Consider the following 43719-nt stretch of genomic DNA (forward strand, 5'->3'; position numbering starts at 1 on the left):
AATGTCGAATGTGCAGACGCCATCGCGGGCAAGCCCGGCTCCCACAGTGATCTGCGCCGAACACAAATGCTGCGCCCACCACAAAAACCCTGTGGGAGCTAGCCTGCTGGCGATGACAATCTGCCTGCCACATCAATGTCGAATCCGCAGACGCCATCGCGGGCAGCCCGGCTCCCACAGTGATCTGCGCCGAACACAAATGCTGCGCCCACCACAAAAACCCTGTGGGAGCTAGCCTGCTGGCGATGACAATCTGCCTGTCACACCAATGTCGAATGTGCAGACGCCATCGCGGGCAAGCCCGGCTCCCACAGTGATCTGCGCCGAACACAAATGCTGCGCCCACCACAAAAACCCTGTGGGAGCTAGCCTGCTGGCGATGACAATCTGCCTGTCACATCAATGTCGAATGTGCAGACGCCATCGCGGGCAAGCCCGGCTCCCACAGAGATATCTGCCGTACACAAATGCTGCGCCCACCACAAAAAACCTGTGGGAGCGGCGGTGCGACGATTCGACTTGCCCGCTATGGCAATCTCCCTGTCACACCAATGTCGAATGTGCAGACGCCATCGCGGGCAAGCCCCACCGGGTCCCCGGAAAATCAGGTGGACAGGTTTTGCGCCAGCAACGGCAGCAGCTGTTCGCACGACGCTTCGATCTTCAGGCCTAGCAGCTCATCGGCCCGCGTCTTGCCCAGATTGATCGCAATCAACGGTTTGCCCTGATCCACCACTGCCCGGCACAAGCGAAACGCCGAATACGCCATCAACGACGACCCCACCACCAGTAATCCAGCGGCTTTCTCAACCGTCGCCATGGCCCTGGCGGCCGTTCCCTGTGCGACGTTCTCGCCAAAGAACACCACGTCGGGTTTCATCCGCTCACCCGCACAATGCGGGCAACGCGGCACCTGGAAGCGCGCTTCGAAAGCAGGGTCGAGCAGGGTGTCGCCATCCGGCGCCTGCACTGCATCCACACCTGCCAGGTAAGGATTGTGCTGTTCCATCTGTTCCTGGATCGAGTCGCGCTCGCTGCGCTCCCCGCAATCCAGGCACAGTACCCGCTGCAAGCTGCCATGCAGTTCGATAACGTCATGGCTGCCGGCCTGATCGTGCAGGGAGTCGACATTCTGAGTGATCAGCGCGCTGATCCGCTGGCTGCATTGCAAATCGGCCAGCGCCTCGTGCGCCACGTTTGGCTGGGCCAGGCGCACGCGCGGCCAGCCCAGCATCGCCCGCGCCCAGTAGCGGCGGCGGGATTCGGCAGCCGAGAGGAACTCCTGGTACATCATCGGCTGCCGACCACGGCGCACGCCCTGGTTGTCCCGGTAATCGGGGATGCCCGAGGGCGTGCTGATACCGGCTCCGGTCAGTACCACGAAGGGTTGTTCGGTCATCAGGTGTCGGAGCTGATCGAGTTGTTCGCGGATTCGGCCATCTAGCATGTTCAACACTCCAGAGATCTTCCCATTGTAGGAGCTGCCGGAGGTTCGGGCCGCGATCGGACGATCTTTTGATTTTGATTGTTAAAGATCAAGGTCAAGAGATCGTCCGATCGCGGGCCGAACCTTCGGCTGCTCCTGCGCGGACCCCACCGGCGTGTTATTTGCGCGCCTCCAGTATCAGGTTGAACGGAATGAACAGGACGCCAGGGGTGTCCTGTGTGCATTAAGTTTAGTTCGCAGGATCTAAGGCGCGTTTCCAAACGACGAAAGTGCTAACTGGAGCAAGCCCGCTCCCCCAGGGGGACTCGGGTGTTGCGTGTATTGGAGTGTATCCAGCCCGCCTGGCGATACAGTTGCCCACACTCCCGGCCCCCACCGAACACAGGCCCGATACATGCCGACGCTTAACTGGACATCCGTTTCCACCACCCCGGAATCAACTGCATGCACAGTCCCAAGCCCCCAGTAAAAAACCGCGTCGGCCTCGGCCTGCGTCGAGGGCTGATGAAGGACTTGCAGGCTGCCCCAGCAGGGGATTTCGACTTTCTCGAGCTCGCCCCGGAAAACTGGATCGGCGTGGGGGGCGCACAGGGTGCGGCGTTGCGCGCCCTGGCGGAAAAGTTTGCGCTGTCGTGTCATGGCTTATCGTTGTCCCTGGGTGGGCCGGCACCGCTGGACGTCGCATTTGTGCGCGAGGTCCGGGTTTTTCTCGAGCTCTACAATGTGCCGCTGTACAGCGAACACCTGAGCTACTGCAGTGATGACGGCCACCTCTACGACCTGCTGCCCTTGCCGTTCACCGAAGAAGCAGTGCACCACGTGGCCGCGCGGATTCGCCAGGCCCAGGACATCCTGGGGCGGCGCCTGGCGGTGGAAAACGTGTCCTATTACGCGGCGCCGCGCCAGGACATGGACGAAGTCACGTTCACCAATGCGGTGCTGCGTGAAGCTGACTGCGACCTGCTGCTGGACGTCAACAATGTGTACGTCAACTCGATCAATCATGGTTTTGATCCGCAGGCGTTCCTGCTCGGCATCGACCCGGGGCGGGTGGTGGGCATGCACGTGGCCGGACATTTCGACGAGTCGGACACCTTGAAGATCGACACCCACGGGGCTTCGGTGAAGCCTGCGGTCTGGTCGTTGCTGGCGCAGGCCTATGCGCGGTTCGGTGCGCAACCGACGCTGCTGGAACGGGACTTCAATTTCCCGGTATTTGCCGAGTTGGTCGCCGAACTGCAAACCATCCGCCGTCTGCAGGCCGCAGGAGTGAATCGTGGATAAGCCCGGCCTGTTTCAGGAGCAGATTACCTTTGGCCGCTACCTGCGCGACCCCGACCATTGCGCGCCGCCCGGCCACATGGACGCGGCAAGGGCCCAGGTTTACCGCGACCTGATCTTTGCCAATCTGTCGCAATTGCTCAGCGCTACTTTCCCTGTGTTGATCAGGATCCTCGGCGAGGCGCGCTGGCGCCTGCTGGTGCGCAGTTTTCTGCGTGACCATCGCGCGCGCACGCCGAAATTCGGCGAAATCGCCGAGGAGTTCGTGGGCTTTGTGGCGACTGTCCCCCAAGGCGACTGGCCCGGGTTCATGGTCGAACTGGCACATTACGAATGGGTCGAGATGGCGTTGCAACAGTCCGACGCCGAACCCCTGCCTGTCAGCACTGGCGCAAGCTTACTGGATCGCCCGCTGCGCGTTTCGCCGCTCGCCTGGCCATTGGCGTATGCCTGGCCGGTCCAGCAGGTCGGGCCGGATTTCCAGCCGTCAATGCCGCCGGCCCAGCCTACGTTGCTGCTGGTGCGTCGCGGCGAAGACTGGAGCGTGAAGTTTTCCGAACTGAGCCCATTGGCCTGGCGCCTGTTGCAGCGCATAAACGAGTTTCCCGCACTCAATGGCCAGGCCCAGTTGCAAGCCCTTGCACAGGAGGCCGGTGCTGAAGACGTGCCCGCTTTCGTGGCGAGCGGCCTGGCCTTGTTGCAGCAGTTGCACGGGGAGGGCGTGGTGGGAGGAGTGGCCCGGTGAGTGTGATTCCCGGGCCGAGCACTTACCGGGAGCGGGTCGCAGCGCCCGGCCAGCCGGCCTGACCCAGGGCTTTGAGCAGCGTGTGTGCGTCCAGTCCCGGCACCGCATGGCCGTTGTCTTAGGCGGAGTCGGAGGCCAGGCACACCACGATCGAACGCGAGCAGGCTCGCTCCCACAGGGGATCTTCGCCGGGCGCGGAATACGTGCACGACGCGGGGTCGATGGTCCTATAGCCGGAACACGAGCGCCTTCAACCCACACTCGATATCAGCGTCTGGAAACTCCGGCGGGTTTTCCAGTCGCCGCTCGAACCGCAGGCTCGGCGCTTCCCGGGTGACGCCTTCGATGAGGAAATCTGCACCGAATGCCGGGTCGTTCATGCAGGCCAGCACCGTGCCCTCGGAGCCCAGCAGCTCCGGGAGCCGGCGCAAGACTCGCTGGTAATCCTTGGTCAGCAGGAAGCTGCCTTTCTGGAAGGACGGCGGGTCGATGATCACCAGGTCATAGGGCCCCTTGCCGATTACCTTGCCCCAGGACTTGAACAGGTCGTGCCCCAGGAACGTCACCTTGCCCAGGTCGTGCCCGTTGAGCCGGTGATTGTCGCGACCGCGGCTCAGGGCCGCGCTGGACATGTCCAGGTTGACCACATGCTCGGCGCCGCCTTCGATTGCTGTCACGGAAAAGCCGCAAGTGTAGGCAAACAGATTGAGCACGCGCTTGCCCTGCGCATTGGCCCGCACCCAGTCGCGCCCGTAGCGCATATCGAGGAACAGGCCGTTGTTCTGCTTGCGGCCCAGGTCCACCCGATAGCGCAGGCCGCCCTCGGTGATGGTCATGTCATCGAGGGCGTCCCCCACCAGCCATTCGGTGGTGCTTTGCGGCAGGTAGCGGTGCTGCAACGCGAGCGTATGTGCGCCGCAGGCCACCCAGGCAGGCGAAGCGGCCAGCCGCAACAGGTCTGCCTTCAGCGCCTCCAATTGCGCCGCCTGCGGTTCCTTGAACAGCGACACCAGCACCACCCCTTGCAACCAGTCGACTGTCACCTGTTCCAGGCCCGGCCAGCAACGCCCGCGGCCATGGAACAGCCGGCGGGTTTCGGCGGGGGCGTCTGCCAGGGCGGTCAGCAGATGGGCGTGGAGGAGGGCGAGCGCTTCTGGATTCATCGGCCTGGTTCGGTCATTTGAGGGGGCGGCATTTAACCACAACTTGGGCTAGCGCCTGCTTTCCGGGTGTCGGGAGTTATCACGTTTAATTTAACTTTTCGTGAGGATTTGGCGATCTGATGGCCCACATACTCGGTTCCATCGAACACCAGTCGCCGGGAGAGCCACCATGTTGCAGCAACCCACGGTCAGCACGCATCCGCGCTGGTTACGACTGACTCACTGGCTCAATGCCTTGGCGGTGTTGGTGATGGTCACCAGCGGCTGGCGCATCTACAACGCCTCGCCGCTCTACGATTTCAGTTTTCCCCCGTCGATCACCCTGGGTGGCTGGCTCGGCGGGGCGCTGCAATGGCATTTCGCGGCGATGTGGTTTCTGGTCGTCAATGGCGTCATTTATTTATTGGTCAACCTCATCAGTGGGCGCCTGTCGCGACGGTTTTTCCCCCTGTCGCCCAAAGGTGTCGGGCACGACCTGCTGGCCGCGCTGCGGGGCAAGTTGGGGCATGCGGACCTGCGCCAGTACAACCAGGTGCAGCGCCTTGCCTACCTGTTTGTAATGCTCGACATCGCGCTGCTGGTGGTCTCCGGACTGGTGCTGTGGAAGTCCGTGCAGTTCCCTTTGTTGCGCGAGCTGCTGGGGGGCTACGAAGCGGCGCGGCACGTTCACTTTATTGCCATGGCGCTGTTGCTGGGGTTTGTCGCGGTGCACTTGGTGATGGTCGCGCTGGTCCCCAAAACCCTGGTTGCCATGCTGTTCGGTCACAAGGAACCCTTATGAAAAAGCGCATTCAAGGACCCGGGCTGGATGAAGCGTCCATTCTCGCCGACGCTCGCAAAATCATCGCCCCGCAAATCGAAGACCGCTCGCGCCGCTCGTTTCTGTTGCGTGGCCTGACCCTCGGCGGGGTGGCGATGTTGTCCGGTTGCAACCTGACCGACAACGACAGCGTCGAGAGCGCGTTGTCTTCGATGTCGCGCTTCAACGATCGGGTGCAGGGCTGGCTGTTCAACCCCAATGCACTGGCGCCCACCTATCCGGCGTCGATGATCACCCGGCCATTTCCGTTCAATGCCTTCTACGGTATCGACGAAGCGCCGACCGTCGAGGCCGACAGTTTCCGACTGGAAGTCACCGGCCTGGTCGCCGACAAACGCAGCTGGCGTCTGGAGGAACTGCGCGCCATGGCCCAGGCCGAACAGATCACCCGGCACATTTGCGTCGAAGGCTGGAGCGCGATAGGTCGCTGGGGCGGGGTGCCTTTCAGCGATTTCCTCAGGCGTATCGGCGCCGATACGCACGCCAGATACGTGGGCTTCAAATGCGCGGACGATTACTACACCAGCATCGACATGGCCACCGCGCTGCACCCGCAAACCCTGCTGGCGCTGACCTACGACGGCGCGGTGCTGCCGCGTGAGTACGGCTTCCCGATGAAGCTGCGCATGCCCACCAAGCTGGGCTACAAAAATCCCAAGCATATCCAGGCGATTTTCGTCAGTAACACCTACACCGGCGGCTACTGGGAAGACCAGGGTTACAACTGGTTCGGTGGCAGCTGACGGACACCCGCCAGGTTCATCCGCGCAGCCCGTGTTGCGCACATTCGCACCTCAGCTCCAGGAGATTCATCATGAAAAAACTGACCAGCATTGCCCTGTCCATGTGCCTCGCAGCAGGGGCCGCCAGCGTGTTTGCCGCCGATACCATGAGTCCGGACGGTATGAGCAAGGACTCGATGTCCAAGGACGCGATGAAAAAAGACTCGATGAACAAAGACAGCATGAGCAAGGACGCCATGAAGCAGGACAGCATGTCCAAGGACGGGATGAAAAAGGACAGCATGTCCAAAGACGGGATGAAAAAGGACGCAATGTCCAAAGACGCCATGAAAAAGGACGACATGGCCAAGTGATCTACGCTTCGTGAACGGCTGGACGCCTGATTTCGTCGACTGCCTGTATCAAAAATGAATTTCCGCCGAGTCCGCTGCTCATACCTGTAAGCAGCGGATTTGAGCCCGCGAAATTTTTGAGCAATCAGGGAGTGGCACCGTCATGAGTCCAGTCACAACGGCAATCGATCACCTTCCCGACGGGTTGATTCTTGTAGTGGAGGATGATCCGTTGATCCTGGAGTTTCTCTGCGAAATTCTTCAGGACGAAGGTTTTACCGTTGAACCCCAGGTCAGTGCGGACGCGGCAGCGGTCTATCTGGAGCAGCACTCCGACAAGGTCAGTTTGTTGCTGACCGATATCACCATGCCCGGCAAACTCAACGGTGCCGACCTGGCGAATCAGTTCGGCGATCGCTGGCCGGACAAGCCGATCATGATCATGTCAGGGTTCGAAACGCCGGAGACTTCCGGGGTTCGGCACGATGTTTCTTTCATCAAGAAACCTTGGGCGCTCGGGCAATTGCTCGATTGCGTTGAAGGGGCGCTGAAGAAAGCCCCGGTGCAACGTTGATCCTGTACATTGGGTGAAACCCCGCCCGTTATCTGGATAGGAAGTCTGCTTTTGCCTGCTGACGACGCTGTTTTCAATCGCGCTTACCGCGCCTTTCTCTTCGACATGGATGGCACCGTTCTCAACTCCATTGCTGCCGCCGAGCGAATCTGGACTACCTGGGCCCTGCGCCACGGCATCGATGTCGCGTCGTTCCTGCCCACCATTCATGGCGCCCGTGCCATCGACACGGTTAACCGTCAAGGTTTGCCGGGGATTGATGCACAGACAGAAGCAGCCTGGGTTACCCAGGCCGAGATCGAGGACGTAGAGGGCATTGTCGAGGTGTCGGGGGCCGCGCGGTTCTTGCAGTCGCTACCGGCCAGGCAGTGGGCGATAGTAACTTCGGCGCCCAAGGCATTGGCTTTGCGGCGGATGGCAGCGGCCGGTGTCCCGGCGCCCGCCGTGATGATCACCGCCGAGGATGTCAGCGCGGGCAAGCCTGATCCTGCCGGTTACAAACTGGCGGCCGAGCGGTTGGGGGTAGAGATTGGCGAGTGCCTGATTTTTGAAGATGCCAGTGTGGGCATCCAGGCGGCTGAGACGTCCGGCGCTGATCTGCTGGTGATCACCTCGACGCATCCGCACCCGATGGATACGCCCCACGCGACGCTGGAAAGCTATGAACGGGTGGGTGTTGTGTTGTGTGCAGACGGGCAACTGACCTTGCAACAGCTCTAAAACAACTCCGCCCGTAGGAGCTACCGAAGGCTGCGATACAACTGCGTCCTTAGGAGCTGCCGCAGACTGCGATAACAACTCCGTCCGTAGGAGCTGCCGCAGGACGTGTCGGGTTGGCTTACTGCCCCGACGCAGCACCATCATTGATCAGGATGGCCCGGGCCAGGTCTTCATCGCTGGCGTTCAGGCCAGGATTGTCCTGGCGAATCTGATGCATCACCGACTCCAAATACACCCCGCGAATGGCGCCGCCGCTGGCAACGAAGCTTGAGGCATCATCCTTGGCTGGAATCATCAATTTGTGATCCTTGAACGTGGAATACAGCGACGCTGAAACCCCGGCCGAAGTGGCGACATCGCCGGCATCGACTTTGGCCATGGCGGAACCGAACGGCAAGCAAAGTACCAGTGAAGAGATCAGAACAAGACGGCGCATGACGGTGTCCTCCGACAGCTTGAAGCGTAAGTGAATTACCACATACCTTAAGATGCGTGTCGGGGCTCAGTAGTTCCTTGAGCGGCAGATAATCATTTCAGACAACAATCCTCACTCGCCATTTCAAGGCTCTTGTGCACCTATGCAGGCCCTGGCAGGCATGCCGTGTGATACCGCAACGCGGATAGATTGCCCGCAGCTGTCTGTTTCCCCAAATCGTCACCTGTACCGGTGATCAGCGCCCAGGCTGGCGGGGCTCAGCGGGTCTAAACTTGGCAGTGCGCCCATCGCAATGGGAGAACTGCAATGATCAATACAGCTACTGCCTGCATGCTGGCCGATTACAAGCGCTGGGCGGACCTGCGCCTGTTCGACAGCCTCGCCGCGCTGCCACCCGGTGAAGTCGATAAACAACGGGTCTCGGTGTTCAACAATATGATTGGCACCTTGAACCACATCTACGTGGTGGACTGTATCTGGCAAGCCCACCTGGAGGGCCGCGGACACGGTTTCAAAACCTCACACGGTCTGCTCCACGCCGACCTGCCGGAACTGCGCCAGGCGCAGAAGGATATCGATCACTGGTACTGCGACTGGAGCGCCAGTCAAACCGATGCCTCGCTGCTCAAACCGGTCGAGTTCGCATTCGTTTCCGGCGAAAACGGCACCATGAGCGCGGGCGCGATGCTGATGCACGTGATCAACCATGCCAGCTATCACCGTGGCTGGGTGGTGCAGATGTACTTCGAGATCCCGGCCATGCCACCGGTAACGGACCTGCCGGTGTTCCTGCGCGAACATGATCCGCAGCTGAAGACGCAGAAAGCACCTGCGGCGGCGCCGTCATGTGTCGGGCTATTCGCGAGCGCCACCAACGTTTTGCCGGACCGTTATCGTTGACGCCGCTTCACACCCTCGACAGCGGCGTCAGCCCAATGTCGAAGGGCGGAGCGTCGGCACGCAACTGGCTGCTGCCTTCGATCAAACTTTACTCGGTCAGCACCTTCCTGAACGTTTCCACCAACGGCCGCAAGTTGATCCGGTGCCAGGCCACCCACAACGGCGTGGTAAACGCTATCCACGGTACCTCCCGTAACACCACCCCTGGTGGCGCATTTCGACTCAAGCCTTTCTGAATCATCGCAATCCCCAGCCCTGAGGCGACCAGCCCCAGGGCGGTGAAGGGTTCGGTGGCTTCCATGCGGATGTCCGGAGTGAAGCCGGCGCGGATGCAGGCACTGACGAAGTCTTCGCGACTGGCGCAGTTCTGCCGGTGTTGCACCCCGATCCACTCCTGGGTGGCCAGGTCTGCGGGGGCCAGTGTGCTTTGCCGTGCCAGCGGATGGTGCTCGGGCAGGGCCAGGAGCATCGGGTCGTCGAGGACCTGAAAGCCGAGGAGGTCGGGGTCGTCGTCGGTCGGCGGTTCGCTGACAAGGGCGATATCCAGACTACGCTGACGCAGGCCTTCGAGTTGTTCGGCGCAGCTCAGGTTGTACAGCGCGACGTGCACGCCTGGCCGGTCTGCCCGCAGCACGCGCAAGGCATTGGGCAGTACCCCGGCGTGCATGGCGTTTTCGATGTAGCCGATGCACAGGCCGCCTTCCTCACCGCGACCCAGGCGTTTGCCAAGGGATTCCAGGCGGTTGGCATGGGTCAGCAGGGCGCGGGTTTCGGCAAGGAAGGTCTGGCCGTCGCGGGTCAGGCGGATGCGTTGCTGGCTGCGCTCGAACAGGGTCAGACCCAGGCGTTCTTCGAGCTGGGCGATCTGCCGGCTCAAGGGCGACTGGGAAATGTGCAGGCGCTCGGCGGCGCGGCCGACGTGCTCTTCTTCGGCGACAGCGACGAAGTAACGCAGTTGGCGGATGTCGATCATGTCAGACCCTCAGGGACTCAAGTGCTGCACATTATGTCTTGGACGGTCCGATCATCACAATCCAGAATCTGCTCAACGGTCGATTGACCGATCTCTGAATACGACGAGGTTTGCATCATGAGCTTGAAAGACAAACTGCCCGGCGCCCTGGGTTTTGGCACCGCGCCGCTGGGCAACATGTTCCGTGCCATTCCCGAGGAAGAGGCGCTGGCCACCGTGCACGGAGCCTGGGATGCCGGCGTGCGATATTTCGACACCGCGCCATTTTATGGCTCGGGCCTGGCGGAAATCCGCTTGGGTGCGGCGCTGGCTGGGTACAAGCGCGACGACTATGTGTTGAGCAGCAAAGTCGGGCGGGTGATTCTCGATGAGGTCGAGGATGCCGCGGCGCGGGACCTGGGCGAGAAGAGCGGAGTGTTCGAACACGGCCGGCCCAACAAAATCGTCAATGACTACAGCGCCGACGCGACGCTGCGCTCAATTGAAGACAGCCTCGAACGCCTGCAAACCGATCGCCTGGACATCGTCTGGGTGCATGATATTGCCCAGGATTTCTACGGGGACCAATGGCTCGAATACTTCAATCAGGCCCGCACCGGTGCCTTCAAGGTGCTGACACGCCTGCGTGAAGAAGGGGTGATCAAAGGCTGGGGGCTGGGGGTGAACAAGGTCGAGCCCTGTGAGCTGACTCTGGACCTGACCGAAGCGCAGCCGGATGGTTTTCTGCTGGCGGGGCGCTATACCTTGCTTGATCACGACCGGGCCCTGCAGCGCTTGATGGCGTCGGCGCTGGCGCAGAATGTCGAGATTGTGGTCGGTGGCCCTTACAGTTCCGGGATCTTGGCGGGCGGTGCACATTTTGAGTACCAGAAGGCCAGCCCGCAGATCGTCAGCAAGGTCGAACAGATCAAGCGCATTGCCGCGGCCCATGGTGTCGACATCAAGGCTGCTGCGTTGCAGTTCAGCCTGGCTAACCCGGCAGTGGCGGCGGTCATTCCAGGTTCCAGTCGGCCGGGGCGGATTGCCGAGGATGTGGCGGCGCTGTCGGCGGTTATTCCTGCGGCGTTCTGGCAGGCAATGCGTGAAGCGAAACTGGTGTCCGAGCGGGCGCCGTTGCCAACGATGGGAGCTTGAAGATGAAAATTGATCTGAGCGAAAAACTGGCCATTGTCAGTGGCAGTACGGCCGGTATTGGCCTGGGCATCAGCAAGGCGCTGGCCGAATCCGGTGCGACGGTGGTGGTGATCGGCCGGGATACGGCCAAGGTCGAGCAGGCCCTTGAGAGCATTCGCCAGAGCGTGCCGGGCGCGCAGGTGCGGGGCCTGACGGCGGACCTTGGGACCGCAGAAGGCGCAGCCCAGCTGTTCGCTGCCGAGCCGCGGGCGGACATCCTGGTGAATAACCTGGGGATCTTCAATGAGGTGGATTTCTTCGACGCGCCGGACAGTGAATGGACGCGCTTTTATGAGGTCAACGTGATTTCCGGCGTGCGCCTGTCCCGGCATTATGTGCCGGACATGGTCAAGCAAGGCTGGGGCCGGGTGATTTTCCTGTCCTCGGAATCCGGGGTGGCGACGCCGGCCGACATGATCAATTACGGCGTGACCAAGAGTGCTAACCTCGCGGTGTCCCATGGCCTGGCCAAGCGGCTGGCGGGCACCGGTGTGACGGTCAACGCGATCTTGCCCGGCCCGACGTTCACCGACGGCCTGGAGCAGATGCTCAAGGATGCCACCGCCGAATCCGGCCGCAGCGCCCGGGAGGAAGCTGACGCCTTTGTACGCAAGGCGCGCCCGACTTCGATTATCCAGCGCGTGGCAGATGTCGAGGAGGTGGCCAATCTTGTGGCTTACATCGCTTCGCCATTGTCTTCGGCCACCACCGGCGCTGCTTTGCGCGTCGATGGCGGTGTTGTGGACAGCATGGCGATCTGATTTTTTTGATTGATTTGAGAGAGAACCTACATGGCAACTGCATCAGCGTTCATTGATATTCCGGCTTCGGCCGACGATGTTTGGCAATTGATTGGTGGCTTCAATTCGCTGCCGGACTGGCTGCCGTTCATTCCAAAAAGCGAACTGAGCGAAGGCGGGCGCGTGCGCAGCCTGCAGACCTCGGACGGTGCGGTAGTGGTTGAGCGGCTTGAATTTTTTGATAACGCCGGGAAGACTTACAGCTACTCGATTTTGCAGGCGCCGTTTCCGGCCACTGATTATCTGGCGACGATCCGCGTTGAGGCTCAGGGCGAGGGTGCGCGCGTGACGTGGTCGGGGCGGTTTGTACCGGTGGGCGTGACCGAGGAGGAGGTTGTGGAGCTGTTCAGCGGGATTTATCAGGGTGGCGTGCAAGCTTTGCGGGCTAATTACCCCGGGTAACCCCGATCGACATGGGGCCAGTGTGGGAGCGGGCTTGCCCGCGATGGCGGTGGGTCAGGCGACGCACATTTTGAATGTGCCGGCCTCATCGCGATCCATCGCCACATGAACCTCAAGTCTGGGCAATGGGCGGTTGCCGGCAATCGAGCACCAGCCGAGCGCCGCCCAGTTCGCTTTCACCGAGGTCCAGGGTGAACCCATGCAGGCTGACGATCGCTGCGACTATCGACAGGCCCAAGCCAAATCCGCTTTGTTGATTCCCGCCCTCGGCGCGGTAGAAGCGCTGGAACACGGCTTCTCTCTCTGCCAGCGCAATGCCAGGTCCAGAGTCGAGCACTTCGATTCGCGTATGCCCACCCGCATCGATCCCGCGCAAAATCACCTCGCCACCCGGTGGCGTGAACTTGATCGAGTTGCTCAGCAGGTTAGCCAAGGCCTCGAACAACAAAGCCCGATCGCCATTGAGCGGCGGCAACGTAGCGGGCAGTTGCAGCTTGAACGTCAGTTCGCCTTCTTCCGCCAGTGGCAAGTAGAAATCATGCAGCTCCTGCAGCATGGGCAATGGGTCAAGCTGCACAAAGCCGGAGCGCCGCTGCCGGTCTTCCAGTTCGGAGATCCGCAACAGGCCACGAAAGCGTGCCATCAGGGTATCCGCCTCACCCAACACTGAATCAAGCTGCGCGGCCAGGGGCGAGCCGTCGTCCGCCTGCTGCTGAATCCGGTACAGCTGCGCCCGCAGGCGCGTCAGTGGGGTGCGCAGGTCGTGGGCGATGTTGTCGCAGACGCCCTTGACCTCATTCATCAGGCGCTCGATGCGTTCCAGCATGGCGTTGACGATGGCGGCCAGCATGTCCAGTTCGTCACGGCGATTGGACAGCGGCAGGCGGCGGGTCAGGTCGCCGGCGACGATCGCCTCGGCGCTGGCCTGGATGGCGCGAATTCGCCGCAGGGGGCGGCGGCGCAACAGGTGCCAGCCAGCGATGCCCGGAAGTATGGTCAGGGTCACTCCCCAGAACAGCGCGTGCAAAATGATCCGCGTCACAGCGAACAGCGAGCCGTTGTCGCGCACCAGGATCAGCCAGCGACCGTCCTTCGTCTGGGTGGCGACCGCGTCACAACTGTCGGCTGGCAGGCTCGGGTCATCGGAATCGGCGCAGTCGCTCAGCATGTGGATTTTGCCGTCCAGCAGCAGACCTTTCGGTATGTGATCCAGCGCTCCGCTGAGGTAGCGGTGCTGATCGTCAAACAGGCCATAGGCGTCGATGCCGCGAATGTCGAACGTCATGCTGACGGCGAGGGCGTCGAGCAGTTGCTGACCCTGGAAATGCGAGAACAGGTGCTGGCGTTGCAGCAGCGAGTGCTTGGCCAGATTGTCGAGGTAGGTGGACACCTCGTAGTACATCACGCCCATCAGAATCCCGCTCCAGATCACGAACAGCGAACTGTAAAGCGCCAGCAACCGGCTGCTGGAGGAGCGCCAACCGTTAGAGGGGTTCGGCAATGACATAACCTGAGCCTCGCACGGTCCGAATCAGTGGGACATTGCCAGGCGGGTCGATCTTTTTGCGCAGGCGACCGATATGCACGTCGATGAGATTGGTGCCAGGGTCGAAGTGATAACCCCACACCTCCTCGAAAATCATCATGCGCGACAGAATCTGCCCGGTATTGCGCATCAGGAATTCGAGCAGTTTGTATTCGGTGGGCAGCAGTGTCAGCAGTTGGCCGTCGCGACTGGCTTCGTGGCTGATCAGGTTCAGCTCCAGGTCGGCGACCCGCAACGTAGTTACTTGGGAGGTGACTGTGTTCTGCCGGCGCAACAGGACTTCCACCCGGGCTGCCATTTCATCGGTAGCGAAGGGCTTGGTCAGGTAATCGTCACCGCCTGCGCGCAGCCCCCGAACCCGCTCATCGACGTCGGAGAGGGCGCTGATCATCAGGATGGGCGTGGCCACACCCATGGTGCGCAAGGTGGTGACGATCGCCAGGCCATCCAGCTCGGGCAGCATGCGGTCTAGGGTGATCAGGTCATAGTCGCCACTGACTGCCCGCTCCAGGCCTTCTCGGCCGTTATCCACCCAGTCTACGTCGAGGCCATGGCTGCTGAGTTCGGCAACGATTTCCCGGGCGGTCACGGCGTCGTCTTCGATGGTCAAGATTCGGGTCATTGGCGGGCCTGATTGGGGTTCAAAACGGTGGACCCATTTTGCCAAGAAAACCGCTCATTCTTTCTAAATAAAAATTCATCCGGGAATGCAGTGCATAAAACCCGCTGATATCGGCGTTTTGTTGCAATTTGCATGATTTTAGCAAGTTCAATTTTTATAAATCATTGAAAAATATAGGTTTATCAAAAAAGCGCGCTTGGCACGCCGACTGCAATTGTTCAGGCAGCTACTTGTAACAACATCTTTCCTGCCTGGAGCGACACAATAATGAATAGATCCTCGGATGGTTTCTATCCTGCCGCAGAAGAATCAAACGCGCGGTCGGGCGTTTCCTGGGGTGCGATTTTTGCCGGTGCCGCTGCAGCGGCGGCGTTGTCGCTGATCCTCGTATTGCTGGGATTTGGCCTTGGCTTCTCGGCGGTTTCGCCATGGGCCAATGAAGGCGTGAGCGCCAAGGGGCTGGGCATTTCCACGATCGTCTGGCTGGCCTTCACGCAAATCGTCGCATCGGGCCTGGGTGGCTACATTGCGGGCCGCCTGCGGGTCAAATGGGCCAACATGCACGGCGATGAAGTCTACTTCCGTGATACCGCCCATGGCTTCCTTTCGTGGTGCGTTGCAACGTTGGTGGCCGCGACCCTGGTGGTCGGTTCGGTCAGCAGCATCATCAGTGGTGGCGTGCAAGCCGGTGCCAGTGTGGTCGGGGGTGCAGCCAGCATGGCTACCCAGGCAGCAGGTTCGGCAGCCGGTAACACCGACAGTGACCAGTATGGTTACTTCATCGACAGCCTGTTCCGTGATGATCGTCCAGCCGCCGTCAGCGATGACGCCGCCCGTGGCACCGTCACCCGCATCTTCGTACGCAGCCTGAACGACGGCCAACTCGCCGCCGAAGACCGTACCTACCTTGCACAACTGGTTGCCCAGCGTACCAACCTGACCCAGGCCGATGCCGAGCGTCGTGTCGACGAGGTGTATGCCCGTACCCAGAAAGCCGTGGCCGACGCCAAACAGGCTGCCAAGGAAGCGGCGGACACCGCTGCCAAAGTGGCTGCCACTACCACCTTGTGGATGTTCGTTGCGCTGCTGATCGGTGCCTTCTTCGCCAGCCTCGCTGCCACCTTCGGCGGTCGTCGCCGTGATGCCGTGGTGTATGTCGAATCCGACGCCTACGTCACTACTACCAACTCGATTCGTTAAACCAGGAGAAACCTCATGCGCTCATTACTGTTGTTCTTTCTCGGTGTACCGATCCCGATCATTATCCTGATCGCCCTGTTTATGCACTGATAGTCCTGGAGCTTGTGCTCCTGCCGCTTCTGCCTCTGGTAGAAGCGGCGTTTTTGTTTAAGGGGGATTCATTCGATCGGCGTGTCCAGGAAGGCTTCCAGCTGCTCCGCATACGCGGTAAACGCGCTGATCTGTGGAAACCGCTCGCTGTCTACCTGCTCCGGCACCACCAGCCGAGAGAAGCTCCAGGCCACCGCCACGCTGATCCCGGCCTGGTCGATCGAACCATCGGCCTTCAAAGGCGCAAACTCCAGCTCGCGCTCAAGCGCCGAATACGCCGCTGCCAGTTGTCCCTCCACCCGTTCCACCCAGGGTTCATATTGAATCTCGGCGGGCCGCAGGTTGCGTTCGTAATACAGCTGTACGGATTTTTCACAGGCGGCCAACGCCAGGCCAGTCAGGCGCAATGCGCGCAAGCGTTGATCGAGTTCGCCGGGCATCAGGGTGTAGTCCGACCCGGCCAACGCCTCCAGGTAGTCGATGATCAGCGTGGAGTCGATCAGCACATCGCCGTTGTCCAGCACCAGGGTGGGCGCCTTGACCACTGGATTGATCTGCTGGAACTGCTCGAAGTGACGAAACACCGAGACTGATTGGTGTTCCAGAGGGATGCCCAGGCACTTGGCGCTAATGGCCACGCGCCGTACGTAGGGCGAATCGAGCATGCCGATCAACTTCATGGATATTCTCCTTGGGGTCGGGCTTATGGGATGCTCAACCTTAGCTCAGGTTGGGCGCGGTGCAATAGATGTACGGGGGAGCCGCCGTTTGTCCTCTATATACAGCCACCCGATTGAATTTCTTGCTATAAACGCACTCCGATAACCACTGCAACGACTGCCGTAGAGCATTTTCGGGGTCTTGTCGGACGAATTCACTGTCTTTTCAGTTGCTGAGGCCTCAAGTCGGCCTTAGACTGCCGCCCCTCGTAAATTGAGTGCCGGGTGGCGCTTGGAATAAATGGCGCCTTTGCGTTGGCCTTCCCAGGCCCAGCGGAACGCTCCCTAATTCGCCTTAATGCACGTTTTTTTATAGAGATATCAATGACAAAGGACAAGTTGCTGGCCATGCCGGCGGATGACTACATGAATGCCGAGCAACATGCTTTTTTCTCCGAGCTGTTGCAAAACATGAAAGTTGAAACCCATGAGCGCATCGAACAGAACCGCATCGCCATCGAGAGCCTGGACACCCCAGCCGATCCGGCCGACGCTGCTTCCGTCGAAGAAGAGCGCACCTGGCTGGTAAACGCGATCGATCGCGACCAGCGCATGCTGCCTCAGTTGGAACAAGCCCTTGAGCGCATCAAGGAAGACAGCTTCGGCTGGTGCGATGACAGCGGCGAGGCAATTGGCCTCAAGCGCCTGCTGATCAGCCCGACCACCAAGTACTGCATCGAAGCACAAGAGCGTCACGAACAGATCGACAAGCACCAGCGTCAGGCCTGATTTCGTTTCGTAGCGCTTGAATCGCGGGCAAGCCCGCTCCCGCAAGGTTTGCGTTGAACCTGTGGGAGCAGGCTTGCCCGCGATGCTTTTTATCGTCCGCAGAAAACCCGACACGCTTCTATTGATCTGCTGCAATAACCGCGACTAACGGACCATGGATAATGGCCAGGTAGTGGCGTTAAATGCGGGTACAACAATTAGAAGACACGTGGGGTGATGACGATGACGAGAGACGGATCTCTGGTTGGGCCAGTGCCGGCACCAGTACCGGCAACCCGCAACCAATGGCTCACGCCGACGCTGCAAAGTGTCGCGCTGCTGCTCCTGCTAGGGGGCATCACGCTGGGAGGCTGGTCGCTGGCTGTCGGCCTGCCGCTGGCGATGCTGATTATCTGGCTGCCGCGCCTGCGCCAGCGCAGAGCCCCTGAGGCGCCTGCCGACACATCCGACGGCATCGCCGGGTTGACCCGCGATCTGTCGTACGCCACCAGCCACAATGCGCTTTCAGCCGCCGGCGTCGCCTATTCGGTCAAGCAACTGGCCGACCGCCTGCAGTCGCAACTGGGGGCGGCTGCGCAAATCGTCAGCAATGCCGAAGTACTGATTGCCACCGAACAAGCCACATCACTGCTCAGCCAGCAAGCGCTGGGGGCCGCCAGCGAAGCTCATCACAGCAGCGCGGCCGGGCGTTCGCAACTGGTCGAGTCGATCGCGCGCATGCATCAGCTCAGTCTGCGCGCGAGCAACAGCCGGGAAATGATCGAAGCCTTGAGCCTGCGCAGCGACGACATCCAGCGAGTGACGTTGGTGATCCAGTCCATTGCCAGCCAGACCAACCTGCTGGCCCTGAATGCGGCCATCGAAGCGGCGCGGGCAGGTGAACATGGCCGGGGCTTTGCGGTTGTTGCCGATGAAGTGCGCGGCCTGGCTGCGCGCACGGCGACCGCGACGGGCGAAGTCGGCGAGATGGTCGCCGATATCCAGCAACGCACGGCGCAAGTGGTGGAGCAGATTCGTCAACTGTCCAGCGACCTGGACCAGGGCGTCGAACAGGTCGAGCAAACCGGACAGCACCTGGAGAACATCGCGCGGCTGGCAGCCGGGGTCGAACACCAGGTCGGCGAAATCGCCCAGGGCGCGGCGACCAACCGCGAGCAACTGGACAGCCTGTTCCACGCCATCGAGCAGATGCGCAGCGACCTGGGCGTCAGCGACCAGCAGACCCAACGACTGGCACTGGCCGCAGTGCAAATGGAAGGGCAGGCCGAAACCATCAGCGAGCGGCTTGCCGAAGTCGGCCTGGATGATTACCACCAACGCATCTACGACCTCGCCCGCGAAGGCGCAAGCCAGATCACGGCGCGATTCGAAGCTGATATCGACCAGGGACGTGTCAGCCTCGATGACCTGTTCGATCGCAATTACCAGGCGATTCCCAACACTCATCCGGGCAAGTTTCAGACCCGCTTCGATCGTTACACCGACCAGGTGTTGCCGGCCATCCAGGAACCGCTGCTGGCCCGTCACGAGGGCCTGGTGTTCGCCATCGCCTGCACGCAGCAGGGCTACGTGCCCACCCATAACAAGGTGTTCAGCCAACCGTTGACTGGCGATGCGCAACTGGACGCGCTGAACAATCGCACCAAACGCAAGTTTGCCGATCGCACGGGCATTCGTTGTGGCAGCCATCGGCAACCCGTGCTGCTGCAAACCTATACCCGCGACACCGGTGAATTGATGCACGATCTTTCGGTGCCAATTCTGCTCAAAGGGCGTCACTGGGGTGGTTTGCGCCTGGGCTATAAACCAGAGAGTCCGCGCTGACCTGGCGGCCATTGTTACCGGTTCGGCAACTAAGCTGTGCAGCGGCGTTGCTGTTTCCTCGCCGGGAAACTCATTAACCTACCGACATAGTTAGGTGGCTAATGAATTAGGCGAGGCAATATGCAAAGCAAAGTGGATGTTGCGGTGATGATTGGCAGCGCTGTGCCCTCGAACCTGCGGGCGATGGGGCAGAGTGTCTGCTGGGTGGTGCTGCTGAACGGGGAGCGTCGCGGTACGGCGTTCGCCAGTCGCAATGAAGCGCAGGAGTGCAAAGCTGCCTGGCTTGCGCAATTGAGCGCAAAACAACAAGGCAGCCTGCACTGAGTCCGCTGCTTAGTGAACCTGGTGCATGCGCAGGTTGAGGTCGTCGACCACCCGCGCCCAGTCAGCATCTTCGCGCAATTGTTCTTTCAGGAAGGCTGCCTGCTGCGGCGTCCAGAATTCGGCGTCGATCAGCTTCTTGTCGTCGGGGAGGGGAGAGTGACTGGCGATGAAGTCGTCGATCGCCTTCTCGCTGGAATCCAGGCCCAGCTGGTCAAACAGGCCTTTCAAATCATGTGTAGGTGCATCCATGTTGATCTCCTTGAGTGTCGCGTCGAGTGCAAGTGCTGAAGTACGGCTCATTGCATCTGAGGCGGCCGCGCTCCAGGAGTTCGATAGCGATGTTCTAAAGCAGGGCAAGCATAGACGGCAAACTGAAGATCAGGCCTTTAACGCGCCTTCATCGACAGCCAGTTTGAGTGCTTTGGCGGCATCCTGGGCGGCAATGGCGGCCACGTCGGCGGTCTTGAACCAGCGGTCCTTTTCGACCTGGTGGCAGGTGACGGTGGTCAGCGGCGGTTTGGCGCGCATGATGATGACTGCCTGGAACTCACCCTCTACTTCCCTGACTTCGCCCCGGATGAAAAATTCGCCGATATCAAATTCCGTCACGTCGCAGCCTTCCCATGAGAATATTCTGTTGTTTTGAACGCCGCCCGCCGTTGGGACGGATTTCATTGGTCGGGCATTATGGCAGTAGTTGCCTGCCGCCGGCTGAGATAAGTCGCCGGCATGACGAAACGCCTGTCGAAGCCGCAGTCAGTGGCGGCACTCGAGGGCGTGGCCTGCAAATGATTGCACGGGGAGCCAGGCAGTTGGCTGAAGTGTGTTTAAGTGCACCTGTGAAGTCCTTTTCACGGGTTTGCCGACGTCTGTTCGTCGTTATGGGTAGTCTGGAAGAGCGTCGCTGCTCTAGAATCACCTGCAGTTCCGGGCGTACGTGCCTTTCCAAAGCAATTTTTGCCTGGCGATCTGTTGGAAAAATGCTTTTTTCAAAGCGATTTTTCCCCGGAGTTGATAGTCCGTTTTCTCTGGCGTAAAAAAGGCGCTGTACTCCAAGTCTTGAAAAACGCCAGACAGGACGACGTGGGTGGTATTCCATTATCCTGTTGATCCTGGGATTCACCCCGGTTTATGTGTTCATTTCGGCATTGCCGCTATTTTCTGCCGTGCGCCCGTTTCGCGCGCGGCACCATTTCAGATGTGGGGATGTTTCCTTGGCAGTAAGTAATCTCGATATGCATGCTTTGTTCGTGCTGGGTGATCTGCGGGCAAAGCTGGTTAAACAGTTTCAGTCACGTTTCGTTTACATCACCGAACAAAACGCCGAAGGCATTTACATTGCCGAAATCGATACCGAAGAGTCGTTGGTCGTTGATGATAAACCCGGGCTCAAGCTCAAGGTTGGCGATCACTTCAGCGCATCCGTGCTACCCAGTCGCGAAGGCGGCAAGCTGGATATCAAGTTTCGCGAAATTAAACTGACCGTTTACGGCCTTGGCGATTATGCGTTCGTGACTACCGCTGATGGCCACGGCATCGTGTTCAAGGAAGGCCATAGCGTGGTGATGGTATTCGCCGCGCACCAGCAGTTGCAGGAAGGTTTGACCAAGACACTCAAGGCCGTTACGGCCAAGGCCGCGAAATGGCGCAAGGGTGAACTGGTGACCTTCAAGGCCAGCGAATAAGCGGCCGGCACTGCAGTACATTTGCGAAAACAGATTCACGCCCTTCGAAAGCAGGAACCTCTACTACAGTCAGTGGACTGAGTATTTTGAGGCTCGCGGTCTTCTGCCCGGCCATCCTGCTATTGCTGTGAACAGCACGAGGTGCAAAAGCATGAAAGGATTACGACGGTTCCTGGCCGCTGCCCTGGCCACTGGCGCTTTGTTCGCTTCATCCGGCCCGGTGGCCGCCGCCCAGGCGCCCATCCATTTTGCCGACCTGAATTGGGAAAGCGGCAGCCTGATCACCGATATCCTGCGGATCATCGTCGAGAAGGGTTACGGACTGCCCACCGATACCTTGCCGGGCACGACCATTACCCTGGAAACCGCGCTGGCCAACAACGATATCCAGGTGATCGGCGAAGAATGGGCCGGGCGTAGTCCGGTCTGGGTCAAGGCTGAGGCTGAAGGCAAGGTGGTGAGCCTGGGCGACACGGTCAAGGGCGCCACCGAAGGCTGGTGGGTGCCCGAGTATGTGATCAAGGGTGACCCGGCCAAGGGTATCAAGGCCGTGGCCCCTGACCTGCGCAGCGTCACCGATCTGCCCAGGTACAAGGACGTGTTCAGCGATCCGGAATCGCCTGGCAAGGGCCGCTTTCTCAACAGCCCGATCGGCTGGACGTCCGAGGTGGTCAACAAGCAGAAGCTCAAGGCCTACGGGCTGGACGACAGCTACGTGAACTTCCGCAGCGGGTCCGGGGCGGCGCTGGATGCCGAGATCAGTTCTTCGATTCGTCGAGGCAAACCGATCCTGTTCTATTACTGGTCGCCGACGCCGCTGCTCGGCCGCTTCAAGCTGATCCAGCTGGAAGAACCGCCGTTCAATGCCGAAGCCTGGAAGACCCTCACCGATGCCGACAATCCCAATCCGCAGCCGACCCGCTCGCTGGCGTCGAAGCTGTCGATCGGTGTGTCCACCCCGTTCCAGAAGCAGTACCCGCAGATTGCCGAGTTTTTCAGCAAGGTTGATTTCCCGATCGAGCCATTGAACAAGGCGTTGGCCCAGATGAGCGAAAAACACACCGCGCCACGCCAGGCGGCCGAGGCGTTCATGAAGGCGCATCCGGACGTGTGGCAGGCCTGGGTGCCCAAGGATGTCGCCGCCAAAGTTGCTGCCGAGTTGAAGTGAGTTTGGGGCTGCCCTTACATAATCGGTCGGGTAGGTTCATCCTGCGCGCACATTTCACGCTGGAAGTTTGACTATGAGCCTGGTAATTGCGCAATGGATGGCTGCCGTCTTCCTCCTGATCAGCCTGGTCCACCTGTACTGGGCGGCCGGTGGCAAGCTGGGCAGCGAGGCCGCCGTGCCGCGAGTGCCCATGGAGGACGACCAAGGCTCCAGGCCGGCCTTCAAGCCTTCTGGATTTGCCACGCTACTGGTAGCGGTCGGCCTGCTGCTGATCGCGATGCTGGTGTGCCTGCGGGTCGGCCTGTACCTGCCGACGGTGCATCACTGGTCACTGCAGTGGGTGATCAGCGCCATTGCGATGCTGATGTTCGCCCGGGCGATTGGCGATTCGAATCTTGTAGGGTTTTTCAAACAGGTCAAGGATTCCAAATTTGCCCGCCTCGATACCTGGGCGTATTCGCCGTTGTGTGTGGTGCTGGGGGCAGGGTTGCTGGCGGTGGCGTGGATCTGAAGAGCGGGCACGGCAAGGGGGCTATCAAGCCTTGCTGGAAGCCCCGCTGAACGCTGCAGGGTACTTGTCCAGGTAAGCATCGTTGAGCTGGGTATCCTGGGAGCGCATGAATCGCTTGAAATCAGGTATCAGCAGAACCAGCAGGGATAACAGCAGCACCATGGCACCCAGCAGCGTAATGGTCGTCGCGACTCCCAGCTGACCAATGAAGGTGCTCATGGCAAAGCTCCCCAGGGGACTGGCCGCTGCGGACAGGAACGCAACCGTGGCGAACACGCGGTTGCGGTGCGATTTTGGTGTCGCCAGCAGCCGTACGGACGAGGTAGGGATGTTGATCAGCATCAGTCCGACGCCACCGCAGAAAAACGCGACGGTGACGATAACCGAAGAGGTAACGGTCCCGAACACCAACAGATTGCAACCCAATAGTGCGAACCCTGCGGACACACACATGTCCCGAGGGATTAGGCCGGACAACCATCCGATGATCTTGTAGCTGCCCAGCAGAATGCCTAGTCCGAAGCTGGCATCCAGCAAACCGATGTAAGTCACCGGGTATTGGATGACGTCTTTGACATACAGCGGAATCAGAAGGGTGAAAAACGGGTAGAGGGCAAAGTTGATCAACATCGCAACAAGCGCCAGGTAAAACTCCACTTTCACGCCGTAGACCACCTTGAAGCCGGAGTAGATCATGCTGAAGCCATTGGCGGTCGCAGGGTTTAGGCTGTCGTCGGGAGCGCCGATGGCGCTTGGGATGGTCGCAATCAATAACCCGGCGACGAGGATCGCAAAAAAATCCGCAGCTAAAGCGAAAGTGATGCCAAATCCGTAAATCAAGCCGCTCGCCAATACCGGTCCCAGCAGCATCGACAACGACGACATCACGCTTTTGCTCCTGAAGGCCAGCGAGACTTTGTCGTCGCTGGCAAACAAAGGAATGATCGACGCCTGCAGCGGGTCACGCACGCCAACGATCGCGCTGCTGAGCATCATCAGCGCCCCCACCGTCCAGGGGTTGAACGCGCCGGTGGCAGACAGCACCAACATAAGCAGCGCGCTGGTCAGGCTGAGCCATGAGGCGAGTTTGATGATCCGGATTTTGTTGTACTTGTCGCCCATCCAGCCCAGCAGGGGCCTGGCCAACACCTCTGCCGCGATGGAACAGGCAATCATGTTGGCGAAGTAGAGCGCCGAGCCGGTTTCCTGAAGCACCCACCAAGCGACGGCAAGTTGATTGCAGCGTCCGCCCAGAACCATTAGAAAAAAACTGAACTGAACCTTCAGTAGTCGGCGGTCGATAACAGGAAACTCCCACAGGCTGTTTGAGAAATCTGCACTCATTGATTTACCGATGAGCTGTGGGAGCAAGCCTCGTTCCCACAGGATCCCAGGGTGCCCGTGGCTCAGTTCCCGCTTTCCATGCTCCGACTACTTACCTCGGCCGGCACATCATCCCCGGCCATGCGCTTGCGAAACAGCGCCGCCCGGGCCAGCAGCAGGGTGGTCACCGGTACTGTGATGGCCAGCAGGATCGGAATCAGCCAGGCGTGCAGCACCGGCGCGGATTTGAGCGCCGAGAAGTAGATGATCGACGCCAGTGCCACGCTCCAGGCGCCCAGGGTCGACGCCAGGGCTGGCGGGTGCATGCGCTGGAAATAATCCTTCATGCGCAGCAACCCGGTGGCGCCGATCAGCGCAAACAGGCTGCTGAGCACCAGCAGGATCGCCACCGGCACTTCAACCCACAAAGACAATTCAGCGTTCATTCGATCACCTCGCCGCGCAGGAGGAATTTCGCCAGGGCAAACGAGCCGACGAAGCCGAACAGCGCGATCAGCAGCGCTGCTTCGAAGTAGGTGTCACTGGCATAACGGATGCCCAGGGTGAGCATCATCAGCATCGCGACGATGTACAGGTAGTCCAGCGCCAGTACCCGGTCTTGTGCCGAAGGGCCCTTGAACAGGCGAATCAGGGTCAGGACCATGGCCAGCGAGAAGATGAACAGGCTCAGCAGGATCGCATTCGACAGCAGCGGGCTCATTCGAAGATCTCCATCAGGGGGCGTTCGTAGGTCGCCTTGAAGTGCTCGATGAACAGCGCTTCGTCATCCAGGTCGAACACGTGCAGCAATAGAATGCTGCGGTCCAGTGCCAGTTCCGACCAGACCGTGCCGGGAACCACCGTGGTGATCATCGACAGGGCCGCCAGGCCATTGGCGTCGCGCAGCTCCAGCGGCACCTTGATGAAGCGCGAGCGTGGCGGTCGGCGTCCGGCATTGAGCACGCTCCAGGCGACGGCGAGGTTGGACACCACCACGTCACGGCCCACCAGCAGGAACAGGCGCAGGATCACCAGAGGGCGGCGAATGCGGATCGGCAGTGGGCGCAATTTGCGCATCATCAATGGCGCGCAGATGCCGAGGATGGCCCCCAGCAGAACATTACCCGGGCTGATCGACAGGTTCAGCGCCAGCCACAATACCCACAGCGCCAGTGACAACCAGGGGGCGGGAAACAGACGGCTCATGGGCGCACCTCGACGATCGCGGCTTGCGCTTCGGGGCTTGGCACGGCGCGAGTGCCGAGCACTGCCATGACGTACTGCTGGGGATTGTTCAAGGCGTCTGCAGCGGCCTGGGTGTAACGCAGCAGCGGCTCGGCCTTGAAGGTCAGGGCGATACTCAAGCCCAGCAACGCGAAGATCGGCACACATTCAAAACGGCGCAATAGCGGCGACGGTCGCTCCTCGGGCGTCCAGAAGCGCTGGATACCCAGGCGGGAGAAAGCGATGAGCGATGCCAGGCCCGAGATGATCAGCAGCGCCAGCAGGCCCCACGCGGCGTTCGATACCGGTTGATCGCTGCCGGTGCCCAGGCCCATTGGGTTGAGCAGGGCGTGCAGCAAACCCAGCTTGCCGATAAAGCCCGAGAGCGGCGGCATGCCGATGATCAGCAGTGAGCAGGCGATGAAGCTCAGGCCGAGGAAGGCCATGGTCCAGGGAATCACCTGGCCGACCACGGCTTTCTGTTCGTCATCGAGGTTGATGCCTTTGGCTGGCTGCAGGGATTCCATGGGCCGGGGCAGCAGGTCGCCGTCATCGAACAAGGGTATTTCATTGGCCGAGCGCGAACGTTCGATCAGCTCGGCCAGCAGGAACAGCGCGCTCAACGCCAGGGTCGAGCTGACCAGGTAGAACAGCGCCGCGCCGATCAGCTTGGGCTGGGCGAAGCCGATGGAAGCCAGCAGGATGCCCGCCGACACCAGGATGCTCAGGCTGGCCAGGCGTTCGAGGCGTTGCGCGGCAATGATCGCCACCGCTGCGCAGATAATGGTCGCCATGCCGCCATAGATCAGCCAGTCGCCGCCAAAATACGCCGACGCCCCGGCTTGCTCGGAAAACAGCAGGGTCCACAGGCGCAGCAAGGTGTAGACGCCGACCTTGGTCATGATCGCAAACATCGCCGCCACCGGGGCGCTGGCCGCGGAATAGGCCGGTACCAGCCAGAAATTCAGCGGCCACATGCCGGCCTTGGCCAGGAACGCCACCGCCAGGATCGCCGCGCCGGCATGCAGCAGGCCCCGATCGGCCTCCGTCACCAGGGGGATCTTCAGCGCCAGGTCGGCCATGTTCAGGGTGCCGGTGACGCCGTAGATCAGCGCCGCGCCGATCAGGAACAGCGACGAGGCCAACAGGTTGATCGAAATGTAATGCAGGCCGGCCGAGACCCGTGAGCGTCCCGAGCCGTGCAGCATCAGCCCGTAGGAGGCGGCCAGCAGCACTTCGAAAAACACAAACAGGTTGAACAGGTCGGCGGTCAGGAAGGCGCCATACAGGCCCATCATCTGGATCTGGAACAGCGCGTGGAAGCTCGAGCCCGCACCGTCCCAGCGGGCCATCGCAAACAGCAGGGCGCTGACGCCGATGATCCCGGTCAGTACCAGCATCATCGCTGAGAGGCGGTCGACCACCAGCACAATGCCAAACGGTGCCTGCCAGTTACCCGGCAGGTACACGCCGATGGAGCCGGGAATGCCGGTTTCCTGGGTCCATTGCAGCAACAGCACGGCAATGCCCAGCCCGACCAGACTGGAGAACAGGTTGATCCTGGCCTTCAGCGGACGGTGTTTTTCCCCGAGCATCAGCATCAAGGCGGCAGTCAGCAGCGGCAGCAGAATCGGTGCGGCGATCAGGTGCGGCATCAGGTTCATTCCTTAGGCTCCCGGCCGTCCACATGGTCGGTACCGGTCAGGCCCCGGGAAGCCAGCAGCACGACCAGGAACAGTGCAGTCATGGCGAAGCTGATGACGATGGCGGTCAGCACCAGCGCCTGCGGCAATGGATCGGTGTAGTGCAGCAGGTCCTGGGGCACGCCGTCCTTGATGATCGGCTCCTTGCCGATAAACAGGCTACCCATGCTGAAGATGAACAGATTGACGCCGTAGGACAGCAGGCACAGGCCCATGACCACCTGGAATGTCCGCGGCCGCAGGACCAGCCACACTCCGGACGCAGCCAGGACGCCGATGGCGATTGCGATGACTTCTTCCATCAGACGGCTCCTTTGCTGGCGACGGATTTGGGCAGTGCCGCGGTCTTGTGGCCACGCACCGACTGGTGGGCGAGGGCGGTGAGGATCAGCAAGGTCGAACCCACGACCACTGAATACACGCCAATGTCGAAAAACAGGGCGCTGGCGATGTGGATGGCGCCGAACACCGGCAGGTCGAAATGCCAGGTGTGGGTGGTCAGGAACGGATAACCGACCGCCATGGCCCCAAGCCCGGTGATCGTGGCGAACAACAACCCGGTGCCCATCCAGCGCAGCGGCCGCAGGCTCATTTGCGCCTCGACCCACTGGGTCCCGGCCACCATATACTGCAGGATGAACGCGACCGACATCACCAGCCCGGCAACGAACCCGCCACCGGGCTGGTTGTGACCGCGCATGAACAGGTAGATCGACACCACGAAGGCGATCGGCAGCAGCAGGCGCACCAGTACCGCCGGCACCATCATGAAGCCCAGGGCGGTATCACTGGCCTGGCGCGGGTTGACCAGGTCGGTCACCACGTCGGGCGCCAGCAGGCGTTGCTGGGCCGGCAATTGCAGGCTCTCCTTGGGGGGGCGGAAGCGTCGCAGCAGGGCGAACACGGTCAGCGCCACGGCGGCCAGCACGGTGATTTCACCCAGGGTGTCAAAGCCGCGGAAATCCACCAGCATCACGTTGACCACGTTACTGCCACCGCCTTCGGGCAAGGCGCGGCTGAGGTAGAACGAGGAAATGTCGTTGGGGGTCTGGCGGGTCAACATGGCGTAGGACAACAGCGCCATGCCGCCACCGACAGCCGTCGACAACAGCAAGTCGCGCAAGCGCCGGATGCGCGCCTTGCGCAAGGTGCTCGGCAACGGCGCCACCTCTTCGATCCGCCGCGGCAACCAGCGCAGGCCAAGCAGGATCAGCACCGTGGTGACCACTTCGACTACCAGTTGCGTCAAGGCCAGGTCCGGCGCGGAGAACCAGACGAAGGTGATGCAGGTCATCAGGCCACAGACGCTGACCATGGTCAGGGCTGCCAGGCGGTGATACTTGGCCTGCCAGGCGGCGCCCAGGGCACAGGCGATCGCCAGCAGCCACAGGGTCACGAACACGGCCGAGCCCGGGATTTTCGGTCGGTCGCCCCAGGTCAGGCTGCCGTGCAGCATCGGGATCAGCCCGACCAGTACGGCGGCCAGTACCACCAGGAACAGCTGGGTTTGCAGGCGCTTGGTGCTGATCCGCCGCTCCAGGCGCCGAGCCAGGCGCATCATCACCACCAGGCTGCGTTCGAACTGGCGCTTGCCGTTGAAGCGGCCAATCAGCGGCGGGTACTTGAAGCGTCCACGCTTGAGCTGATTGCGCAGCAGCAGGTAAAGGACAATGCCGCCGCTCATGGCTATCAGGCTCATGATCATCGGCGCATTCCAGCCGTGCCAGATGGCCAGGCTGTACTCCGGCAATTGGCCACCGACAACGGGAAGCGCAGCGGCAGCCAGCAGCGGGCCCACCACCTGTGCCGGGAAAATCCCCACTATCAGGCAGGCGAACACCAGCAACTCGACCGGTGCACGCATCCACCGTGGCGGCTCGTGGGGCGTGTGGGGCAGGTCGGTAGCGGTCGGGCCGAAGAACACGTCAGCGGTAAACCGTAGCGAGTAGGCGACGCTGAAGGTGCCGGCGATGGTCGCGACAATCGGCAGGGCCATTTCGACCCAGGCCGTGGCATTGATGAACACGGTTTCGGCGAAGAACATCTCTTTGGACAGGAAACCGTTGAGCAGCGGTACGCCGGCCATGGAGGCGCTGGCGACCATGGCCAGGGTGGCAGTGTAGGGGATCAGCCGGATCAGGCCACTGAGCTTGCGAATGTCCCGGGTGCCACTTTCGTGGTCGATGATCCCGGCGGCCATGAACAGCGAAGCCTTGAAGGTGGCGTGGTTGAGAATATGAAATACCGCCGCGACTGCTGCAAGGGGGCTGTTCAGGCCCAGCAGCAGGGTGATCAGGCCCAGATGGCTGATGGTCGAATAGGCCAGCAGCCCCTTGAGGTCGTTCTGGAACATTGCGCAGTAGGCGCCCAGCAACAGGGTGCAGGCACCGGCGCCGCTGACGATGTAGAACCATTCTTCACTGCCGGACAACGACGGCCAGAGCCGCGCCAACAGGAACACCCCGGCTTTGACCATGGTTGCCGAGTGCAGATAGGCGGAGACCGGCGTCGGCGCCGCCATGGCGTGGGGCAGCCAGAAATGAAAGGGGAATTGCGCGCTTTTGCTCAGGGCGCCGATCAGGATAAGAGGAAGCAGGACAGGGTAGAGGGCATGTGCGCGAATCAGCTCGCCGGCGGCCAGGACCTTGTCGAGGTCATAGCTGCCGACCACATGGCCAAGCAGCATGACCCCCGCCAGCAGGCATAAACCGCCGGCACCCGTGACCATCAGCGCCATGTAGGCGCCGCGTCGGGCGTCGGCGCGGTGATGCCAATAGCCGATCAGCAGGAAGGAAAAGAGGCTGGTCAGCTCCCAGAAGAATACGATCTGGATCAGGTTGCCGGAGATGACGAGCCCGAGCATGGCGCCCATGAACGCCAGGAAAAACGCGAAGAAGCGCGGCACCGGGTCGTCCGGCGACATGTAGTAACGAGCGTATAACGAGACCAGTGTGCCGATGCCCAGCACCAGCATGGAGAACAGCCAGGCAAAACCGTCCATGCGCAGGACGAAGTTCAGGCCCAGGCTGGGCAGCCAGAAGAATTCCTGGCGAATGACCCCGCCATCGACAATTTGCGGGTACAGCAAAGCGACCTGGACGGTGCCGATGAGGGCGACCAGGCCAGCCAACAATGATTCGGCATTACGCGCGTTGTGCGGCAGAACGGCGGCCACACAGCTGCCAACAAAGGGCAGAAGCAGTAGAACTATCAGGGACATAGGCTTCTAATCTGCGGAGGTTTATGAAGCATCATACGTGCCAGTCCCCGGATTACCAAACGCGAACCTGTGGCAGAATCCTACATGGAGTGCGCAAAAGTCATGCTGTCTGGGGGTTTGGCATTCTGTGACATGCAGGTCTGGCCTCATCGCGAGCAAGCCTGCTCTCACATTAGATCATCGGTGAATGCAGGGCATGCGTTTGGCACAGATCCACAGTGGGAGCGGGCTTGTTCGCGAAGACTCTCGATCAAACGCCGCACCTATTGCCGGTCAGCGTTGGGTTTCGCTCTCCAGGTCCTCCTGCGCCACCACCGCCTTACCCTTGGTCTTCAACTCACTGACAATCACCGCTGCCACAATCAACCCCGCGCCGACCAACGCAATCGCCGGCAACCGCTCCCCGGCCATCCGTCCGACAATTCCGGCCCAGACCGGCTCGCCGGCATAGATCAGGGTAGCGCGGGTCGGCGAGACGCTTTTCTGCGCCCAGTTCATCGCCACCTGGATCGCCGCGCTCGCCGCACCCAGGCCCAGGGCGCTGCACAGCAGCAGCCAGGAAAAGTCCGGAATGCGCTCCTGGGTCGGCACCACCAGCAGGAACGACAGCACCGAGGTGACCGCCAGTTGTACCACCGTCACCCGGCGCACATCGACCTGACCGGCAAAGCGACTGATCAGAATGATTTCTGCAGCAATCGCCACGGCACTGATCAGGGTGGCGATTTCACCCGGGCTGAAATTCAATGAGGCCCCCGCCGGCCCCGACAGCAGCATCAAGCCGGTAAACGCCAGCATGATGCCAATACTCGGCATCAGCCCCGGACGCCGCCCCAGCACCAGCCATTGCAGCAACGGCACGAAGGGCACGTACAGCGCCGTGATGAACGCCGACTGGCTGCTTGGAATGCTCTGCAACCCGACCGTCTGCAAGCCGTAGCCCAGCATGATCGCCACACCGATAAACGACCCGGCCCGGAGCTCGAACAGTGTCAGCTCGCGCAGGTGCCGCCAGGAAAACAACGCGACGATGAGCGCCGCTGCGGCGAAGCGCAGGCCGACGAAGAACATCGGGCCGCTGACGGTCATCGCATGCTGCACCAGCAGGAAAGTCCCGCCCCAGACCATGGTGATCACCACCAGCACGCATTCGGCTTTGCTGAACCGCGAGAAGCGGGGAGAAGTATTGGGGGAGGAGTTCACCGACGTCATGTCCTTGCGCGCTACCGGAGGGGGACGCACAATGCGCCGTATGTTGCGCAGTATACTGCCCAACCCTACCGAGTGAGCAATATAGTGCACAAAGATTCCACGCAACGGGCTTCGGTCCTGCAACACGTCAGCCTTAATGTCCGGCGACTGCGCCACGCCGCCGATATGAGCCAGACCGCCCTCGCGGAAAAATCCGGGGTCAGCCGGCGGATGCTGGTGGCAATCGAAGCCGGTGAAAAGAATGTCAGCCTGACCACCCTCGACCGCGTTGCCGAAGCACTCGACGTGGCCTTCAGCGACCTGATCCAGGCCCCCGATGCCCGCGATCCCAGTCGCATCAACGAACTGGCCTGGGCCGGCACCATTCCCGGCAGCAAGGCGGTGTTGCTGTCCAAAGCCAGCGCCACCAGGGAGGTGGAGCTCTGGGAATGGCGCCTGGAGCCAGGCGAACACTATCCCTCCGAACCCGATGCTGATGGCTGGAGCGAACAGCTTTACGTCTTCGAAGGTTGCCTGACGCTGATGCTCGGTGACGTTCCCCACACTATTGCGGCCGGGGAGTTCTACATGTTCGCCAGTAACCAGCCGCACTCCTATCGCAATGAAGGCGAAGTCGCCGCGCGTTTCGTGCGTAACGTGGTGATCTGAACGGCCAGCAGCGCCGATCGCCAAGGCTGCTATCGCTACTTTGGTACTGCTCTATGACGCTGGCCCGGGTTTGGCGCTTATGATCGTCCAGGAAAACACTGACCTGTGAGAACGCCATGAGTGAAATCCCCCACGAGCAGGCGAATGACGCCATCCGCCAGGCGGACATCCTGATCATCGGCGGCGGCCTGAGTGGCGCGATGCTGGCCGTGCAGCTGCTGCGCCTGCCAGGCCGGCGCTCGGTGCTGGTGATTGAGCCCCGGGCCGAGCTGGGTCGCGGCGAGGCCTACAGTGCGGTGGAACTCGGTCACACGCTCAACGGTAACGCGGCGCGGATGAGCGTCGACCCGGACAGTGCCGATGACCTGACGCAGTGGCTGACGGCACATATAGCGGCGGGCGGCTGGCCCGAGTCCGATCAGCAGTCTGTGCCGGTCAGTGAGCTGTTCCCCCCGCGCGGGCTATTTGGCGAGTATGTGCAACAGCGCCTGGCCGAAGCCCAGGTGGCTGGCGCCGCGAACGGTTCGAGCGTGGAACACGTGCGCGCTGAGGTCGTCGACCTCGAGAACCTGGCCGATGGCGTGCGGTTGACCTTGAGCGACGGGCAGCGCCTGCGCGGGACTTATGCGGTGCTGGCCACTGGAATGTTTCCCGCCGCACGCACGCCACAGGCCCACTCCAGTGGCCTGAATGCAGCGGCACTGGACCCTTGGGACGTGGCTGCGATGCGCCAGCTTGATCCGCAGTCGACGGTTTTGATCATCGGTTCCGGCCTGACCATGGTCGATGCTGTGGTCTCGCTGGAGCAGGCTGGGCACCGCGGACCGATCGAAGTGTTTTCCCGCCACGGCCTGCTGCCCCATGTGCGCCGCCAGCCGCCGGCCTGGGCCGATTTCCTCGGCGAAGACCCGAGCATCCGTACGCCACGGCAACTGGTACGCGAACTGCGCCGCCATTGCCGCGATGCCATTGCCCGGGGGATCGACTGGCAAGCGCCCCTGGACACTGTGCGTGTGCACATTCCACGGCTGTGGAGCCAGGCGACGGACTTGCAGCGTAGGCAGTTCGTGCGGCACGTACGGCCGTGGTGGGAGAGCCATCACCACCGCTCGCCACCCTTGAGTGCCGAGCTGGTCGCGCGGTTGCACGGGGAAGGGCGGCTGCGGATTCAGGCGGCGTCCTTCAAGGGGCTTGAACCTTCGTCGGGGGATGAGCTGGGAATTCGCATCCGTCGGCGTGGCGAGCCTTGTGAGTGCGTGGTACATGGCCTGGCGTTGATCAATTCCAGTGGCATCGAATATGACTGGCGACGGGTTGCCCGACCTCTGCCCCGGCAGTTGCTGGCGCGGGGCCTGGTTCAGCCCGGACCGCTGGCATTGGGAATCGCCGCCACTGCGGACGGCGCGGTGATCGGTGCCGATGGGCAAGTCGCCAGTCGGCTGTTCGCCATGGGGCCGCCGTTGCGTGGAATGTGGTGGGAGAGTACGGCGGTGACGGACGTTGCATTGCAGGCCAAAGCGCTTGCCCGCAGATTGACCCAACCCCTGTAGGGCATGGCCTGTCGGACGCGCCTGCAGGACATAAAGTGTGGGAGCAAAGCTTGCTCACGATAGCGTCAGTCAGCACACGGCAACGCTGAATGAGGATCCGTGATCGCGAGCAAGCTCGCTCCCACAAGGGCAATGGGCGGATCAATAACGCTGATATTTCGAACCAAACTCCGGCCGGTTCTCCGCAACATACAGTTTGCTTGCCTGATCGTCCTTGTGATCGACGCCCACCGTATTGACGTTCAAGGTAGCCGGTTGGCTGACCTGTGCAGCGCTAACCACTTGTGCGGTTGCGTGGGGGGCAGCGATGGCCGAAGTGGCACCCAGGACCGACAGGGCAAATCCAAGACCAATGATGATTTTCATGAGCAGCTCCAGAGCGTGGGAAGAAGATGTGGCCACTGTAGAGCTGCAGCCCGTCGATGAAAAAACACCCATGGGCATAGTCTTTATCAAGGATGTTGATCGGCCTGTGCTGATTCAGTCCTGTGCGCCGAGCATCTGCACCGGGTAGGAAAATACATACCCTTCACTGCGCACGGTCTTGATGTAGGTCGGCTCGCGCGAGTCATCCATCAAGCGTTGGCGCAACCGGCTGACCAGCAGGTCGATGGAGCGGTCGAACAGGTCGGCGTCGCGACCCTGGGTCAGGTTCAGCAATTGATCGCGGCTGAGCACGCGCTGGGGATGGTCGAGGAACACCCGCAACAGCCGATATTCGGCACCACTCAGGGCGACCATGGTGTCATCTTCGTCCAGCAGATGACGGGCGGTGGTGTCCAGGCGCCAGCGACCGAAGCCCAGCAAGCGGCCGCTTTCGCTGACCAGCAGGTTAGGCGGCAGCATCCGCGTGCGCCGTAGCACGGCGTTGATGCGGGCAAGCAGTTCGCGGGCGGAGAAGGGTTTGGTCAGGTAGTCATCGGCGCCCATTTCCAGCCCGAGAATTCGGTCGGTTTCATCGTTGCGCGCCGTGAGCATCAGGATCGGCGTCGCCTTGTGCTTGCCCGAGCGCAGTTCGCGACACAGCTGCAGGCCGTCGTCGCCGGGCAGCATGATGTCCAGCACGATCAGGTCCACCTGGTTGGCCTCCAGAAAGCTGCGCATCTGCCGTCCATCGGACACGACTGTGGTGCGCAAGCCGTTCTTCTTCAGGTAATTACCGACCAGCTCGCGGATCTCCCGATCGTCGTCGACAATCAGGATGTGGTTGACGTGTTCCATCGCTCGATTCTCTTGTTATTGAACTCTGGGTTTTGTATCGGACTGTATCCGTCGCACGGTGGGACACGTTATGTCGCGATAGCACAGGTTTTACGACACAACGTGGATACCTCGGGCCGGCCAAATAGGCTTCATCGAGAGCAGACTGCTCATCCGCCACCTGCAGGAGTCACCCGACGTGAACAACGCCTTGTCGACCATTACAACCGCTAAGCACCGGCGCCTGGTGGGGCCTTCGATCCTTGCTGCGGTGTTGCTGCAGTTGGGCCTCCTGGTTTCGGCCAACGTGCAGGCCAGCACCACCCCAACCGCAACCGCGGCGGCTACGGTCAGCACCAAAGTCGATCCATCTGCCGTGTTCGGCCCGTTGAAGCACGTCCAGGCGGGTCTGCTGAATGTAGCTTACGCCGAGGTGGGTCCGGCCGAGGGCCCCGTGGTCATTCTGCTGCACGGCTGGCCTTATGATATTCACAGTTACTCCGAGGTGGCACCTTTGTTGGCCGCGCAGGGTTATCGCGTGCTCATGCCTTATGCGCGGGGGTATGGCGATACACACTTTCTCTCCGACAAGACGCTGCGCAACGGCCAGCCTGCCGCACTGGCCAGTGATGTCATCGACTTCATGGACGCGCTGCAGATCAAGCGGGCCGTATTGGGTGGCTATGATTGGGGCGCACGTTCGGCAGACATCGTTGCGGCGCTCTGGCCGGAGCGAGTCGAAGCGTTGGTGGCGGTCAGCGGTTATCTGATCGGCAACCAGGCGGCAGGCAAGAACCCATTACCGCCCAAGGCCGAGTTGCAGTGGTGGTACCAGTTCTATTTCGCGACCGATCGCGGCCAGGTCGGGTATGAGAAAAATCGTCATGACTTCGCCAGGTTGATCTGGGAACTCGCCTCACCGAAGTGGGCCTTCGACGATGCCACGTTCGAGCGCAGCGCTGCAGCCCTGGACAACCCCGACCATGTAGCGATCACCGTCTTCAACTACCGCTGGCGCCTGGGGTTGGTACAAGGGGAAAGCCGTTACGAGGCCCTGGAACAGCAGCTGGCCAAGGCGCCCACCATCAGCGTGCCGACCATCGCCTTGGAAGGCGACGCCAACGGCGCGCCGCATCCAGCTCCCGAGGACTATGCGAAACGCTTCACCGGCAAGTATGAGTTCCGCTTGATCAAGGGCGGTATCGGCCACAACCTACCCCAGGAAGACCCGAAGGCCTTTGCCAAAGCAGTGATTGATGCCGATAAATTATGACCGGCTGAACGAGCGCTAACCTGTGGCAGCGGCCAGCATCGCTGCATCAGGTACACCGCCATCGCGAGCAGGCTCGCTCCCACAGAGATGTCCGCCGTACACAAATTCTGCGCACACCGTCAATCCCCTGTGGGAGCGAGCCTGCTCGCGATAGCAATCTCCCGGTCACATCAATGTCGAATCCGCAGACGCCATCGCGGGCAAGCCCGGCTCCCACAGAGATGTCCGGCGTACACAGATGCTGGTGCTAGGCCACCACTCGATAACACGGCACATACGCCGCGCCACCCGGCAGTTTCATCCGGTGCTGGGCGACGAAGGCCTTGAGCAGTTGATCCAGCGGCTGCATGACTGCGGCATCGCCACGGATCTGATACGGCCCGTGTTCCTCAATCAGGCGGATGCCCTTGTCCTTGACGTTGCCGGCGACGATGCCGGAAAACGCCCGGCGCAGGTTGGCGGCCAGTTCGTGGGCGGGCAGGTCGCGGCTCAGGTTCAGGTTGGCCATGTTTTCGTGGGTCGGATCGAACGGGCGTTGCAGGCTTTCGTCGATCTTCAACAGCCAGTTGAAGTGGAACGCATCGTTACGCTCGCGGCGGAATTGCTTGACCGCCTTGAGGCCCTGGGTCATCTGCCTGGCGACTTCGGCCGGGTCGTCGATGATGATCTCATAGTGCTGTTTCGCCGCATCGCCCAGTGTTGCGCCGACGAACGCGTCCAGCTGCTCCAGGTAAGGCGCTGCATGCTTGGGCCCGGTGAGGATCACCGGGAAGGGCAGGCCTTCGTTGTCCGGGTGCATCAGGATGCCGAGCAGGTACAGGAACTCTTCGGCCGTGCCGGCGCCGCCCGGGAAAATGATGATGCCGTGGCCCACTCGCACGAAGGCTTCCAGGCGTTTTTCGATGTCCGGCAGGATCACCAGCTCGTTGACGATCGGGTTCGGCGCCTCGGCGGCGATGATTCCCGGTTCGGTCAGGCCCAGGTAGCGGCCACCATGGATGCGTTGCTTGGCGTGGGCGATGGTCGCACCCTTCATCGGGCCTTTCATCACGCCGGGGCCGCAACCGGTGCAGATGTCCAGGCTGCGCAGCCCCAGTTCATGGCCGACTTCCTTGGTGTACTTGTATTCCTCGGTGTTGATCGAATGGCCACCCCAGCACACCACGATCTTCGGTTCGATGCCGGGACGCAGGGTGCGGGCGTTGCGCAGCAGGTGGAAGACGTAGTCGCTGATGCCCTGGGAATTGCTCAGGTCGATGCGTTGGCTGTCCAGCTCGTTTTCGGTATAGACGATGTCGCGCAAGGCGCTGAACAGCATTTCCCGGGTGCTGGCGATCATTTCGCCGTCGACGAACGCGTTGGCGGGGGCGTTCAGCAATTCGAGGCGCACGCCACGGTCCTGCTGGTGAATGCGGATTTCGAAATCCTTGTACGCTTCGAGAATGGTCTTGGCGTTATCAACGTGCGCGCCGGTATTGAGGATGGCCAGGGCGCATTGGCGGAAAAGGGTGTAAGTGCTGCCGGAACCGGCTTCGCTCAGTTGCTGGACTTCACGTTGGGAAAGGGTTTCCAGGCTGCCTTTAGGGCTGACAGAGGCGTTGATTACATGTCGTTGGGTCATTCAATGATCCTTAAAACGATGTCATTCACACGAAGGGCCGGTAAATGGCATCCGAATAGTGTGTATCCATGAAAGAAGATGGCACGAACTGCGCGGTATCGCCACGTTGCCCTTTGACGATGAAAAGATGAAAAGGAGCTCCAGCATAGCTAAATCTGTCGATGAGGCGATAATGCCCCGCAGTCTTTTGCCCCTCAATCTATGACCTGATGCAAGGAACCCTGTCGTAATGTTTGAAATCCAGCCAATGAACGCCCAGACCTATCGACAACAGACGCGGCGCAGCACGGTGATTATCGCCTTGGTGTTCCTGGTGCTGGCGATGCTGTTGTCGAGCGTGGCGGTGGCCGTATTCGGCGAGCCTGGCGGCGACAACATGCGCTTTAACGTCGGCGGGGTGTTCGTGGCGGTGTTGCTGATGGTCGCGTTGATGCGTGGGCTGTTCTGGAGCCAGCCGTGGATGGCGGCCGCCGTGTATGGCTGGCAGCTCAAGCGCAGCCTGATGAGCATTACCAATGTCATGCATCAGGTGACGGCGGCGGTGGATCGCGATGATCCCCACGCGATGAAGTTGCTACGCTTCTATCATCTGGGGCTGACCCAGATGCATGAGCTGGACGGCAACTCCAGCGACCACGGGCAATTGAACCGCGAGATTGACCAGCACAAGGCGCGAATGGAAGCGCTGGGTATCGAAACCGGGCAGACACGACTGGATCCCGCCTGGATCGACGCCCTCAAGCAGACGCCGACACCATAAGAGGTCAGGGAATGACATGGGACAGCTGTCCATTAACGATCGACTCGATAACACCCAACCGGCCATGTTGTTGAACGGCAGCCAGGCGGTGTCCAGGCTGAAAATCCGCTCACTGGTGTTTTTCCTGATCGCCGTGTGCGTGTCGATGGCCACCGTCGCCGGCTGGGAAGTCTGGAACTCGCGCCAGTACCACCTGCGCGACAAGGAAGTGGCGATGTCCAACCTTGCGCAGGCCCTGGCCTGGCAGGCGCAGGCGTCAATCAAGCAGGCTGACACGCTGCTGCTGACGCTGGTCGAGCGGCTGGAAAACGAAGGCATCGAATCGGCGCGCCTGCCCAGGATGCAACGCCTGCTTGGGGTGCAGCGCCGGGAGCTGAGCCAGTTGCACGGCCTGTTTGTCTACGACCAGAGCGGGCAGTGGATCGCCAACTCCAACGGCGCCGGCCTGCCCAACGCCAATAACTCGGACCGGGAATACTTCATCTTCCACCGCGATCATCCTGATCGTGGACCGCACATCGGCCCGTCGATCAAGAGCCGCTCCAGTGGCGAATGGATCATGACGGTGTCGCGCCGGGTCAATCATCCGGACGGCAGTTTTGCCGGCGTGGCGCTGGCGACCATCCACCTGAGCCATTTCCTCGCGCTCTATGACAGCATCGACATGGGCCAGAACGGCGTGATCAACCTGATCGCCGATGACGCCACGATTGTCGTGCGCCGTCCGTTCAAGGAATCGGAAGTCGGCAGCAGTGTGGCCAATGGCCCGCTGTTTACCCAGTTGCTGCCGTTGGGGAACGCCGGGACGGCCAGGGTCAGGTCGGTGGTCGATGGCGTGGAACGGGTGGTGGGCTTTCGCCGGGTCGAAGGGTACCCGCTGATTGTATTCGCCGCGCTGAATCAGGACGAAGTGTTAGCCAGCTGGCGCGAGGCATCGCTGCTGAGTGCCGGCATCGTGGCCCTGTTCCTCGGGCTTCTGGGTGCCCTCGGTTATCGGCTGATCCGGCTGATGCAGCAGCAGAATCGCATTCAGAGTGTGCGGCTCGACGCCCAGGAAAAACTGCTCGAGGTCAATCGCGGCCTGGAGCTGCTCGCGCTGGAAGATGCCCTGACCGGCCTGTCCAACCGACGCCAGTTCGATCTGTTCATCCTGACCGAGATGCGCCGCGCCCGGCGCACCCAGACTCACCTCGCGCTGCTGTTGATTGATGTCGATCATTTCAAGCGTTTCAACGATCTGTACGGCCACGTGGCGGGCGACGCATCCTTGCGCAAGATAAGCTCGATCATCAACTCGCACATCAAGCGCCCAGGTGATCTGGCGGCCCGATACGGTGGCGAAGAGTTCACCGTGGTGCTGCCGGGCACCGACTATGTGGGCGCCTTCCTGGTGGCGGAAAAAATTCGTCGGGCGGTGCAGCTGGCGGCGATCGAACACAGCGAGGGCGTCGAAGGGGTGGTCACCGTCAGCGTCGGGGTCTGCGCCTGGGACCCGGCCGCGCATGAGCAGCCCGACGACCTGGTGCGTGCCGCTGACAGGGCGCTGTACGTGGCCAAGGCCAGTGGGCGCAACATGAGCGTGATCGACAAGTAGATTCAGTGGCGCCCATCTCGCCGCAAACGCCTGACCAGCCGCAGGTAGACCCACAGGTTCAGCGCCAGCACCACGGCGCCCAGGCCCACCTGGATGCCCGGGGTCAGGCCGGCGGGATAGATTGCCGGCCAGATGTAATGCTCGACGAAACCACCGCCGTAGCCGCTCTGGCCGGCGGCATCGCGCATGCGGTTCTCCCAGTCGGTCAGCGGGCACATCAGGTGAAAGACTTCCACCGAGATACCCCACGCGACCGCAGGCAGGTGCAGCACCGCCAAGTGGCGCCATTTGAGCACCAGCAGCCCGCCGAACAGCACGAACACAATGAACAGCAGATGAAATAGCACCAGCCCGTCGGCGGCGATTCGGTACAGCATGTGGGCTTCCCTGGGTGTGCCGGATGGACCGCACCATGTTACCCGGTCGATGGCCGGCAAATAACTCGAAATTGTGCATGCCTTCGCGGGTAAGTACTGGCAAAGTTGCAGGTCTTTTTTCCGGTCGCAGAACGTCATGTCCAACGCTCATATGCCCCGCAGCGCATTCCTGCGCGGCGCCGTGGCGATCCTTCCCTTGTCCCTGGCGACTGCGCCCTGGGGCCTGCTGGCCGGTTCCATGGCCATCGAAGCCAACCTCACGCCCCTGCAAGGCCAGGGCCTGTCGAGCATCGTGTTTGCCGGCGCGGCACAGCTGGTGGCCATCGGCATGCTCAAGGGCGGTGCCGGGATTTTCTCGATACTGCTGACCACGCTGCTGCTGACCTCCCAGCATCTGCTCTACGGCATGAGCCTGCGCTCGGTGATCTCACCGCTGCCGGGACGCTGGCGCGTGGGTCTGGGCTTTTTGCTGACCGACGAACTGTTCGCCCTGACCAGCCAGCATGACAAGCAGCAGTTCAATCGCTGGTACGCCCTTGGCGTCGGGTTGACGTTCTACGTGGCCTGGAATCTTTTCACCCTGGCCGGCATCGTGCTCGGCAGCAGCATCCCGGGGCTGGAGCACCTGGGCCTGGACTTCTCGATTGCCGCAACCTTCATTGCCCTGATCACCCCGGTGGTGCGTAACGTGCCCACGGTGGTGTGCGTCGCGGTGGCGCTGTTTTGTTCCGTGCTGTTCAGTTACTGGCAGTGGGGCTCGGCGCTGGTGCTGGCGGGGCTGGCAGGTATGACGGCGGGATTTATGTGCAACAAACTTTATCTGAGGCAAACAGCATGATGGTCTGGGCGGTGATATTCGGGATGGGTGCGCTGGTGTTCCTCAACCGCTACGTGTTTCTGGAGCCGCGCCTGCCCGTGCGCCTGAGCAGTAACGCCAGGCAGTTTCTCGGCTTTGCCGTGCCGGGCATGCTCACCGCCATCTGCGGGCCAATCGTGTTCATGCCGGAAAAACAACTGAACCTGCAATGGGACAACCCGTACTTGCTCAGTTCATTGGTGGCGGTGGGGCTTGTGCTGTACACCCGCAGCACCTTGCTCAGCATGCTGTTGAGCATGGCGGTGTTCTTCGTGCTGCGTTGGTGGCTGTGAATCTGTTCTACGCTTAAACCGATTAACGATCCCTTCAGGAAGAGAGGCGAACATGGCGAATGAACCCAAGCAGCCGGACCCGGATGAGCCTACGCAAGAGGAAATAGAAGAGCAGAAAAAGCGTTCGACCCAAGACTGGAAACATGACGACAGTCGAGAACTCTCGGACCGTGATCAGGAGCGTCCGCTGAAACCTTGAAGCGTATCTTTCGCTCGCGGCGGCGCCTGCAAGCTTGTGTGCAGGCGCTGCCGCGATTCAGAGGGACGCTCAGACATCTTCCTGCTCGCAGAAATCGGGGTGCGTTGCCCGATAGCCCAACTTCCTGTCGATCCAGGCATTCAGTTCATTGACCATCACCGGCGGCTTGCCCGGGTAGAGCTGCAAGGTTGCGCGCAGCGTGGTATCGATATTGGGCACTGAGGCCAGGTCTCGGGTCTTGATGTATTGCCCGATGAAACAATCGAGTTGATAACGTTCCGTAGTCGAGAGGTGGACACACTCGACACTGCTGACTTGCTGGATGTAGGAATCGTCGCGCAACTGGGTTCTCTGCAAGGCTGGAGTTTCTGGGTTTTCCGTCCGTGGAAATGCGGCGCGCATGCTAGCGGCACTGCCCCTGAATGTATGTATGACAATTAAATTGTCAGACAGGCGGTTGGCGCGGCAAATGGCCATATTTCATTGGACTGTTACATGGGTGAAACACTATGTGTAACGTTGCGAGGGCCTGCAGATTTAACGGTTCCTTTCAGGCTTGCGGTTCGATCAATTCGGGACCCTGGTTGCGCACATTGCCGACTGCCTTGCTGACCCGGAACCACTCGAACACTTCGCTGGCTTCACCTTCAAATAATGCCATCTGTTCGGCGCGTTCCCTGGGTGTGGCGGGGTCGAGCCATTCCTCGGCCAGTTCCGGCGATAACACGATGGGGCGGCGGTCGTGGATGTCGAGCATGCCGCCGGCGCTGTCGGCGGTCAGGATGACAAAGCCGTCCTCGGGGGTAGGTTCGGCGGCGGCTGCGGGAAACTGGCCAATGGCGGCGCAGTAGACCGGCGCCCGGTCCTTGCGGCGGATCAACCAGGGTTGTTTGCTACCGTCGCCGCTGTCGACCCATTCGAACCAGTTGTCTACCGGTACGATGGCCCGGTGCGGCCAGATGGGTCGGAAGTAGGGACCGTGGGCGACCTTTTCCACTCGGGCGTTGATGGGCGGTGCGCGGTCTTTGGCCCAGTGCGGTCGCCAACCCCAGCGCACCAGGTCGGCGTGCAGGCCGTCGTTTTCCAGGTGGAGCAGGGCAAGACGGGTGGTCGGGGCGGCGTTGTAGCGGGCCAGGGGTTCATCGCCGATATGGTTGATCAGTGCGTCGGGGATGCTCAGTGCTGCGACAAAATCGTGAATGCCACGGTATTGGGTCAGGCGTCCGCACATGGGTTGGTCCTCCGGTGGTCGGGTACATATCCGCTGCTGCAGTAGCTGGTCCCGCCCTTACGGCGCGCTACACCGTTCTTCTGTAGGAGCTGTCGAGAGAAACGAGGCTGCGATCTTTTGATCTTGCTTTGTGTACATATCCATTGCTGCGGTAACGGCTGCTTAGGCTTTCGCCCTTACGGCGCGCTACACCGTTCTTCTGTAGGAGCTGTCGAGAGAAACGAGGCTGCGATCTTTTGATCTTGCTTTGTGTACATATCCATTGATGCGGTAACGGCTGCTTAGGGTTCCGCCCTTACGGCGGGTCACTTTCGAAAAGCGCGAAAGTAACCAAAGCGCTCTTGCCCCACCACTCGGCACCTCGCTCAGGCTCGGTGTGCTCTCACTCCGGCATTACTCCGCGGGTCGCCGCGATGGGCCATCCCTGGCCCAGCGCGGCTAAACCGGCATCCTTGCCGGTTTCCCCGCTGCGCAATGCCTGCGTTCGGCCAGCGTGGTTAACGGGGCG

General features: G+C 61.1%; 49 protein-coding genes. 26 read left to right on the forward strand and 23 right to left on the reverse strand.

Annotated features, from left to right (window positions below; translation table 11 throughout):
- Positions 1 to 604: 604 nt before the first annotated feature.
- Positions 605 to 1447 (reverse strand): NAD-dependent protein deacetylase, encoded by an 843-nt coding sequence (locus tag UB23_RS16565; RefSeq protein ID WP_045060384.1) that lies wholly within the window; start codon positions 1445 to 1447, stop codon positions 605 to 607.
- A gap of 444 nt (positions 1448 to 1891) precedes the next feature.
- Here UB23_RS16565 and UB23_RS16570 point away from each other — a divergent pair, with 444 nt between their 5' ends.
- Complete coding sequence (locus tag UB23_RS16570) at positions 1892 to 2731, forward strand: HvfB family MNIO-type RiPP peptide maturase (RefSeq protein WP_045060385.1); 840 nt, start codon at positions 1892 to 1894, stop codon at positions 2729 to 2731.
- Positions 2724 to 3473 (forward strand): HvfC family RiPP maturation protein, encoded by a 750-nt coding sequence (locus tag UB23_RS16575; RefSeq protein WP_045060386.1) that lies wholly within the window; start codon positions 2724 to 2726, stop codon positions 3471 to 3473. The genes UB23_RS16570 and UB23_RS16575 overlap by 8 nt, the downstream gene beginning before the upstream one ends.
- Positions 3474 to 3700: 227 nt before the next feature.
- On the opposite strand, the gene UB23_RS16580 is transcribed toward UB23_RS16575, so the two are convergent.
- Complete coding sequence (locus UB23_RS16580; RefSeq protein WP_045060387.1) at positions 3701 to 4636, reverse strand: class I SAM-dependent methyltransferase; 936 nt, start codon at positions 4634 to 4636, stop codon at positions 3701 to 3703.
- Positions 4637 to 4805: 169 nt separating this feature from the next.
- Between UB23_RS16580 and UB23_RS16585 the strand changes: the two genes are divergently transcribed.
- The 5 genes from UB23_RS16585 (at position 4806) to UB23_RS16605 (ending at position 7825) form a co-directional block, all read left to right on the forward strand.
- Positions 4806 to 5417: a cytochrome b/b6 domain-containing protein gene (locus UB23_RS16585; protein WP_045060388.1), complete on the forward strand. Its 612-nt coding sequence runs from the start codon at positions 4806 to 4808 to the stop codon at positions 5415 to 5417.
- Positions 5414 to 6199: a molybdopterin-dependent oxidoreductase gene (locus UB23_RS16590; RefSeq protein WP_045060389.1), complete on the forward strand. Its 786-nt coding sequence runs from the start codon at positions 5414 to 5416 to the stop codon at positions 6197 to 6199. The genes UB23_RS16585 and UB23_RS16590 overlap by 4 nt, the downstream gene beginning before the upstream one ends.
- A 71-nt stretch (positions 6200 to 6270) precedes the next feature.
- Positions 6271 to 6552 (forward strand): pentapeptide MXKDX repeat protein, encoded by a 282-nt coding sequence (locus tag UB23_RS16595; protein WP_045060390.1) that lies wholly within the window; start codon positions 6271 to 6273, stop codon positions 6550 to 6552.
- Positions 6553 to 6694: 142 nt separating this feature from the next.
- Positions 6695 to 7105: a response regulator gene (locus tag UB23_RS16600; protein ID WP_045060391.1), complete on the forward strand. Its 411-nt coding sequence runs from the start codon at positions 6695 to 6697 to the stop codon at positions 7103 to 7105.
- A 51-nt stretch (positions 7106 to 7156) separates the two neighbouring features.
- Positions 7157 to 7825 carry an HAD-IA family hydrolase gene (locus tag UB23_RS16605; RefSeq protein ID WP_082069194.1) on the forward strand — a complete coding sequence of 223 codons (669 nt, stop codon included), beginning with the start codon at positions 7157 to 7159 and terminating at the stop codon, positions 7823 to 7825.
- Positions 7826 to 7943: 118 nt separating this feature from the next.
- On the opposite strand, the gene UB23_RS16610 is transcribed toward UB23_RS16605, so the two are convergent.
- Positions 7944 to 8261, reverse strand: a complete 318-nt coding sequence (locus UB23_RS16610; protein ID WP_045060428.1) for a DUF2388 domain-containing protein — start codon at positions 8259 to 8261, stop codon at positions 7944 to 7946.
- 306 nt (positions 8262 to 8567) lie between these two features.
- On the opposite strand from UB23_RS16610, the gene UB23_RS16615 reads away from it, so the two are divergent.
- Positions 8568 to 9161 carry a DinB family protein gene (locus UB23_RS16615; RefSeq protein ID WP_045060392.1) on the forward strand — a complete coding sequence of 198 codons (594 nt, stop codon included), beginning with the start codon at positions 8568 to 8570 and terminating at the stop codon, positions 9159 to 9161.
- 88 nt (positions 9162 to 9249) lie between these two features.
- Here UB23_RS16615 and UB23_RS16620 read toward each other — a convergent pair whose 3' ends face one another.
- Complete coding sequence (locus UB23_RS16620) at positions 9250 to 10134, reverse strand: LysR substrate-binding domain-containing protein (protein ID WP_045060393.1); 885 nt, start codon at positions 10132 to 10134, stop codon at positions 9250 to 9252.
- 117 nt (positions 10135 to 10251) lie between these two features.
- Here UB23_RS16620 and UB23_RS16625 point away from each other — a divergent pair, with 117 nt between their 5' ends.
- The 3 genes from UB23_RS16625 to UB23_RS16635 are packed head-to-tail and all read left to right on the forward strand — an operon-like array spanning position 10252 to position 12509.
- Positions 10252 to 11268: an aldo/keto reductase gene (locus tag UB23_RS16625; RefSeq protein ID WP_045060394.1), complete on the forward strand. Its 1017-nt coding sequence runs from the start codon at positions 10252 to 10254 to the stop codon at positions 11266 to 11268.
- Positions 11269 to 11270: 2 nt separating this feature from the next.
- Positions 11271 to 12068: an SDR family NAD(P)-dependent oxidoreductase gene (locus UB23_RS16630; RefSeq protein ID WP_045060395.1), complete on the forward strand. Its 798-nt coding sequence runs from the start codon at positions 11271 to 11273 to the stop codon at positions 12066 to 12068.
- A gap of 30 nt (positions 12069 to 12098) precedes the next feature.
- Positions 12099 to 12509, forward strand: a complete 411-nt coding sequence (locus UB23_RS16635) for an SRPBCC family protein (RefSeq protein ID WP_045060396.1) — start codon at positions 12099 to 12101, stop codon at positions 12507 to 12509.
- Between the two features lie 112 nt (positions 12510 to 12621).
- Here UB23_RS16635 and UB23_RS16640 read toward each other — a convergent pair whose 3' ends face one another.
- Both UB23_RS16640 and UB23_RS16645 read right to left on the reverse strand, forming a co-directional pair.
- Positions 12622 to 14016 carry a sensor histidine kinase gene (locus UB23_RS16640; RefSeq protein ID WP_045060397.1) on the reverse strand — a complete coding sequence of 465 codons (1395 nt, stop codon included), beginning with the start codon at positions 14014 to 14016 and terminating at the stop codon, positions 12622 to 12624.
- Positions 13994 to 14677, reverse strand: coding sequence for a response regulator transcription factor (locus UB23_RS16645; protein WP_045060398.1), 684 nt, complete (start codon positions 14675 to 14677; stop codon positions 13994 to 13996). The genes UB23_RS16640 and UB23_RS16645 overlap by 23 nt, the downstream gene beginning before the upstream one ends.
- Before the next feature lie 267 nt (positions 14678 to 14944).
- Between UB23_RS16645 and UB23_RS16650 the strand changes: the two genes are divergently transcribed.
- On the forward strand, positions 14945 to 15877 hold the full coding sequence (locus tag UB23_RS16650) for a hypothetical protein (protein WP_045060399.1): 933 nt from the start codon (positions 14945 to 14947) through the stop codon (positions 15875 to 15877).
- Between the two features lie 158 nt (positions 15878 to 16035).
- Here UB23_RS16650 and UB23_RS16655 read toward each other — a convergent pair whose 3' ends face one another.
- Positions 16036 to 16647, reverse strand: a complete 612-nt coding sequence (locus UB23_RS16655; protein ID WP_045060400.1) for a glutathione S-transferase — start codon at positions 16645 to 16647, stop codon at positions 16036 to 16038.
- 363 nt (positions 16648 to 17010) lie between these two features.
- On the opposite strand from UB23_RS16655, the gene UB23_RS16660 reads away from it, so the two are divergent.
- The 3 genes from UB23_RS16660 (at position 17011) to UB23_RS16670 (ending at position 19563) form a co-directional block, all read left to right on the forward strand.
- Positions 17011 to 17415, forward strand: a complete 405-nt coding sequence (locus UB23_RS16660; RefSeq protein ID WP_007907888.1) for a TraR/DksA family transcriptional regulator — start codon at positions 17011 to 17013, stop codon at positions 17413 to 17415.
- 381 nt (positions 17416 to 17796) lie between these two features.
- The gene (locus UB23_RS16665) at positions 17797 to 19239 is read left to right on the forward strand and encodes a methyl-accepting chemotaxis protein (protein WP_442963630.1); all 1443 of its coding nucleotides are present in this window, start codon (positions 17797 to 17799) and stop codon (positions 19237 to 19239) included.
- A gap of 120 nt (positions 19240 to 19359) precedes the next feature.
- Positions 19360 to 19563: a hypothetical protein gene (locus UB23_RS16670; RefSeq protein WP_045060401.1), complete on the forward strand. Its 204-nt coding sequence runs from the start codon at positions 19360 to 19362 to the stop codon at positions 19561 to 19563.
- A gap of 9 nt (positions 19564 to 19572) precedes the next feature.
- On the opposite strand, the gene UB23_RS16675 is transcribed toward UB23_RS16670, so the two are convergent.
- Together UB23_RS16675 and UB23_RS16680 are read right to left on the reverse strand one after the other, a co-directional pair.
- Positions 19573 to 19812, reverse strand: coding sequence for a DUF2789 domain-containing protein (locus UB23_RS16675; protein WP_045060402.1), 240 nt, complete (start codon positions 19810 to 19812; stop codon positions 19573 to 19575).
- Positions 19813 to 19941: 129 nt separating this feature from the next.
- Positions 19942 to 20172, reverse strand: coding sequence for a hypothetical protein (locus UB23_RS16680; RefSeq protein WP_045060403.1), 231 nt, complete (start codon positions 20170 to 20172; stop codon positions 19942 to 19944).
- 605 nt (positions 20173 to 20777) lie between these two features.
- Here UB23_RS16680 and UB23_RS16685 point away from each other — a divergent pair.
- The 3 genes from UB23_RS16685 (at position 20778) to UB23_RS16695 (ending at position 22927) form a co-directional block, all read left to right on the forward strand.
- Positions 20778 to 21248 (forward strand): hypothetical protein, encoded by a 471-nt coding sequence (locus tag UB23_RS16685; protein ID WP_082069195.1) that lies wholly within the window; start codon positions 20778 to 20780, stop codon positions 21246 to 21248.
- A gap of 151 nt (positions 21249 to 21399) precedes the next feature.
- Positions 21400 to 22416 carry an ABC transporter substrate-binding protein gene (locus tag UB23_RS16690; protein WP_045060405.1) on the forward strand — a complete coding sequence of 339 codons (1017 nt, stop codon included), beginning with the start codon at positions 21400 to 21402 and terminating at the stop codon, positions 22414 to 22416.
- A 73-nt stretch (positions 22417 to 22489) separates the two neighbouring features.
- Positions 22490 to 22927, forward strand: coding sequence for a DUF3995 domain-containing protein (locus UB23_RS16695; protein WP_045060406.1), 438 nt, complete (start codon positions 22490 to 22492; stop codon positions 22925 to 22927).
- Between the two features lie 24 nt (positions 22928 to 22951).
- Here the strand turns inward: UB23_RS16695 and UB23_RS16700 are convergent, their stop codons facing one another.
- The 8 genes from UB23_RS16700 to UB23_RS16735 form a co-directional block, all read right to left on the reverse strand.
- Positions 22952 to 24271, reverse strand: coding sequence for an MFS transporter (locus tag UB23_RS16700; protein ID WP_045060407.1), 1320 nt, complete (start codon positions 24269 to 24271; stop codon positions 22952 to 22954).
- A gap of 62 nt (positions 24272 to 24333) precedes the next feature.
- Complete coding sequence (locus UB23_RS16705; protein ID WP_045060408.1) at positions 24334 to 24696, reverse strand: Na+/H+ antiporter subunit G; 363 nt, start codon at positions 24694 to 24696, stop codon at positions 24334 to 24336.
- Positions 24693 to 24971 carry a K+/H+ antiporter subunit F gene (locus UB23_RS16710; protein ID WP_045060409.1) on the reverse strand — a complete coding sequence of 93 codons (279 nt, stop codon included), beginning with the start codon at positions 24969 to 24971 and terminating at the stop codon, positions 24693 to 24695. Before UB23_RS16710 ends, UB23_RS16705 begins: the two co-directional genes overlap by 4 nt.
- On the reverse strand, positions 24968 to 25456 hold the full coding sequence (locus UB23_RS16715; protein WP_045060410.1) for a Na+/H+ antiporter subunit E: 489 nt from the start codon (positions 25454 to 25456) through the stop codon (positions 24968 to 24970). Before UB23_RS16715 ends, UB23_RS16710 begins: the two co-directional genes overlap by 4 nt.
- The gene (locus tag UB23_RS16720; protein ID WP_045060411.1) at positions 25453 to 27138 is read right to left on the reverse strand and encodes a monovalent cation/H+ antiporter subunit D; all 1686 of its coding nucleotides are present in this window, start codon (positions 27136 to 27138) and stop codon (positions 25453 to 25455) included. Before UB23_RS16720 ends, UB23_RS16715 begins: the two co-directional genes overlap by 4 nt.
- On the reverse strand, positions 27135 to 27479 hold the full coding sequence (locus tag UB23_RS16725) for a Na+/H+ antiporter subunit C (protein WP_003202835.1): 345 nt from the start codon (positions 27477 to 27479) through the stop codon (positions 27135 to 27137). The genes UB23_RS16720 and UB23_RS16725 overlap by 4 nt, the downstream gene beginning before the upstream one ends.
- Positions 27479 to 30397 (reverse strand): monovalent cation/H+ antiporter subunit A, encoded by a 2919-nt coding sequence (locus UB23_RS16730; protein WP_045060412.1) that lies wholly within the window; start codon positions 30395 to 30397, stop codon positions 27479 to 27481. Before UB23_RS16730 ends, UB23_RS16725 begins: the two co-directional genes overlap by 1 nt.
- Positions 30398 to 30670: 273 nt before the next feature.
- Positions 30671 to 31699, reverse strand: coding sequence for a DMT family transporter (locus UB23_RS16735; RefSeq protein ID WP_052673000.1), 1029 nt, complete (start codon positions 31697 to 31699; stop codon positions 30671 to 30673).
- On the opposite strand from UB23_RS16735, the gene UB23_RS16740 reads away from it, so the two are divergent.
- Both UB23_RS16740 and UB23_RS16745 read left to right on the forward strand, forming a co-directional pair.
- Positions 31694 to 32257: a helix-turn-helix domain-containing protein gene (locus UB23_RS16740; RefSeq protein ID WP_045060414.1), complete on the forward strand. Its 564-nt coding sequence runs from the start codon at positions 31694 to 31696 to the stop codon at positions 32255 to 32257. The genes UB23_RS16735 and UB23_RS16740 overlap by 6 nt on opposite strands.
- A 116-nt stretch (positions 32258 to 32373) precedes the next feature.
- Positions 32374 to 33807 (forward strand): FAD/NAD(P)-binding protein, encoded by a 1434-nt coding sequence (locus UB23_RS16745; protein WP_045060415.1) that lies wholly within the window; start codon positions 32374 to 32376, stop codon positions 33805 to 33807.
- Between the two features lie 141 nt (positions 33808 to 33948).
- On the opposite strand, the gene UB23_RS16750 is transcribed toward UB23_RS16745, so the two are convergent.
- Both UB23_RS16750 and UB23_RS16755 read right to left on the reverse strand, forming a co-directional pair.
- Positions 33949 to 34173 (reverse strand): hypothetical protein, encoded by a 225-nt coding sequence (locus UB23_RS16750; RefSeq protein ID WP_045060416.1) that lies wholly within the window; start codon positions 34171 to 34173, stop codon positions 33949 to 33951.
- A 114-nt stretch (positions 34174 to 34287) separates the two neighbouring features.
- Positions 34288 to 35028: a response regulator gene (locus tag UB23_RS16755; RefSeq protein ID WP_045060417.1), complete on the reverse strand. Its 741-nt coding sequence runs from the start codon at positions 35026 to 35028 to the stop codon at positions 34288 to 34290.
- 178 nt (positions 35029 to 35206) lie between these two features.
- On the opposite strand from UB23_RS16755, the gene UB23_RS16760 reads away from it, so the two are divergent.
- Positions 35207 to 36280, forward strand: coding sequence for an alpha/beta fold hydrolase (locus tag UB23_RS16760; protein ID WP_045060418.1), 1074 nt, complete (start codon positions 35207 to 35209; stop codon positions 36278 to 36280).
- 247 nt (positions 36281 to 36527) lie between these two features.
- On the opposite strand, the gene ppnN is transcribed toward UB23_RS16760, so the two are convergent.
- Entirely contained in the window at positions 36528 to 37901 is a 1374-nt protein-coding gene (gene ppnN, locus UB23_RS16765) for a nucleotide 5'-monophosphate nucleosidase PpnN (protein ID WP_045060419.1), read from the reverse strand.
- Between the two features lie 229 nt (positions 37902 to 38130).
- Here ppnN and UB23_RS16770 point away from each other — a divergent pair, with 229 nt between their 5' ends.
- Positions 38131 to 38661 carry a DUF3087 domain-containing protein gene (locus UB23_RS16770; protein ID WP_045060420.1) on the forward strand — a complete coding sequence of 177 codons (531 nt, stop codon included), beginning with the start codon at positions 38131 to 38133 and terminating at the stop codon, positions 38659 to 38661.
- A gap of 16 nt (positions 38662 to 38677) precedes the next feature.
- Positions 38678 to 40255, forward strand: a complete 1578-nt coding sequence (locus UB23_RS16775) for a GGDEF domain-containing protein (protein WP_045060421.1) — start codon at positions 38678 to 38680, stop codon at positions 40253 to 40255.
- 2 nt (positions 40256 to 40257) lie between these two features.
- Here the strand turns inward: UB23_RS16775 and UB23_RS16780 are convergent, their stop codons facing one another.
- Positions 40258 to 40632: a DUF2784 domain-containing protein gene (locus UB23_RS16780; protein ID WP_045060422.1), complete on the reverse strand. Its 375-nt coding sequence runs from the start codon at positions 40630 to 40632 to the stop codon at positions 40258 to 40260.
- A 136-nt stretch (positions 40633 to 40768) separates the two neighbouring features.
- Between UB23_RS16780 and UB23_RS16785 the strand changes: the two genes are divergently transcribed.
- From UB23_RS16785 to UB23_RS29940, 3 genes are read left to right on the forward strand one after another with little or no spacing between them, the layout of a single operon-like run.
- Positions 40769 to 41470: an AzlC family ABC transporter permease gene (locus UB23_RS16785; RefSeq protein ID WP_045060423.1), complete on the forward strand. Its 702-nt coding sequence runs from the start codon at positions 40769 to 40771 to the stop codon at positions 41468 to 41470.
- Complete coding sequence (locus UB23_RS16790) at positions 41470 to 41781, forward strand: AzlD domain-containing protein (RefSeq protein ID WP_177328567.1); 312 nt, start codon at positions 41470 to 41472, stop codon at positions 41779 to 41781. Before UB23_RS16785 ends, UB23_RS16790 begins: the two co-directional genes overlap by 1 nt.
- A gap of 52 nt (positions 41782 to 41833) precedes the next feature.
- Positions 41834 to 41980 (forward strand): hypothetical protein, encoded by a 147-nt coding sequence (locus UB23_RS29940; protein ID WP_177328566.1) that lies wholly within the window; start codon positions 41834 to 41836, stop codon positions 41978 to 41980.
- Positions 41981 to 42049: 69 nt separating this feature from the next.
- Here the strand turns inward: UB23_RS29940 and UB23_RS16795 are convergent, their stop codons facing one another.
- Positions 42050 to 42322 carry a hypothetical protein gene (locus UB23_RS16795; protein WP_045060425.1) on the reverse strand — a complete coding sequence of 91 codons (273 nt, stop codon included), beginning with the start codon at positions 42320 to 42322 and terminating at the stop codon, positions 42050 to 42052.
- Positions 42323 to 42530: 208 nt separating this feature from the next.
- Entirely contained in the window at positions 42531 to 43211 is a 681-nt protein-coding gene (locus UB23_RS16800; RefSeq protein ID WP_045060426.1) for an SOS response-associated peptidase, read from the reverse strand.
- Positions 43212 to 43719: the final 508 nt, after the last annotated feature.

The sequence above is a fragment of the Pseudomonas sp. ES3-33 genome, assembly GCF_000952175.1.
GTDB lineage: Bacteria > Pseudomonadota > Gammaproteobacteria > Pseudomonadales > Pseudomonadaceae > Aquipseudomonas > Aquipseudomonas gregormendelii.

Excerpts from the sequence above, each read along its gene's own strand:
- UB23_RS16595 (WP_045060390.1), top strand. The coding sequence starts at position 6,271 with ATGAAAAAACTGACCAGCATTGCCCTGTCCATGTGCCTCGCAGCAGGG.
- UB23_RS16640 (WP_045060397.1), bottom strand. The coding sequence starts at position 14,016 with ATGTCATTGCCGAACCCCTCTAACGGTTGGCGCTCCTCCAGCAGCCGG.
- UB23_RS16730 (WP_045060412.1), bottom strand. The coding sequence starts at position 30,397 with ATGTCCCTGATAGTTCTACTGCTTCTGCCCTTTGTTGGCAGCTGTGTG.
- UB23_RS29940 (WP_177328566.1), top strand. The coding sequence starts at position 41,834 with ATGGCGAATGAACCCAAGCAGCCGGACCCGGATGAGCCTACGCAAGAG.
- UB23_RS16710 (WP_045060409.1), bottom strand. The coding sequence starts at position 24,971 with ATGAGCCCGCTGCTGTCGAATGCGATCCTGCTGAGCCTGTTCATCTTC.
- UB23_RS16790 (WP_177328567.1), top strand. The coding sequence starts at position 41,470 with ATGGTCTGGGCGGTGATATTCGGGATGGGTGCGCTGGTGTTCCTCAAC.
- UB23_RS16675 (WP_045060402.1), bottom strand. The coding sequence starts at position 19,812 with ATGGATGCACCTACACATGATTTGAAAGGCCTGTTTGACCAGCTGGGC.
- UB23_RS16590 (WP_045060389.1), top strand. The coding sequence starts at position 5,414 with ATGAAAAAGCGCATTCAAGGACCCGGGCTGGATGAAGCGTCCATTCTC.
- UB23_RS16650 (WP_045060399.1), top strand. The coding sequence starts at position 14,945 with ATGAATAGATCCTCGGATGGTTTCTATCCTGCCGCAGAAGAATCAAAC.
- UB23_RS16750 (WP_045060416.1), bottom strand. The coding sequence starts at position 34,173 with ATGAAAATCATCATTGGTCTTGGATTTGCCCTGTCGGTCCTGGGTGCC.
- UB23_RS16655 (WP_045060400.1), bottom strand. The coding sequence starts at position 16,647 with ATGAAGTTGATCGGCATGCTCGATTCGCCCTACGTACGGCGCGTGGCC.
- UB23_RS16570 (WP_045060385.1), top strand. The coding sequence starts at position 1,892 with ATGCACAGTCCCAAGCCCCCAGTAAAAAACCGCGTCGGCCTCGGCCTG.
- UB23_RS16700 (WP_045060407.1), bottom strand. The coding sequence starts at position 24,271 with ATGAGTGCAGATTTCTCAAACAGCCTGTGGGAGTTTCCTGTTATCGAC.
- UB23_RS16630 (WP_045060395.1), top strand. The coding sequence starts at position 11,271 with ATGAAAATTGATCTGAGCGAAAAACTGGCCATTGTCAGTGGCAGTACG.
- UB23_RS16580 (WP_045060387.1), bottom strand. The coding sequence starts at position 4,636 with ATGAATCCAGAAGCGCTCGCCCTCCTCCACGCCCATCTGCTGACCGCC.
- UB23_RS16585 (WP_045060388.1), top strand. The coding sequence starts at position 4,806 with ATGTTGCAGCAACCCACGGTCAGCACGCATCCGCGCTGGTTACGACTG.
- UB23_RS16600 (WP_045060391.1), top strand. The coding sequence starts at position 6,695 with ATGAGTCCAGTCACAACGGCAATCGATCACCTTCCCGACGGGTTGATT.
- UB23_RS16670 (WP_045060401.1), top strand. The coding sequence starts at position 19,360 with ATGCAAAGCAAAGTGGATGTTGCGGTGATGATTGGCAGCGCTGTGCCC.
- UB23_RS16775 (WP_045060421.1), top strand. The coding sequence starts at position 38,678 with ATGGGACAGCTGTCCATTAACGATCGACTCGATAACACCCAACCGGCC.
- UB23_RS16565 (WP_045060384.1), bottom strand. The coding sequence starts at position 1,447 with ATGCTAGATGGCCGAATCCGCGAACAACTCGATCAGCTCCGACACCTG.
- UB23_RS16660 (WP_007907888.1), top strand. The coding sequence starts at position 17,011 with ATGACAAAGGACAAGTTGCTGGCCATGCCGGCGGATGACTACATGAAT.
- UB23_RS16695 (WP_045060406.1), top strand. The coding sequence starts at position 22,490 with ATGAGCCTGGTAATTGCGCAATGGATGGCTGCCGTCTTCCTCCTGATC.
- UB23_RS16610 (WP_045060428.1), bottom strand. The coding sequence starts at position 8,261 with ATGCGCCGTCTTGTTCTGATCTCTTCACTGGTACTTTGCTTGCCGTTC.
- UB23_RS16800 (WP_045060426.1), bottom strand. The coding sequence starts at position 43,211 with ATGTGCGGACGCCTGACCCAATACCGTGGCATTCACGATTTTGTCGCA.
- UB23_RS16770 (WP_045060420.1), top strand. The coding sequence starts at position 38,131 with ATGTTTGAAATCCAGCCAATGAACGCCCAGACCTATCGACAACAGACG.
- UB23_RS16645 (WP_045060398.1), bottom strand. The coding sequence starts at position 14,677 with ATGACCCGAATCTTGACCATCGAAGACGACGCCGTGACCGCCCGGGAA.
- ppnN (WP_045060419.1), bottom strand. The coding sequence starts at position 37,901 with ATGACCCAACGACATGTAATCAACGCCTCTGTCAGCCCTAAAGGCAGC.
- UB23_RS16635 (WP_045060396.1), top strand. The coding sequence starts at position 12,099 with ATGGCAACTGCATCAGCGTTCATTGATATTCCGGCTTCGGCCGACGAT.
- UB23_RS16665 (WP_442963630.1), top strand. The coding sequence starts at position 17,797 with ATGCTGATTATCTGGCTGCCGCGCCTGCGCCAGCGCAGAGCCCCTGAG.
- UB23_RS16780 (WP_045060422.1), bottom strand. The coding sequence starts at position 40,632 with ATGCTGTACCGAATCGCCGCCGACGGGCTGGTGCTATTTCATCTGCTG.
- UB23_RS16720 (WP_045060411.1), bottom strand. The coding sequence starts at position 27,138 with ATGAACCTGATGCCGCACCTGATCGCCGCACCGATTCTGCTGCCGCTG.
- UB23_RS16745 (WP_045060415.1), top strand. The coding sequence starts at position 32,374 with ATGAGTGAAATCCCCCACGAGCAGGCGAATGACGCCATCCGCCAGGCG.
- UB23_RS16785 (WP_045060423.1), top strand. The coding sequence starts at position 40,769 with ATGTCCAACGCTCATATGCCCCGCAGCGCATTCCTGCGCGGCGCCGTG.
- UB23_RS16725 (WP_003202835.1), bottom strand. The coding sequence starts at position 27,479 with ATGGAAGAAGTCATCGCAATCGCCATCGGCGTCCTGGCTGCGTCCGGA.
- UB23_RS16620 (WP_045060393.1), bottom strand. The coding sequence starts at position 10,134 with ATGATCGACATCCGCCAACTGCGTTACTTCGTCGCTGTCGCCGAAGAA.
- UB23_RS16715 (WP_045060410.1), bottom strand. The coding sequence starts at position 25,456 with ATGAGCCGTCTGTTTCCCGCCCCCTGGTTGTCACTGGCGCTGTGGGTA.
- UB23_RS16625 (WP_045060394.1), top strand. The coding sequence starts at position 10,252 with ATGAGCTTGAAAGACAAACTGCCCGGCGCCCTGGGTTTTGGCACCGCG.
- UB23_RS16615 (WP_045060392.1), top strand. The coding sequence starts at position 8,568 with ATGATCAATACAGCTACTGCCTGCATGCTGGCCGATTACAAGCGCTGG.
- UB23_RS16755 (WP_045060417.1), bottom strand. The coding sequence starts at position 35,028 with ATGGAACACGTCAACCACATCCTGATTGTCGACGACGATCGGGAGATC.
- UB23_RS16690 (WP_045060405.1), top strand. The coding sequence starts at position 21,400 with ATGAAAGGATTACGACGGTTCCTGGCCGCTGCCCTGGCCACTGGCGCT.
- UB23_RS16705 (WP_045060408.1), bottom strand. The coding sequence starts at position 24,696 with ATGAACGCTGAATTGTCTTTGTGGGTTGAAGTGCCGGTGGCGATCCTG.